Origin of the sequence: Pseudonocardia adelaidensis (genome assembly GCF_039543345.1) — a bacterium.
Taxonomy (GTDB): domain Bacteria; phylum Actinomycetota; class Actinomycetes; order Mycobacteriales; family Pseudonocardiaceae; genus Pseudonocardia; species Pseudonocardia adelaidensis.
Window position 1 is genome coordinate 167749 of sequence record NZ_BAABJO010000008.1, and the last position, 55384, is coordinate 223132.

The following is a 55384-nucleotide window of genomic DNA, read 5'->3' on the forward strand; positions in this document are numbered from 1 at the left end:
CTGCTGCCGTACGTGGCGCTGGTGTGGCTGATCGCCTCGACGGTGACGAACGGCGGGCTCGGCCCGCTCGGGCTGGTCGCGATCGTGGCGCCGGCCACGGGCATCGCCGTCGGCGTCACGCTCGTCCCGGGCGTCCGGGCACTGGCGATCACCGCCGCCCGCCTGCTGCTGGGCGCCGAGGTGCCCGAGCCGGACCCGGCCACCGTGGACTCGTGGCAGGGACGACGCCGGGCTGCGCTCTGGCTGGTGGTCAACGCCGCGGCGGGCGGGCTCACCGCGCTGGTCACGCTGGTCGTCTTCCCCACGACGATCGGCTTCGTCTTCGCGCCGTGGCTGGTGCTGCCGCCGTTCCCGACGGGCGGACGGGCGTGGTGGCTGCCGCTGGTAGGCGCGCTGCTCCCGGTCCTGCTGTTGCACGCCGCGGCCGCGGGGGGAGCGGCGCTCGCGCGGCTCGCTCCGCGGATGCTCGGGCCCACCCGCACGGAGCGGATGGCGGCCGAGCTCGCCGCGGCGCACGCCGCCGAGCGCGCGCTGGCCGAGCGCAACCGGCTCGCCCGGGAGCTGCACGACTCGGTGGGGCACGCGCTCACGGTCACGACGTTGCAGGCCGGCGCCGCCGCACGGGTGCTGGACAGCGACCCGGCGTTCGTCGCGACGGCCCTCGACGCCATCGCCGAGGCGGGGCGCACCGCACTGGCCGACCTCGACCACGTGCTCGGGCTGCTGCGCGACGGGGACGGCGGCGACCGGACGCCACCACCGGACCTCGGCGACCTCGACGCGCTGGTGGACGGCGCGCGGTCGGCCGGGGTGGCGGTCGGCCTGCGTCGCGACGGTGCGACCGGGACCGTGCCGCGCGCGGTGTCGCGGGAGGCCTACCGGATCGTGCAGGAGGCGCTCACCAACGCCCTGCGGCACGCCGGGCCGGTCCCGGTCGCCGTCCGCGTCACGGTGGAGGAGGACGCCGTGGCGCTGGAGATCACGAACCCGCTGGGGCCCTCGCACGGGCGCACCGGCGGCGGTCGCGGGATCGCGGGGATGCGCGAGCGGGTCGGCGTGCTGCGCGGCGAGCTCGCCGCGGGCCCCGACGGGGACCGCTGGCGCGTCGCCGCCCGACTCCCCTTCGGAGACGCGAGGATGCACGGGTGATCCGCGTGCTGCTGGTGGACGACGAGGAGCTGGTGCGGGCCGGGCTGAAGGCGATCCTCGACGCCGAGCGGGACATCGAGGTGCTCGGGGAGGCGTCGGACGGCGCGGAGGTGCCCGGGCTGGTGCGCAGGCTCGAGCCCGACGTCGTCCTGATGGACGTGCGGATGCCCGCGGTCGACGGGATCACGGCCACGCGGCACCTGGTGTCGCAGACGTCGCAGCGGGGGACGGACCGGCCGCGCGTGCTGATGCTCACGACGTTCGGCAACGACGGCTACGTCTACGACGCCCTGCAGGCAGGCGCCACCGGGTTCCTGCTCAAACGAGCGCGCCCGGCCGAGATCGTGCAGGCGGTGCGCACCGTCGCCGAGGGCGAGTCGCTGCTGTTCCCGGCGGCCGTGCGTGACCTCGTCGCCACCCGCGGCCGGACCGGCGGCGACGCGCTGCGCGGCGCCGGGCTCACGGAGCGGGAGGGTGAGGTGCTGCGCCTCATGGCCCGGGGCCTGTCCAACGCCGAGATCGCCCGCGAGCTGGTGCTCGGCGTCGAGACCGTGAAGACGCACGTCGGCAACGTGCTCGCCAAGGTCGGCGCCCGCGACCGCACCCAGGCCGTGGTGGCCGCGTACGAGTCCGGCTTCATCGACCCGCGGCGGCCCGCCTGAGCCTCCTTCCGTCGCCCGACGTTATCAGGTTAGCCTCACCTCATGAGTGCGTTGGCGGCGACGGTGGAGCGGTTGCGCGGGCTGCGGCCGGAGCACCCGGACGCCTATGCGCCGTGCATCGGCGTGCCGGCCGAGCCGGGCTGGTCGTCGCTGGCCGACGTGGTGGCGCACGTCGACGCGTGGTGCGCGCGGGCGCGGGAGCAGGACAACCCGGCCCGGCTGGCCTCGGTGGCGGCCACCACGGTGGGCGGCGTCCTCGTGCACGGCGTGCTGGGCCGGGTCACGGCCGCGCTGGTGCTCGACCGCCGGGCGTGGGACGTGCGGGCCGGGCACCTCGCACTGCACCCGGGCACCGGGCGGCTCGCCGTGCGTGACGCGTCCCTGCTCGTACTGCCCGACGACCCGGCGGCAGGCCACCCGGACGCCGAGGTGCTGCCCGACCTGCCCGCGCTGCTGCACCGGGTGGCGGCGGAGGCCGTCGCGACGCTGCGCCCGCTGCTGGACGAGGTGCGCGCCGCCACCCGTTACGGGCTCGTGCCGTTGTGGAACGGCGCCGCGGACGCCGTCCGGGGCGCCGCCCACTACGCGCCGCTCTACGCGGGCACGGACCGGGAACGGGCGCGGGCCCTCGGCGCCGCGCTCGTCGCCGAACTCGGTGCCGTGCTCGGCGCACGGGGGGCGCGCCTGCGCGACCGCGGTGGGCACGAGCAGGTGCAGTGGGGCACCGAGACCTACGCGCTGCCGGTGCGGGCCGCCTGCTGCCTGTACTACAAGACCGAGCCGCAGGTCGAGCGCCCGTCCGACGCGTACTGCCTGACCTGCCCGTTCCTGTGCTCCCCCGACCGCAGGGCGCGCTTCGGCAGCTTCGTCGACGGGCTCACGGCAGGGGCCCGGTGAGAAAGCGCTGCAGGTTCGGCGCCACCGCGGCGATGATCGTGGCGTGGTCGGCTGAGGCGAGCGGCTCCACCTTCAGCACGTAGCGGACGAACGCGAGCCCGAACATCTGCGACCCGGCGAGGCTCGCGCGCAGCTCCGGCCGGTCGGGCGCGACGGTGGAGAGGACCTTGCCCACCAGCACGCGGCCGATGAACTCGCGCAGCAGGCTCGCTGCGACCTCGTGGCCCGCGATGCTCTGCAGCAGCGTGGCGAGCTGGGCACCCCCGGTCTCGTCCCAGACCTGCAGGAGCCGTGCGATGACCCGCTCGGCGAGGTGCTCGGGATCGCCGGGCAGCGCCTCGCCGATGATGGCGGCGGGGTCGGCCGGCAGGTCGAGCGCCGCGACGAACAGCGGTTCCTTGCCACCGAACCAGTGGTTCACCATCGCCGGGTCCACCCCCGCGCGTTCGGCGATCGCCCGCACCGTGGCCCCGTCGTAGCCGCGCTCGGCGAACACCGCGCGCGCGGCCTCGAGCAGCGCGGCGCGCGTGTCGCCACCGCCGGGACGGCGTCCGCGCCGGCGGGGTGCGCTGCTGTCGTCGGGTGCGGCCCCGGCGCGATCGTTCACGACCTCATTTTCTCGCTCCCCGACTGAGAATCTCCTGCAGGTGTCGAGAACGGCGCCGGGGCATCGACGTCCCGGGTGCACGGTCGTCGATCGAGGAGGACGAAGATGGCAGGCACCCGCATCACCGACGTCACCACCGTGGCGGTCCCGGTCCGCGACCAGGACGAGGCGCTCGCGTTCTACGTCGACGTGCTCGGGTTCGGGAAGCGGCTCGACGCCCCGTTCGGCGGCGGCCGGTGGGTCACCGTGGCCCCGGCCGGGGCGAGCACGTCGATCGCGCTGGTGGCCGGCGACCGGACCGGCGTCGACACCGGCATCCGGCTCGCCACCGCGGACGCGGCGGCCGACCACGAGCACCTGCGCGCCGCCGGCGTGGACGTCGACGCGGAGATCCTGCGTTACCCGGGCGTACCGGCGATGTTCACGTTCCGCGACGCCGACGGGAACACGCTGGTGGTGGTCGAGATAATGGCGACATGACCGTCACACAGCCGATAGGCGCCTCCGGCGCTGTGCCTGCCGGCGCCCTCGGCGCGGTCACCCCCAGCCGCGAGGAGTTCCGCGCGCTGGCCGCCGGTCACCGGGTGATCCCGGTGACCCGGCGGCTGCTCGCCGACGACGAGACCCCGCTCGGGGTCTACCGCAAGCTGGCCGGTGACCGGCCCGGCACCTTCCTGTTCGAGTCGGCGGAGAACGGGCGGTCCTGGTCGCGGTGGTCGTTCGTGGGGGCCCGCTGCCGCGCTGCGCTCACGGCGGTGGACGGCGAGCTGGTGTGGACCGGCGAGGTGCCGGTCGGTCTGCCGACGTCGGGCGACCCGCTCGCCGCCCTGCGCACGGTGGTGGAGGAGCTGCACAGCGAGCGGCTGCCCGGGCTGCCGCCGCTCACCGGCGGGATGGTCGGCTACCTCGCCTACGACGCGGTGCGGCGGCTCGAGCGGTTGCCCGAGCACGCCGTGGACGACCTGCGGCTGCCCGAGCTGGTGATGCTGCTGGCCACCGACCTCGCCGCGGTCGACCACCACGAGGGCACGGTCACCCTGATCGCCAACGCGATCAACTGGGACGCCACCGACGAGCGGGTGGACGAGGCCTACGACGACGCCGTCGCCCGCCTCGACCGGATGACGGCCGACCTCGCGGCGCCCGCGCCGTCCACGGTGGCGGTGTTCCGCCCTGCGGAGCCGCGGTTCATGCGCCGCCGCTCGGCGCCGGAGCACCACGCGGCCGTGGAGGCGGCGAAGGAGCAGATCCGCGCGGGCGAGGCGTTCCAGGTGGTCGTGTCGCAGCGGTTCGAGGCCGACTGCAGCGCCGACCCGCTGGACGTCTACCGCGTGCTGCGCGCCACCAACCCCAGCCCGTACATGTACCTGCTCCGGCTCGAGTCGGCGGCCGGTGAACGTTTCGACATCGTCGGCTCCAGCCCCGAGGCACTCGTCACGGTCCGGGACGGCGTGGCCACCACGCACCCCATCGCCGGCACCCGCTGGCGCGGCGCCACCGAGGAGGAGGACCTCCTCCTGGAGAAGGAGCTGCGCAGCGACGAGAAGGAGCGCGCCGAGCACGTCATGCTCGTCGACCTGGGGCGCAACGACCTCGGCCGGGTCTGCGAGCCGGGCACGGTGAAGGTGCACAGCTTCTTCGCGGTGGAGCGCTACAGCCACGTCATGCACCTGGTGTCGACGGTCACCGGCAGGCTCCGGGACGACCGCATCGCCTTCGACGCGGTCGCGGCCTGCTTCCCGGCCGGCACGCTGTCCGGTGCGCCGAAGCCGCGGGCCATGGAGATCATCGAGGAGCTGGAGCCCACGCGGCGCGGGCTCTACGGCGGGATCGTCGGCTACCTCGACTTCGCGGGCGACGCCGACACGGCGATCGCGATCCGCACGGCGCTGGTCCGCGACGGGGTGGCGTACGTGCAGGCGGGCGGGGGGATCGTGGCCGACTCCGACCCGGTCGCCGAGGACGCGGAGTGCCTGAACAAGGCGCGGGCGGTGCTGTCGGCTGTCGCGACCGCGGCGACGCTCGCGGAGCCGCGCGAGGGCGCAGCGGCGACGCTCGCGGAGCCGCGCGAGGGCGCAGCGGCGACGCTCGCGGAGCCGCGCGAGGGCGCAGCGGCGACGCTCGCGGAGCCGCGCCGCGATCTCCCCGGCGATCCGGGGCGCCCGTCGGACCCGGCGACCGGGTCGGCGTCGGGGCCGGCGGCGTCCACCACCCCGCGGTGACCGGCCGCCCGAGCCCGCGGGCGCTGGGTGTGGCCTGTGCGGGCCTGGCGCTCTCGGCGGTGCTGCTCTGGGCGGGGTCGGCCACGGTCTGGTACCGGGCGCCGGCCGGTGCCGGTTCGTCCGGGGGGCCGCCCGTCGCGCTCACCGGCGCGCAGGTGGCGCCCTGGCTGGGCGGCACGGCGTTGCTCGCGCTCGCCGGGGTGGCGGGCGTGGTGGCGACGGGCGGCCTGTTGCGCAGGCTGGTGGGCGCCCTGCTCGGGCTGGTCGGGGTCGGGGTGGCGGTGCTCGGCCTGCGGGCGCTGCTGGTCGTCCCGCCCGGGAGCGCCGCCACGGGCGCGCCGCTGCTCGCGATCGCCGGGGCGCTCGTGCTGCTCGGCCTCGGGATCGTCGTGCTCGTGCGGGAGCGTCGGTTGCCGCGGCTCGGCGCGCGGTACGCGGCGCCGGGTGGGCGGCGGGTGGAGCGCGACCCGGACCGCGCCGCGTGGGACGAGCTCGACGAGGGGCGGGACCCGACCGTCGACCCCCCCGACGCGCCGCCCGGCGACGCGGGGGACGATCCTGGGGACGGGCCGCGAGATGCGGCTGTCTAGCATGATTCGCGCCCGGCCCTATCCGGAGAGGGGGACAGCTGCCATGACGAACGGCGGAGCGAGTGTCCTCGATTCCATCGTGGACGGTGTCAGGGCCGATCTCGCGGTGCGTGAGGCGGAGGTCGACTTCGCGGAGATCAAGCGGCGGGCGGCGGCGGCCCCGCCCCCGCGGGACGTGATGGCCGCATTCCGCGCCCCCGGGATCGGGGTGATCGCCGAGGTGAAGCGGCGGAGCCCGTCGAAGGGTGACCTGGCCGAGATCGGCGACCCGGCGCAGCTGGCCGCGTCGTACGCCGACAACGGCGCGCGGGTGATCAGCGTGCTCACGGAGGGGCGCCGCTTCGGCGGTTCGCTGGCCGACCTCGCCGCCGTCCGCGCGGTGGTCGACGTGCCGGTGCTCCGCAAGGACTTCGTGGTGAGCCCGTACCAGGTGCACGAGGCCAGGGCCTTCGGCGCCGACCTGGTGCTGCTGATCGTCGCCGCGCTGGAGCAGAACGCGCTCGACGCCCTGCTCGACCGGGTGGAGTCGCTCGGGATGACCGCGCTCGTCGAGGTGCACACCGAGGAGGAGGCGGACCGCGCGCTGGAGGCGGGCGCCAAGGTCATCGGGGTGAACGCGCGCAACCTGCACACCCTCGAGGTCGACCGCACGATCTTCGGCCGGATCGCGCCCGGGCTGCCCACCGACGTCATGCGGGTGGCGGAGTCCGGCGTGCGCGGGCCCGGTGACCTGCTCACCTACGCCGGGTGGGGGGCCGACGCCGTGCTCGTCGGCGAGGGCCTCGTCACCAGCGGAGACCCGGGAGGGGCCGTGCGCAGCCTGGTGGCTGCCGGCTTCCACCCCTCGTGTTCGAGAATGGTCCGGTGAGTACGAACAGCAAGGCGAGCGACGGGGTCGCCCACCGGTCGGACCACGACCCGGACGAGCGGGGCCACTTCGGCCGCTTCGGAGGCCGGTTCGTCCCCGAGGCGCTGATCGCGGCCCTGGACGAGCTCACCACCGTGTACGAGAAGGCCCGCGGGGACCGGGACTTCCTCGACGAGCTCGACCGCCTGCACCGCGACTACACCGGTCGCCCGTCGCCGCTGACCGACGCGCCGCGGCTGGGCGAGCACGCGGGCGGCGCGCGGATCCTGCTCAAGCGCGAGGACCTCAACCACACCGGCTCGCACAAGATCAACAATGTGCTCGGGCAGGCGCTGCTCACCAAGCGGATGGGCAAGAAGCGCGTGATCGCCGAGACCGGCGCGGGCCAGCACGGGGTGGCCACCGCCACGGCCTGCGCGCTGCTGGGCCTGGAGTGCGTCGTCTACATGGGCGAGGTCGACACCGAGCGGCAGGCCCTCAACGTCGCCCGGATGCGGCTGCTCGGTGCCACGGTGGTGCCGGTCAAGACGGGCTCCCGCACCCTCAAGGACGCGATCAACGAGGCGCTGCGCGACTGGGTCACCAACGTCGACGACACGCACTACCTGCTCGGCACGGCCGCGGGCCCGCACCCGTTCCCGATGATGGTCCGCGACCTGCACCGCGTCATCGGACTGGAGGCGCGCGAGCAGGTGCTCGAGCGGGTCGGGCGGCTGCCGGACGTGGTGGCCGCGTGCGTCGGCGGCGGCTCCAACGCGATCGGGATCTTCCACGCCTTCCTCGACGACCCGGGCGTGCGGCTGGTGGGCTTCGAGCCGGGCGGTGACGGCGTCGCGACCGGCCGGCACGGCGCCACCCTCACGGCGGGCACGCCCGGCGCGCTGCACGGCGCGCTGTCCTACCTGCTGCAGGACGAGGACGGGCAGACCGTCGAGTCGCACTCGATCTCCGCGGGCCTCGACTACCCCGGGGTCGGGCCGGAGCACGCGCTGCTCAAGGACGTGGGCCGGGCCGAGTACCGCCCGGTCACCGACGCCGAGGCGATGGACGCCTTCGCGCTGCTCTCGCGCACCGAGGGCATCATCCCGGCGATCGAGTCGGCCCACGCCGTGGCGGGGGCGCTGAAGCTGGGCCAGGAGCTGGGGCCGGAGGCCGTGATCCTGGTGAACCTGTCCGGGCGCGGCGACAAGGACGTCGACACGGCGGCCAAGTGGTTCGGGATGATCTCCGAGGAGGAGAGCGCCGAGGACGCCAGCGGCACCGCGATCGCGGAGGCCAGCTTGACGGAGGGGCCGCCGCGATGAGCGACGTTCAGAAGATCTTCGAGGCCGCGCGGGCGGAGGGCCGCGGTGCCCTCGTCGGCTACCTGCCCGCGGGCTACCCCACGGTCGACGGTTCGGCCGACCTGCTCTCCGCGATGACCGAGGGCGGCTGCGACCTGCTCGAGGTCGGGATCCCGTACTCGGACCCCGTGATGGACGGGCCCACCATCCAGGCAGCTGCCGACACCGCGCTGCGGGCTGGCTTCCGGCTGCGCGACGTCCTGTCGGTCGTCGAGCGGGTCTCCGCCGCGGGCGGCCGGGCGGTCGTGATGACCTACTACAACCCGGTGCTGCGCTACGGCGTGGACGCGTTCGCCCGCGACCTCGCGGCGGCGGGCGGGCTCGGCGTGATCACCCCCGACCTGATCCCGGACGAGGCACAGGAGTGGCTCGCCGCCTCCGACGCCCACGGCCTGGACCGGATCTTCCTCGTGGCGCCGTCCTCCACGGAGGAGCGGATCGCGTCCACGGCGGCCGCCACCCGCGGGTTCCTCTACGCCACGTCCACGATGGGCGTCACCGGTGCGCGCGACGCCGTCGCGAGCGCCGCTCCCACGCTCGTGGCCCGCTGCCGCGCGCACACATCGCTGCCGGTCGCGGTGGGGCTCGGGGTGCGCTCGCCCGACCAGGCCGCGGAGGTCGCGGGCTTCGCCGACGGCGTGGTCGTCGGTTCCGCGTTCGTCACGGCCGCCGAGAACGGCGGTGCCGACGGCGTGCGCGCGCTCGCGCGGGAACTGGCCGCAGGTGTGCGCCGCGCCCCGGCCCCGGCCTGAGGCACGAGACACGGGGCGGGCACCCGGGCCGGCACCGGGCCGGGCGCCCGACCGGCGTGGGGGTCAGCGGGATACCGTGACGACGTGAGCCCTGCCGTCGTCTCCGTGCTGGCCTACATCCCGAGCCCGGATCGCGGGGTCTGGATGCTCGGTCCGATCCCGATCCGCGCCTACGCGCTCTGCATCATCGCCGGCATCGTCGTCGCGGTGCTGTGGGGCGAGCGCCGGTTCGTGGCGCGCGGCGGGCAGCAGGGCACGGTCACCGACATCGCCGTGTTCGCGGTGCCGTTCGGGCTGGTCGGCGGCCGGCTCTACCACGTGATGACCGACTGGTACACCTACTTCGGGCCCGGCGGTGATCCCCTGGGCGCCCTCCGGATCTGGGAGGGCGGCCTGGGGATCTGGGGCGCGATCGCGCTCGGCGCCGTCGGGGCCTGGATCGGGTGCCGGCGCCGCGGCGTGCCGCTGGCGTTCTTCGCCGACGCCGTGGCGCCCGGCATCGTGGCCGCGCAGGCCATCGGGCGGCTGGGAAACTGGTTCAACCAGGAGCTCTACGGCGCACCCACCACCCTCCCGTGGGGCCTGGAGATCTACGAGCGCGTCAATCCGGTCACGGGGCTGCGCGACGACCTGGGCGGCGTGGCGGTGAGCCACGTTCCCACCGTGGTGGTCCACCCGACGTTCCTGTACGAGCTGGTGTGGAACCTCGCCATCGCCGCCCTCGTGGTGTGGGCCGACCGGCGGTTCCGGCTCGGCCACGGCCGCGCGTTCGCCGTGTACGTCGCCGGCTACACGGCGGGCCGGTTCTGGATCGAGCAGATGCGCACCGACCACGCCACCCGCGTGTTCGGGGACATCCGGATCAACGTCGTCGTCGCCGCGGTCGTGTTCGCGGCGGCGGTGCTCTACATCGCGCTCGTGCGCAAGCCCCGGGAGGTGCTGGAGGGCCCCGCGGCCGCGCCCGTCGAGCAGCCGGTGCCGGACGGTGCCGCCGCCGAGGCCGAGCCGCCCGACGAGAAGGACGAGGGGCCGGACGCCGACGGGCAGGACACTGGGAGCCAGAAGAAGGACCCGGCCGAGGCGGGGGATCGCACGACATGACGTTCACGGGTTTCGGGGAAGGCGCCGTCGAGTTCTACGACGGGCTCACCGCCGACAACTCGAAGGCCTACTGGACCGACCAGCGCAACGTGTACGAGGCGGACGTCCGCGCCCCGATGCAGGCGCTGCTCGCCGCGCTCGAGCCGGAGTTCGGCCCCGGCAAGATCTTCCGGCCGTACCGAGACGTCCGGTTCTCGCACGACAAGACCCCGTACAAGACCCACTGCGGCGCCACCGTCGGGCCGTTCTACGTGCAGGTCGGCTCCGACGGCCTGCTGGTCGCGGGCGGCTACTACCGGATGGCACCCGACCAGGTCGGCCGCTACCGCACGGCCGTGGCCGACGACCGCCGCGGCGGCGACCTCGAGAAGCGGCTCGCCGCGTTCGAGGGGTTGACGCTGGCGGGGGAGACCCTCAAGACCCGGCCCCGCGGTTACGACGCGGACCACCCGCGAATCGACCTGCTGCGGCACAAGGGTCTCTACGCCTGGCGCGCCTGGGAGCCGGACGACGTGCTGCACGAGCCCGGCACCCTGGATCGGGTGGCCCGCACCTGGCGGGAGCTGCAGCCGCTCACGGAGTGGCTCGCCGACCACGTGGGGCCGAGCGAGCTGCCGCGGCGGTAGGGCCGGTCAGCCGTTGCGCCGGCGCCGCCACCAGCGGGTGCGGGTGGGAGCGTCCACCACCGGTGCGGGCGACGGGGCGGACCGGGACGCCCGCCAGCTCCGGACGATCGCCTCGGGGTCGACCCGCCGGACCGGGATGGCCGGCCCGGACGGCGCGCGCACCCACTCGGCGATGCGCCGGTTCAGGTCGGACACCGCTGCGCGCACGGCCTCCTCGGTGGGGAGGTCACGCACTTCCTCGGGGAGCCGCTCGGCCTCCTTGCGCAGCTGAAGCGGGGTGGGCAGCAGCGCGTCGGACGGCACGCCCTCGCGCTCGACCCAGCTCTTGATCCACCAGTTCTCGTCGTACGGGGCGTCGATCCCGGGCAGCGGCTTGCCCTTGCCGGGCAGGTCGGCGAAGTCACCGCGCTCCTCGGCCTTGCGGATCTGCTCGTCGATCGTCGACTCGTAACGGGCCCAGTACCCCTCGTTCGCCATGTCGCCTCCCCCACCCGCGACGGTACCGGCCGCGCCCCGTCCGCTCGCACACCAACTCCGTCGCTCGCACAGCAACTGCAGTTCGTGTGCGGGCGACGGTGTTGGTGTGCGAGCTGGGTGGCGCCCCGAACCTCTGCGCCCCGCGTCACCCCTCGGCTCGCCGGCCGACCACCACGGTCGCGTCCAGGTCCGCGTCCTGCACCACCTGCGCCGCCAGGCCCGCGGCTGCCATCGCCGCGGCGGTGTGGGGGGCCTGTCGCTCGCTCGTCTCGATCAGCAGGTGGCCGTCGGGGGCGAGCCAGCGCGGAGCGGCGGCGGCTACCCGGCGCTGGATGTCGAGCCCGTCCGCGCCGCCGTCGAGGGCCACCCGGGGTTCGTGCAGGCGGGCCTCGGGCGGCATCAGCCCGACCGCGTCCGTCGGCACGTAGGGGGCGTTGGCCACGAGCACGCCCACCCGGCCGGCGAGCGTCGGCGGCAGCGGGGCGTCGAGGTCGCCCTCGTGGACCCACCCGCCGACGGCGCCGACGTTGCGGCGGGCGCAGCGCACCGCCGCCGGGTCGACGTCGGCGGCGTGCAGCTCGATGCCGGGTACGGCGGCCGCCACCGCGACGCCCACGGCGCCCGAGCCGCAGCACAGGTCGACCACGACGGCGCCGCTGCGGGCGCGTCGCGCGGCTTCCCTGGCGAGGAGCTCGGTGCGGCGGCGGGGGACGAAGACGCCGGGGTCGACGGCCACGCGCCGCCCGGCGAACTCGGCCCAGCCCAGTAGGTGTTCGAGGGGGAGGCCCGCGACGCGCCGCTCGACCATTTCGGCGAGCTCGGCGGAACTGCGGGCGGCGTCGACGAGCAGCCGGGCCTCGTCCTCGGCGAAGACGCAGCCAGCCGCCCTGAGCCGGGCGATGAGGTCGGCGACCGGGGCGGGAAGCGGGGTGGCGGTCACGGAATGCCTTCCAGGGGAGCCGGAGGGCGCTACTCCGCGTGCTGGGAGGAGAGCGCCCGTGGTCGTGGGTCGATCGGTCTCACCTCCCGGGTCGGTCGTTCGCGCCCACGATAGCGCCGTGGACGCGGGCGGGAGCGGCCCCGGCGGGCGCGGTACGGTCTCCCGATGCTCGCCCGCGCCTGGGGTATCGCGCGCTCGCTGGTCATCTACCACGGGCAGCCCGCCAAGCACCGCCGCGCGGTGCGCCTGTACGGCGAGTTCCTCGGCCCGGGCGACCTCGCGTTCGACGTCGGCGCCCACGTCGGCGGCCGGGTGCGCACCTGGCGGCGGCTGGGGGCGCGCGTGGTGGCCGTCGAGCCCCAGCCCGACTGCCTGCGCGTGCTGCGGCTGCTCTTCGGGCGGGACCGCGAGGTGACGATCGAGCCGCGGGCGGTCGGCGCACGGGCCGGGCGCGCGCGGCTCGGGGTGTCGACCGCGACGCCGACGGTGTCGTCGATGTCGCAGGACTGGCGGGAGTCGGTGGTCGCCGACCGCAGCTTCGCCCGCGTGCGGTGGGACCGATCGGTCGAGGTGGACGTCACCACGCTCGACGACCTGATCACGACGCACGGCCTGCCGGCGTTCTGCAAGATCGACGTCGAGGGTTTCGAGGCGGATGTGCTGGCCGGGCTCTCCCGGCCGCTCCCGGCGCTGTCGTTCGAGTACCTGCCGCCCACGCACGAGCGGTCCCTCGCCGTGCTGGAGCGGGTGCAGCAGCTCGGCGACTACCGGTACAACTACTCGCCCGTCGAGACCATGCGGTTCTCCTCCGACCGCTGGCTCGACGCCCCGGGCCTGGTCGCGCTCCTCGAGCGCGTCCGGCCCCTCGGGCGCTCCGGGGACGTCTACGCCCGGCTCGCTGCGAGGTCGTAGCAGCGGAGCCGGCGAACGTCGAACCTCCGGCACCCCTCCCCCATTCGGGGTATGGTTCTCTGCTCGCCCGAAATCTCGACGCCGAGTGGAGCAACCGGAGGATGGTGACGATCACGCCGGTGCGGGCCGGCTCGGTCAGCGTGCTGACCGTCAGCGGGGAGATCGACCTCACCTCGGGTCCGCGCCTGCGCGCGGCGCTCGACGAGGTCCTCGACGACCGCGATGCCAGGGCCCCGACGGGCATCGTGGTCGACCTGACGGCGGTGAGCTTCCTCGGCTCGGCGGGACTCGCCGTGCTGATCGACGCGCACGAGCACGCCACCCTGCGCGGGATCGCGCTGAAGATCGTGATCGACGGTGCGGGCTCGGCGGTGGCCCGCGCGTTCCAGACGGCCGCCATCCACGAGCACCTGGACCTGCACCACAGCCTCGGCGACGCGCTCTTCGACGAAGGCCGGCCGACCCCCTGACCGATCTGCAAGGCTTGCAGGTCGTCGCGCACCTCGTGTCCGCTCGCGCCACCCCTTGTCGGTCGATGCAACCCGTCGACGGGGCGCGTGGCAGGACAGAGGGTGCGTCGACGCCGGAGATCACTGCGAGCGCCGCGCCCCCACCCGGGCAGGCCGGAGGCACTGCCACAAGGCGCCGCCGGAGTCACCGGTTCGCGTGCAGCCGGGACGGCCCCGCTTCCGCGATGTCGATGTCCTTGCTCTCCGGCGCCGCCGCGAACGCGATGAGGGAGATCAGGCAGAGGGCGGCGATGTAGGCGGCGACGACCCACGGCGCTCCGTCCGCGGCGGCCACCAGCGCGGCCGCGATGAGCGGGGTGAACCCGGCCAGGGCGGCGCCGATCTCCCGGGAGGTGGCGAAGCCGCTGTAGCGCACGCGGGCGCCGAAGAGCTCCGCGTAGAACGCCGGCTGCACCGCGATCACGGGGGCCCACCCGAGCGCGGTGGCGACCACGAGCGCGATCACGACCAGCACCGGTTGCTCGGTCTGCAGGAGCAGGAAGAACGGGAAGATGAACACCGCGGTGAACACCATGGAGAACAGGTTGAGCGGCTTGCGGCCGATGCGGTCGGACAACGCCCCGTACACCGGCTGCAGCGCGATCACGACCAGCCCGAAGATGATGACGCCGGTCAGCACGGTGCCGCGGGAGATGCCGAGGGTGCTGGTGGCGTAGGAGACGGTGAACGTGGCGTAGAGGTAGGCGCACGCCGTGTCGCCGATGTGCGCGCCGACGCCGATCAGCAGGTTGCGCGGGTAGGTGCGCAGCGTCTCCAGGACGGGCAGCTTGATCACCTGCTGCTCGGCGGCCATCGCGCGGAACACCGGCGACTCCTCCACGCGCAGCCGCACGTAGAGCGCCACGGCGATCATCAGGAAGCTCACCAGGAACGGCACCCGCCAGCCCCACGCGACCAGCTGCTCCTCCGGCAGCAGCCCGACCAGCAGGAACGACACGGTGGCCAGCACCAGCCCGACCTGCACCCCGAGCTGGGCGAACGAGCAGTAGTAGCCGCGCCGGTGCGCCGGCGCGTGCTCGGCGAGCAGGGTGGAGGCGCCGCCGAACTCGGCCCCGGCGCCCAGCCCCTGCAGCACGCGCAGCAGCACGAGCAGGACCGGAGCCCAGACGCCGATCGTGTCGTAGGTCGGCAGCAGCCCGATGACGCCGGTCGACAGGCCCATGACGAGCGTGGTCAGGATGAGCGTGGCGCGGCGCCCGATGCGGTCGCCGATGTGACCGAAGAGGATCCCGCCGAGCGGCCGGAACACGAACCCGACGCCGAACGTGGCGAACGCGGTGATGGTGCCGATGGTCGGGTCGGACTGCGGGAAGAACAGCACGCCCCACACGAGCGCCGCGGCCGTGCCGTAGATGAAGAAGTCGTACCACTCCAGCGCCGTGCCGACGAGCGCGCCGAAGACGACTCGCCGCAGCTCACGCGGCTCGGTCGTCCCGCCGGATCCCCCTGCCTGGCCGGTGGAACGAGTGGTCATGCCGGCTCCCTCCGGTGCTCGCCGATGAGCTCCAGTTCCGCGTGGCGGAACCACATTTCCGTGCCGAACCGGACGATACGCCCGGTCGGGTGAGTCCGCGAGCCGAGTCCTCACATGCAGTGGTTGACACGGCTTCGCGGCCGCACCTAGGGTCTGTAACGCGTTTCTGAAAAGCGTTACACCCACGGCGACGAAGCCACGGGAGGTCGGATTGCCGCCACGTACGCCCGCAACGCACCTGACATCCGTGCCGGGGACGGTCCCGGCGCCCGGCCCCGAGAGCGCAGGCGACGCGTCCCCGCACGGCTCCAAGGTCCGCGTCGAGAACGTCGCGGTCCGCCTGGGCGGCAACCAGATCCTCGACGGCATCTCGCTCGAGGTCGCCCCGCACGAGTTCGTCTGCATCATCGGCACCTCGGGGGGCGGGAAGACCACGCTCCTGCGCAGCGTCGCCGGGCTACTGCCGCTGTCGGGCGGGTCGGTCCACCTCGACGGCGAGCCGGTGGTGGCGCCGACCCCGCGCATCGCGATGGTCTTCCAGCACTTCGGGCTCTTCCCGTGGAAGACGGTGCGCACGAACGTCGAGTACGGCCTGCGCGTCCAGGGCCGCGTCGCCGACGACACGGGCGAGCGGGTCGACCGCCTGCTGCGGATCATGAACCTCGCCCACTGCGCGGACCACTACCCGCACCAGCTCTCCGGCGGGATGAAGCAGCGCGTCGGGATCGCCCGCGCGCTCGCCGTCGAGCCCGAGCTGCTCCTGCTCGACGAGCCCTTCAGCGCGGTCGACGCGATCACGCGCGAGCTCCTGCAGAACGAGGTGCTCGAGCTCTGGGAGCGCAGCGCCGACACGACCGGGATGTTGATCACCCACGACATCGACGAGGCGATCCTCATGGCCGACCGCGTGGTCGTCATCGCGGGCCCGCCCGGGCGGATCGCGCTGGAGGTGCCGGTGGACATCCCGCGCCCGCGCAGCGCCCGCTCCGTGCGGACCCACCCCGGCTACCCGCAGCTGCGCGACACCCTGTGGAACGCGCTGCAGACCGGGGAGACGCCGTGAGCGCCCCCGCCGCTGCGACGCCTGCGCCGGCCGCCCCGGCCAGGAGGCCGGTCCGGACGCGGCGTGGCCTGTCACCGGCCATGCGGTGGACACTGCGCCTGTCCTCGGTGCTCCTCATCGCCATCGCGTGGGAGCTGTACGGCCGTGCGATCAACCCCGTGCTGCTGTCCTCGCCCAGCAGGATCATCGCCGCGACCTTCGAGATGATCGCCGACGGCAGCCTCTCGAAGGCGTTCGCCGAGAGCATGGTCGTGCTGTGCGTCGGCTCGCTGATCGGGATCGCGGCCGGCCTGGCGTTCGGGTTGGCGGCCGGCCGCAGCCAGGCGCTCAGTGCGTTCATCGAGTTGCCGCTGAACGCCCTCTACGCCACCCCGACGGTGGCCCTGATCCCGGTGATCGTCGTCTGGTTCGGGTTCGGGCCCACGGCGAAGACGGTCGTCGTGATGCTGTTCGTGCTGTTTCCGGTGCTGATCAACACCATGCGCGGGGTCAAGGAGGTGGATCGCGACCTCGTCGAGGTGGCCCAGTCCTTCTGCTCCAAAGAGAGCAGGATGTGGATCGACCTGATCTTGCCTTCGGCGCTGCCGTATGTTGTCACCGGCTTGCGGCTGGCCATCGGACGCGCGTTGATCGGTGTGATCGTCGCGGAGTTCTTCACGGCTTTCGCGGGCCTCGGCAATCTGATCGTCACCAACGCCAACAGCTTCCGCACCGACCGCACCTTTGTCCCGATCCTGCTGATCGCGCTGCTCGGCATCACGCTGACGGCGCTGCTCGAATGGGCCGAGCGCAGAGTCGTGCGGTGGGCAGCAAAGGACTGATCCATGAGACGACTCCGCTCCCTACTCGCCGCCGTCGCCGTCACCGGCCTGCTCGCCGGATGCGGCGCTTTCGGGGACTCGCCGACGGCCGACCAGGAACCGCGCGCCGAGGGACAGGCGATCCGGGTGGGCCTCCCGACGGGCGTCACCAGCTTCGCCAACGCCGACATCGCCGTCGCGACCGAGAAGGGCTTCCTCTCCGAGGTCGGCCTCACCGTCGAGACGCAGAACCTGCGCTCCGGCGTCTCCGTGGTGCAGGGCGTGGTCGGCGGTGCACTGGAGATCGGGGGCGCCAGCATCGAGCCCGTCGTGAACGCCGCGGCCGGCGGTGGCGACGTCGTGATCATCGGCGCCTACACCGACAAGCTGACGGTCTCGTCGGTCGCCCCCGCGTCCGTGCAGACCCCGGCCGACCTGCGCGGCCGCCAGGTGGGTGTGCAGGAGGTGGGCGCGTTCCGCGAGGTGATGACCCGCCTCGTGCTGCAGTCCGCCGGGCTCACCCCGAACGACGTGCAGTACATCCCGGTCGACGCGCAGTCCTACAACGCCGCCCTGGTCGACGGCCGGATCCAGAACGCGATCCTGCAGACCGAGCAGGCCGTTGCGGTCCAGCGCGACCACCCGGACATGCACGTGATCGCCGAGATGGCCGACATCGTCCCCGACTACCACTACGGCACCTACTTCGTGTCGCGCGCGTGGCTCGACGCCAACCGCGACACCGCTGTCAAGTTCATGACGGCGCTGACCCGGGCCCACCGGTTCATGTACGAGAACAAGGACGAGACCGTCAAGATCGTCGCCAAGGCCACCGAGTTCGACGAGCAGGTGATCTCGGAGGCCTACGACCGGCTGCTGGGCCAGCAGGGTGTCTTCCCGGTGAACACCGGGCTCGACAAGGCCCGCATCAAGGCGACGATGCGGCGGATGGGTGAGCTCGGGATCCTCGAGAACCAGCCGCCCGCCTACGAGCAGCTCGTCGATGCCGGACCGGTCATCGACGCCGTCGACTCGCTGGGCGTGCAGACCGGAGACGCGCGTTGGCGCTAGCTCCCTGAACCCCGAATAGAAGGAAGGCACGGTTCATGACCGACAAGGTTGGCGAGAAGGACTACGTCGACGCCGACGCCGACATCGACCGCAAGCACAACATCCTCGCGCTGTCCTACGCGGAGGTGCAGGAGCGGCTCGGTGAGGGCAGCGACCAGGACGTGGTGCTCGTGCCGTTGGGCAGCACCGAGAAGCACGGTGCCCACATCCCGCTGGGCACCGACAGCTACGTGACGATGGAGGTCGTCGAGCGGGCCGCCAAGGCCGCCGACGTCCTCTACTCGCCACTGGTGCCCTTCGGCTACTCGCCGCACCACATGGGCCGTCACCTGGAGGGTGCGGGCACGATCACGCTGCGGGCCGAGACATACCGGCGGCTGATGAGCGACGTCGCGCGCAGCCTCATCTACCACGGGTTCCGGAAGATCGTCTTCGTGTCGCACCACGGTTCGAACACGAAGCCGATCGACGAGGTGATGCGCCAGCTGCGCTACGACACCGGCGCGTTCATCGCCTACTACAAGACCCCGACCGAGCGGGACGCGTCGGTGGTGCAGGACCTGTTCGACAACCCGCCGGAGGAGACCCCGGGCTGGCACTCCAGCGAGCTCGAGACCTCGGCGCTGATGGCCACCGCCGACGGGCTGGTGCACATGGAGCGGGCCGTCCAGGACCGGGCGCACGCGCCGGCCTACATGACCGACAAGTTCTCCAAGATCGACGGCACGGCCACCGTGAAGTTCCAGGGGTCGGAGAACATCTGGGTGCCGATGGAGCACCACGAGTACAGCGACACCGCCACCATCGGCAACCCCTTCCGCTCCACCAAGGAGAAGGGGCTCCAGATGCTCGACCGGATGTCGGCGCACCTGGCCGACTTCGTCACCGAGGTCCGGCAGTTCAAGGTGGAGATCACCAACAGCGACTACCCGTCGCGCGCCTGAGGGGCGGGGGAATGTCCGAACCGGACCAGGTGGTCCTCCAGCTGTTGCGGGAGGAGCTGGTCACCTGGTCCCGGCGCGGCTACGAGCGGGGGCTGGTGGCCGGCGTCAGCGGGAACAACAGCCTGCGGGTGCCGGGCACGGACCTCATCCTCATCAAGGCGACGGGCCGCTGCCAGGGGGACATGGACCTCAGCGACACGGTCCTGATGACCCTCGACGGCGAGGTCCTCGACCCGGGCCGGCGCCCGTCCAAGGAGTGGCGCTGGCACGCCGCGCTCTACAGGGCGCGGCCGGACACCGGCGCGGTGGTGCACCTGCACCCGCCGCACGTCGTCGCGTTCGCCGTGGCGGACGAGCCGCTCCCGCTCGTCCACACGGCGGCGCGGGGCCACCTGCAGAAGATCGGGTACGTGGAGCTGCTGCCGGCCGGGTCCCCCGAGCTGGCGGAGGCGGTGGCGCGGGTGTACGCCGACCCGGACGTCCGGGCCGTCGTCCTGCGCGAGCACGGGTCGATCACGATCGGCCCGGACCTGCGCACCGCGTACTTCCGCACGGAGTACCTGGAGGACTGCGCGAAGGTGGCGTCGCTCGCGGCCGCGATCCGGGGCACGGCGCCTGCGAAGATCCCGCTCGCCGACGACACCGACCCCATGGCGGAGGTCCGCTGATGGAGCCGTTCGTCGCGGTGCTCGCCACCTTGGACACCAAGGAGGGCGAGGCGCAGTACCTCCGCGACGTGCTGGCCGAGCTCGGGCACCCCACCCGGATCGTCGACGTCGGGCTGCGGGCCACCGAGCTCGCCGACCCGGAGCGCGACGTGCCCGCCGACGTGGTGGCGCACGCCGCCGGGGCGTCGCTCGCGGACCTCCGCGAGCACACCCGGCGGGACCGGGCGATGGCAGAGATGGCCGCAGGCGCGGGACTCCTGCTGCGCGTCTGGCACGGCGCCGGGCAGCTCAGCGGGGTGCTCGCCGTCGGCGGCAACCAGGGCACGGAGGTGGCGGCCGCGGCGATGCGGCCGCTGCCGTACGGCGTGCCCAAGGTGATCGTGTCCACGGTCGCCTCCGGAAACGTCCGCGGCTACGTCGGTGACAGTGACGTCACGATGATGTTCTCGGTCGCGGACCTGCTCGGCGGCCCCAACGCGGTCACCGCCCCCGTTCTGCGCGGGGCGGCGGCCGCGGTCGCCGGGATGGTCGCGGCGGGCAGGCCGGCACCACCCCCCGGTGCCCGCCCGCTCGTCGCGGCCACGGCGTTCGGCAACACCCACGCCGCGGTCACGGCCGCGATCGACCGGCTGCGGGCCGACGGCGTCGAGACGGTGGCGTTCCACGCATCGGGTGCCTGCGGGTCGGCCATGGAGCGGCTGGTCGCCGAGGGCGCGTTCGCCGGCGTGCTCGACCTCACCACGCACGAGCTGCTGGGCGAGATCGAGCCCGCCGACATCTACACCCCGGTCCGGCCCGGGCGCCTCACCGCGGCGGGCGAGCGGGGCATCCCGCAGGTACTGGCGCCCGGCGGGTGCGAGTACTTCTGCTTCGGCGCCGAGGAGACGATCCCGCCGCACCTGCGGGACCGGCCGGTGCACCACCACAACTCGCACAACACGAACGTCCGGGCGGGGGCCGCCGAGCTGGACCGGCTCGGCGCCCTGTTCGCCCTGCGCGCGAACGCCGCCACCGGGCCCACCACCGTCCTGGTCCCGCTGCTGGGCTGGTCCCAGATCGGCTCGCCCGGCGGCATCCTGCATGATCCCGAGGCGAACGCGGCGTTCGTCGCCCGGCTGCGGGGTGATCTCGCCCCGCACGTCGAGTACCGCGAGCTGGACCTGTCGATCAACGACCCGCGGTTCGCGGTGGCGGCGGCGGAGGCCCTGCTGCGGCACCTGTCCGCCCGCGTGAGCGCAGCAGTGACTTGATCGACTTGATCAGAGCGACCCGAGGAGTGACATGACCGCCGACGTCGATGCGGCCCCCACCGCCACTCGCCCCATTCCGGACACGATGCGTGCCGCCGTGCTCTACGGCCCCGGCGACATCCGGGTCGTCGACCGCCCGGTGCCGCAGCCCGGTCCGTACCAGGTGCTCGTCCAGGTCGCGATGTGCGGTGCCTGCGGCACCGACCTGAAGATCTTCGACGGCCACTTCCCGCAGACGCCGCCGTTCGGCGAGTTCACCCCCGGTCACGAGTGGGCGGGAACCGTGGTGGCGCTCGGTGAGTCCGTCGACGAGTTCGCGGTCGGCGACCGCGTCGCCATCGAGGTGCACTCCGGCTGCGGGCGCTGCGACAACTGCATCATCGGCAAGTACACCGCCTGCCTGAACTACGCCAAGCCGGGCAAGGGGCAGCGGGCCAGCGGCATCACCGTGGACGGCGGGTTCGCCCAGTACGCCGTGCACGACGTCAAGGCGCTCTACAAGATGCCCGACAACATCTCGTTCGCCGACGCCGTCCTCGTCACCACGGCGGGCACCGGCCTCTACGGCATCGACGTGGCCGGGGGGTACATGGCGGGCCAGGACGTCGTGGTCGTCGGGCCCGGGCCGATCGGGCTCATGACCGTGCAGCTGTGCCGGCAGCTCGCCGCTCGCAGCGTCACGCTGGTCGGCACCCGGGACTCGCGCCTCGAGCTCGGGCGGCGGCTGGGCGCCACCGAGATCGTCAACGCGCGGGAGACCGACCCGGTGGCGCGCGTGCGCGAGCTGACCGGCGGCGACGGAGCGGACTGGGTGATCGAGACCTCCGGCGGGCCGGGCGTGCCCGACCAGTGCATCGCGATGACCAAGCGCGCCGGGAAGATCGTGTTCGTGGCGTTCTACCCCGGCCCGGTCACCCTCGACCTGTCCGCGGCCGTGCGCAGCGACATCTCGATGTTCACCTCGCGTGGCGAGGGCGGCAACAACGTGAAGCGCGCGATGGCGATGGCCGCGGGCGGCGGGCTGCGCGGCGAGGAGCTGGTCAGCCACCGCTTCCCGCTCGAGGACATCGCCGAGGCGTTCCGCGTGGTGCGCGAGCGCGACGGTGACCCGATGAAGGTCGTCCTCGTTCCCTGAGTGGGCGACCGTAGGGAGTGCGTGGGATGCCGAGGAGCAAGGGCGCGGTCAGCATCAGGGACGTGGCCGCCGCGGCGGGCGTGTCCGTCGCCACGGTGTCGCGCGTGCTCAGCCCGGCCACGGCCGACGTGCCGATGCGCAAGGAGACGCGGGACAAGGTCGAGCGCGCCATCGACGAGCTCGGCTACCGCCCCAACGACCTCGCGCGCGCCCTGCTCCAGCACCGCACGGCCGCGATCGGGCTGGTGGTCCCGGACATCTCCAACCCCTACTACCCGCCGCTGGTGCGCGGGGTGGAGGACGTGGCGTCGAGCCACGGGTACCGGGTGGTGCTCTGCAACACCGACCGGGACCCCGCCAAGATCACCGGATACCTCGACACCCTGATCAAGACCCGCGTCGACGGCATCGTGGTGGCCGGCGGCGGGTGGGCCGACGTGCCCGAGCGCACCGCGGTGCTCGGCAGGTACCGCACCGGGCTGGTGGCTGTTGGCCGCCACCTCACGGCACACCCGTCGGTGCGCATCGACAACGTGGCGGCGAGCCGCGCCGCGGCCGAGCACCTGATCGGCCTCGGGCACCGCCGGATCACGTTCGTCGGTGGCCCCGCGACGTCCACCACGGTGCAGGACCGCGCACAGGGGTTCCGGGACGCGCTGAAGGCCTCCGGGCTGGACAGGCTGGCGCCCGCTGTCCGGTACGGCGACTTCACCGAGGAGAGCGGCTACGCGCTGGCGCGGGAGATCCTCCGGCCGAGCCGTCCGCCCACCGCCTTGCTGTGCGCGAACGACCGCGTCGCGCTCGGCGCCTACGCCGCGGCCGCCGACACCGCGCGCCGGATCCCGGACGACGTCTCGATCGTCGGCTTCGACGACACCCCCATCGCCCGGTACGTCCGGCCCACCCTCACCACGGTGGCGATCCCGACCTACGAGATGGGGAGCGCGGCCATGCGGTTGCTGCTGGCGCAGTTCGGGGGGGACGGCGGGCCGGCGCTCGAGACCATGCCGACCCGGCTGGTGGTGCGGGGCAGCGCCGCGGCGCCCCCCGGCGGGGGACCGGACGCCTGATCCGACGCCTGATCCAGTGCCGGAGCACCGGTACGACCGCAGGCGGTCAGGTACGGGACCGCATCGCGATCCGGACGCCGCAGCGGGTCAGCAGCCGTTGGATCAGGAACTCGCCGCCGAGGCCCGCGACCACCGCGACGATCGCGGCGACCACGCCTCCACCCAGCGCTGCGTAGACCGCGAAGCCGATGGTCAGTGCGAGCAACCAGCTGACCGTCTCGATCGCATTGCGGGCGCCCGTGCCCAACAGGGCGCTCGTGCTCGTGATCACCTCGGGTGCCGGTGCGAGCCGCCCGGGATCGGTGATCTGCTGCTCGACGAACTCCAGGCCGCAGTCCGCCGCGAAGCCGCGCATCCGGCGCCGGGCGCGCAGCGGGCGCATCCGCAGCAGCACGTTGCCGTCGCGGTCGAGTGCGGCGATGCCCCACTCCACCTCGACGCTGGACGACCGTTCCCAGCTACGGCCCGCGGAGAAGCCCACCTGGGCGAGCGCTTCCGGCTGTGAGGAACCGGGGGGACGCCGACCCATGCCGGCCACCCGCCACCACGTGCGTATGCCCCTCCCGTGCTCCTCGCTGGTTTCGGAACTCGTGTGCCGGTACGGAGCCAGGGCCGTGACGGCCCCGTCGCCCGTGAGCGGCAGCCGGGTCACGTTGCCGTCCCGGTCCAGCACCGCCAGATGATCATCGTCGACGAACAGCGGCAGCCCATGTTCTCGCACCGTTCCGTATCCCCCCGGCCTGCTCCAGCGCGCAGCAGCGCTCCGGCGACGATTCTGGCGCACGATCATGACCCCCGGGTACGTCGCCGACGTGCGGGTTCAACGTCGGCACAACACCGGCCGACCGCTGCCCCAGCCGCGAGGGCTCCGGCACCGGGCCTTCGGTGGGCAGGGCCGCCGGGGCCACCCCGGCCCGGCGGGGCGGGCGGCCCAGAACGGCTGGCCCAGCGGGTACGGCGCGACGTCCCCCAGGTACCCGAGGCCGACGATCACGATCCGCATGCTCCCTCGCGGTGTGATCCTGCCTCCTCCCGGCGATGGGAGGGGGCCGGAACGTGCCATCGAGGCGTTGGACCGGACGATCGAGCGACGCCCGTCTGCGTACTGTCGCGGATATGCTGACCGGCGTGAAGGCGCGCTCGCTCGTGTTCGACCTGTTCGGCGACTACCTGCGCTACCGCGGTGGTGAGGTCCGGCTGCGGGCGCTCGGGGCGCTCATGGCCTGCTTCGACGTGCCGGAGCCCACGGTGCGGGTGGTGGCCGCGCGGCTGCGCAAGGAGGGGTGGCTGGAGAGCCGCCGCGACGGGCGCGAGACCGTCTACGTGCTCACCGACACCGCATGGCGGCTGCTCGACGAGGGCCGCTCCCGGATCTTCGACCGCGCCACCTGGCCGTGGGACGGGCAGTGGCACACGGTGATCTACCAGGTGCCCGAGGCCGAGCGGGCGCTGCGGGAGGGGCTGCGCAAACAACTGGCCTGGCTGGGCTTCGGACCGCTCGCGCCGTCGGTGTGGATCAGCCCGCACGACCGGACCGGCGAGGTGCGCACGCATCTGGCCGAGCACACCTCGGTGCGGCTCGACGTCCTGCGGTCCCGGTCGGAGGGGCCGGCGGCCGACCGGGACATGGCGAGCCGCGCGTGGGACCTCGCCGGGCTCGACCGCGACTACGCCGTGCTGCTGGAGCAGTACCGGCCCCGGCTGGCCGAGTACCGCCGCGGGCTCCCGGGGCGCGACGCGCTCGTGGCGCGGATGCACCTCGTGCAGGATTACCGGCGCTTCCCGTTCCGCGACCCCGACCTGCCGCCGGAACTGCTGCCCGAGGGCTGGTCGGGCCGGGCGGCCCACGAGGTGTTCCTCGAGGCCCACGGCCTGCTGCGCGCGCCGGCCGAGGCGTTCGTCGACGGGGTGCTCGGGGAGCTCGCGCAGGCCTCCTGATCTAGTGCGTTACACAATCTGTACGGCCGTTCGGAGACCGTTGTAGAGTTCCCGTCCGTGCCCCGGACAACGGAGGTCTGATGCGCGTCGCCGTCGCGGGCGGGGGACCGGGCGGGCTGTTCCTGGCCGCGATGCTCCGGAAGCTGGATCCGTCCGTCCACGTCACGGTGTTCGAGCGCAACCGCGCCGACGACACGTTCGGGTTCGGCGTGGTGTTCTCCGACCGCGCCCTCGCCGGGATCGTCGCGGCCGACCCGGTGCTGCGGGAGGCCCTGGAGCAGCACGGCCGGCACTGGGACGCCATCGAGGTGCGGCTCAAGGGGGAGCGGATCCGCTGCGGCGGCAACGGCATGGCCGCGATCGTGCGGCGCACCCTGCTCGGGCTGCTGCAGGAGCGGGCCCGCGGGCTGGGGGCCGACCTGCGGTTCTCCACCGAGGTCGCGCTCGCCGACCTCGACGGGTACGACCTCGTCGTCGCCGCCGACGGCACCGGCTCCCAGATCCGCACCGCGCTGGAACCCGCGTTCGGCTCCACCGTCGACACCGCCAGCGCCAGGTTCATCTGGTTCGGCACCGACTACCTCTTCGACGGGCTCACGTTCGTCCACGAGCGCGGCCCCCACGGCGTGTTCGCCGTGCACGGCTATCCGATCGGCCCCGACGTGTCGACGTTCATCGTGGAGACCGACGAGGAGTCCTGGCGCGCCGCGGGGCTCGACGAGTTCGACGTGTCCCAGCCGCCCGGGCCGAGCGACGAGAAGACCCGCGCGTACCTGGAGGAGGTGTTCGCCGAGCAGATCGAGGGCCACGAGCTGCTGGTGAACAACTCCCGGTGGGGCAACTTCCGCACCCGCCGCACGGCCCGCTGGACCACGCTCGACCCGCGCCCGGTGGCCCTGCTCGGCGACGCCGCGCACACCGCGCACTTCTCCGTGGGGTCGGGCACCAAGATGGCGATGGAGGACGCGGTCGCGCTCGCGCGGGCCGTCGCCGCGCACCCCGGCGACCTGCCGTCCGCGCTCGCCGCGTACGAGGCTGCGGCCCGGCCGTCCGTCGACGCGATCCAGGGCTCCGCGCGCCCGTCGCTGTCCTGGTGGGAGCACTTCGGGCGCTACCACGACGCGTTCGAGCCGTGGCAGTTCGCCTACCACTTCCTCTCCCGCAGCATCACCGACGCCCGCCTCGCCCGCCGCGACGCAGCGTTCGTCGACCGCACCCACCGGGCCTGGGTGGAGCGGCACGGGGCGGAGCCGCTGGACAGTCCGCTGACCGCGGGCGGCATCACGTTCCCCGGCCGGGTGCTGAGCGAGGTCCCGGCGGCCGCCGCGCGGGTGGCGGCCCCGGCCGACGAGTCCGGCCTGCCGGCGGCCATGGCCCGGGTCCGGGCGGCCGTGGCCGGCGGAGCGGAGCTGGTGGCCGTGCACGGAGGTGCGCCGTTCACCCGCACCCTGCTCTGCGAGGAGATCCGCATGGCGGGCCGGGCGGCGATCCTGGTGGACGGGGACGCGGACGCGCTGACGATGGTCCTCTCGGGCCGCGCCGACGTGGTGGTGGTCCCCGGGTGAGCGCGTCGTGGATGCCAGCAAGGTGGCCTTACCGGCACAGGACGGCGGTATGGCCACCTCGCCGGCGTTCCGACCGGGCGCGATACGGAGGTCCGTGATGGTCGGTCGAATGGTCGGTCAGGGTGTCGTTCCGTGGCCGGATGAGTTCGCGCGGCGGTACGTCGCGGCGGGCCACTGGCAGGGCAGGGCGCTCGGTGAGCTGCTGCGCGAGGCGGCCGAGCGCGCCCCCGGCGCCGTCGCGCTCGTCGACGGCGACCTGCGCCTCACCCACGCCGAGCTGGCCGGGCGCGCCGACGCGATGGCCGCCCGCCTCGTCGGCCTGGGCCTCGCGGCCGGCGACCGGATCGTGGTGCAGCTGCCCAACACCTGGGAGTTCGTCGTCCTCACGCTGGCCTGCCTGCGCGCGGGGATCGTGCCGATCATGGCCCTGCCCGCGCACCGCCGCACGGAACTGGCGCACCTCGCCGCGCACGCGGAGGCGGCCGCGATCGCGGTGCCGGACCGCCTCCGCGACTTCGACCACCAGTCGCTCGCCGCGCAGCTCGCCGCCGGGTTGCCGTCGCTGCGCCACGTGCTCGTCGCGGGCGACGAGGTCGCCGACGGTCACCACGACCTGCGGGGGCTGGGCGCGCCCGGGCCTGCGTGGGCGGGCCGGTACCCGGACAGCCGCGACGTCGCGGTGTTCCTGCTGTCCGGCGGCACCACCGGCCTGCCGAAGCTGATCGCGCGCACCCACGACGACTACGCCTACAACGCGCTGGCCAGCGCGGACGTGTGCGGCCTCGGCGCCGACACCGTCTACCTGGTGAGCCTGCCTGCGGGCCACAACTTCCCGCTGGCCTGCCCCGGCATCCTCGGCACGCTGCTGTCCGGCGGCCGGGTCGTGATGCTGCCCTCGCCCGAGCCCGCGCGGGCGTTCGCGACGATCGCCGCGGAGGGCGTCACCCACACCGCGGTGGTGCCCGCGGTGGCCGGGCGCTGGTTGGAGCACGCCGCCGAGCACGGCTCGCTCCCGTCACTGCGGGTGCTGCAGGTGGGTGGCGCCCGGCTCGCCGACGAGCTGGCCCGCCGCGTGCGCCCGGTGCTCGGTGCCACCCTGCAGCAGGTGTTCGGCATGGCCGAGGGCCTGCTCAACTACACCCGGCTCGACGACCCCGAGGAGATCATCTGCACCACGCAGGGCCGGCCGCTCAGCCCGGACGACGAGGTGCGGCTGGTCGACGAGCTCGACGAGGACGTGCCCGACGGCGAGCCGGGGTCGCTGCTCACCCGCGGGCCGTACACCCCGCGCGGCTACTACCGGGCCGAGGAGCAGAACGCCCGCGCGTTCACCGCCGACGGGTGGTACCGCTCCGGCGACATCTGCCGCCGCACCCCGGAGGGCAACCTCGTCGTCGAGGGCCGGGACAAGGACATGATCAACCGCGGTGGCGAGAAGATCTCGGCCGAGGAGGTGGAGAACCTCGTCTACCAGCTGCCGGCCGTCAGCCAGGTCGCCGCGGTCGCGATGCCGGACGCGGTGCTGGGTGAGCGGGTGTGCGTGTACGTCGTCCCGCGGCCCGGTGCCACCGTCACGCTCGACGAGGTGCGGGACGCGATGGACGCAGCGGGCGTCGCGAGGTTCAAGCTCCCCGAACACCTGGTGCTGGTGGAGGAGTTGCCCACCACGAAGGTCGGGAAGATCGACAAGAAGGCGTTGCGGGTGGACGTGGCAGCGCGCAGCCAGATCCGGAGCGAGGTGACGAACGGCACGTTCGTTCAATAGGTGGGGCCGGGGGTGCCGCTCTTGCGTGGGCGGCCGCCGCAGAGGCGCAGCGAGCTCTCCAGGAGCACGGCCATGGCCTCGCCGGTGGTGAGGCGGCCGGCGGCGACGTGTTCGGCGGCGGTGTGGCCCAGTTCGAGGATGGCGGCGGCCAGCCAGCCGGCGGAGAGCGTGCGGTCGAAGTCGCCGGAGTTCTGACCTCGCCGGATGAGCCGCTCGAGCAGATCGGTGACGGCGAGGTGCGGGTCGCTCCCGTCCAGCCGTGGGGCCCGGTTGAGGGCGGGGTCGAGCAGCAGGGGGTAGCGGCCGAGGAGCTGCCAGCTGATGTCGAGGAACCGGCTCAGCGCGTCGGCGGGCGGCGCGGCGTCGAGGCAGGCGGCATCGACGGCGGCGAGGCCCTCGGCCCTCGCGGCATCGACGAGGGCGGCGACCAAGGCGTCGCGCGAGGGGAAGTGGGCGTAGACGGTCTGGCGGCTCACGCCGGCCGCGGTGGCGATGTCCTCCACGCTGGCGTCGGGTCGCTCGCCGAGCAGCGTGCGCGCCGCGTCGAGGATCGCGTCGATGCTGCGCCGGGCGTCGGATCGCCTGCGACGGGTCGGCGGAGCGTCGTCGCGCGTGCCAGTCATCGAGGGGAAGATACCCCGGTTCTAACTTTGACAGACTGTAAGAGTTCGGATCACACTGACAGCATGCCGGAGAACAGAGTGCTCAGCAGGCCGAGGTACGGGGTCGACGCGCCACCGGTCCCCGCGGTGCTCGGCGCCGCCGGGGTGGCCTGCTCCCTGGCCGCCGTCCGGTGGCGGCGGGGGCGGATCGCGACGGCGATCGCGGGGGCGGCGCTCCTGGCCAACGCCGGCGTGTACCTGCACACCACGGTGCGCGGCAAGCTGCGGGTCTGGGAGCGCGAACTGGACCGGGCCGGGCTGAAGGGGGACGAGCGGCTGCTGGATCTCGGCTGCGGTCGCGGTGCCGTGCTCATCGCGGCGGCCGGCCGGCTGCCGGCGGGACGCGCGGTCGGCGTGGACCTGTGGACCAAGGACCAGAGCGGCAACGGTCCCGCGGCCACGCTCGCGAACGCCGCCGCGGCCGGGGTCGCCGATCGGGTGGAGGTCCGCACCGCGGACATGACGGCCCTGCCGTTCGCGGACGGCTCGTTCGACGTCGTGACGAGCGCCCTGGCGATCCACAACATCCCGTCGCCCGAGGCGCGCCACCGCGCGGTCGACGAGGCCATGCGGGTGCTGCGCCCGGGCGGGCAGCTGCTCGTCGCCGACATCGGGGCCATGGCCAGGACGTATGCCGCGCACATCGGCCGGGGCACCCTGCGCCCGCTCGGCCCGGAGTACTGGTACGGCGGCCCGTGGTTCGGCGTCACGTTGCTGCACGCGGTGAAGTAGCCCGCGGGCACCGGCAGCACCGACGGCGGCGAGTTCGCCGGCGTGTCGAGTTCGGCAGCGCGCCGATCGTCTCGTTGAGGGCAGACAGCCCAGCTGCGGAGGAGGCGGAGGCGCCGTGCCGGACGAGGACGAGAAGCGAGCATTGCACCGGGCCCTGGTGGATCGCGTGCTGAACGGGGAGGGCAGGGCATCCGCGGAGCAGCGGGCGCATGCGTTCGAGGGCGTCGGCCTCGCCCCGCCGTTGGACGCGCTGATCGACAAGGTCGCCGAGAGGCCCGCGCAGGTCAGCGAGGCGGACCTGGCCGCGGCGAAGGCGTCGGGCTGCACCGAGGACCAGCTCTTCGAGCTGGTGGTGTGCGCCGCGGTCGGCCGGTCCGCCCGGTTGTACGACGCCGGGCTGGCGGCACTGGCCGAGGCGGCGGGCGAGGGGAGGCCGGGTCGTGCGTCTTGACGTCCTCGACCGCGGCTACGGCCTCGGGACCAAGCTGCTGTTCGTGCTCATCCGGCTGTTCTCCGGGCACCCGGTACCGGACGCCGCCAAGGTGACCTTCTACCGGCCCGACTTCTACGGTGCCCGGGCCAAGGAGTTCACCCACGCGGCGATGCGCGGGCCGTCCGACTGGTCGGTGGGCGACCGCGAGCTGATGGCGGCGTACGTGTCGGCGGTGAACGAGTCGGCCTTCTGCATCCGTGCGCACACCGCGACGGCGAGCCGGGCGTACCAGGACGCGCCACGGGTCGCGGCGGTGCTGGCCGACCTGGAGTCGGCACCCGTCGCCGAGCCGCTGCGGGCGACGCTGCGGATGCTCGGCACGCTGACCCGAGAGGGGACCGTCGGCGCCGAGGACATGCGCGAGGTGCTGGCCGCGGGTGTCTCGCCCCAACAGGTCCGGGACGCGCTGGCCGTCTGCGCCGCCTTCACCGTCACCAACCGGCTCGCCGACGCCTTCGGGTTCGAGCTGCTCAGCCCCGAGGGCTTCGAGGCGGGCGCCAGGTACCTGCTCAAGCGCGGTTACCGCTAGCCGATCGCGCCCTCGAGGGTGGAGCCTTCTCTCCTGAGGCGAGCCGGGAGGAGCGAGACATGCGTGCCGTCCCGCACGACGATCGGTCCGAGGTCCTCGAACGCGTGCGGCAGTACGCGTCGAAGCGGATGGGTGGGGACGGCGCGCGGCTGTACCTCGCGCTGCTCGAGCGGTACTACGAGCGGGTCGCGGGCGAGGACCTCGCCGCCCGAGCCGTCCCCGACCTGTTCGGCACCGCGCTCGCCCACCTGCGGCTGGCGCGCCGCCGACGGCCCGGCGAGCTCAACGTGGTGGTGTGCTCCCCGACGTTCGACGAGGACGGGTTCGCCTGCCCGCACACCGTCGTGCAGGTCGTCACCGAAGACATGCCGTTCATCCCGGAGTCGCTGGAGACCGAGCTCGACCGGCACGGGCTCGGCGTGCACCTCGCGCTCCACCCGGTCTTCGAGGTCGTGCGCGGGACGGACGGTGAGCTGCTCGCCGTGCTCGAGCACGAGGCGGAGGAGGCGGGCGCCGTCCGGGAGTCGTTCCACCACATCGAGATCGACCGGCAGGCCGACCCCGCCGTGCTCGACCGGCTGCGGCGGGACCTGGTCCGCGTGCTCGGCGACGTCCGAGCGGCGCACGAGGACCAGGCCGCGATGCGGGAGCGGGCGGTCTCGATCGCGCAGGGCCTCCTGGCGGAGGCGCAGATCGCCGATCCCCGGGACCAGGCGGAGGCCGCGGAGTTCCTGCGGTGGCTCGCCGCCGATCACTTCACGTTCCTCGGCTACCGGGAGTACGAGCTCGTGCCCGGCCCGGACGAGGACGTGTTGCGGGCGGTCGCCGGGTCCGGGCTCGGCATCCTGCGGAACGTGCCGGGGAAGGTCGTGCCCCATCCGCTGTCGACGTTGCCGCCCGACGTGCGGAGGAAGCTCCCGGAGCCGGACCTGCTCAACATCACGAAGGCCAACTCGCGCTCCACGGTCCAGCGCGGGAGCCACCTCGACTACGTCGGGGTCAAGCGGATCGACGAGAACGGGCGGGCGGTCGGCGAGCAGCGCTTCCTCGGGCTCTACCCGAAGAGCGTGGCGAAGGCGCCGCTCCACGAGATCCCGATCGTGCGGCGCAAGATCCGGGCGGTGCTCGATCGCGGCGCGGATCCCCGCCGCAGCCACGAGGCGCACGTCCTCGTCGACGTCCTCGACGGCTATCCCAGGGACGAGATCCTGCAGTCGAGCGTGGAGGAGCTGTACGGCGACGCCGTGGCGATCCTGGAGCTGCAGCACCGCCAGCGGCTCCGGTTGCGCGTGCGCCGCGACGGTTTCGGGAGGTTCTTCTCCTGCTTCGTCGACCTGCCGCTGGGACGGCTCGACGAAGCGGCGCGGGTGTGCATCCGCGACACGCTGATGAGCACGCTCCACGGCGTGCACGCCGAGGAGTCGACGCTCGTGACGGACTCCGCGGTGGCTCGCCTGCACTTCGTGATCTACGTCGAGCCCGGCTCGGTACCCGACCTGGACACCTCGCTGATCGAGGCCCGGCTGGCCTCGGCGTTGCGCACGTGGACCGACGACCTCGCCGACGCGCTCGTCGAGGAGTTCGGCGAGGAGCAGGGGGTGCTCCTGCTCGGCCGCTACGCGGACGCGATGCCCTCCGGGTACCAGGACGACCACACGCCGCGGACGGCGGTCGGCGACATCCGCAGGCTCGAGGCCCTGCTGGCCGGGGACCCGCCGGACGGCCTCGCGATGCACCTCTACTCCGTGCTCGACAGCATCGACCCGCTGCCCCGCCTCAAGCTCTACCGCCACGGCGAGCCGTTGATGCTGTCCGACGTCGTGCCGCTCCTGGAGAACATGGGGACGCGGGTCGTCGACGAACGCCCGTACGAGATCCGGCCCGCGGGCGCGCAGCCGGTGTGGATCTACGACCTCGGGTTGCGGCACGAGGACCTCGGCGAGCTCGACGCGTCCGCCCGCCGGCGCTTCCAGGAGACGCTCGCCGCCGTGTGGCGCGGTGAGATCGAGAACGACCGCTTCAACCGGCTCGTGCTCCGGGCCGGCCTGCGCGGGCGGGACGCGACCGTCCTCCGGGCGTACGCGAGGTACCTGCGCCAGGTCGGCACGCCGTTCAGCCGTGACGTCATGGCCACGACCCTCGCGGACAACCCCGAGATCGCGGCGCTGCTCGTCGGGCTCTTCGCGCTCCGGTTCGATCCCGACCTCGACGCGCGCGAGGATCGCGGCCTCGCCGCGAAGCAGGCCGTCACCGAGATCGAGCGGCGCATCGACCAGGTGGCGCGGCTCAACGAGGACCGCGTGCTGCGCAGCCTCCTGGACCTGGTGACGGCCACGGTGCGGACGAACTTCTTCGCCGACGGGGCCACATCGCTCGTCTTCAAGCTCGACCCGCAGTCCGTGCTCGACCTGCCGTCGCCGAGGCCGGCGTTCGAGACCTACGTGTACTCGCCGCAGGTCGAGGGCGTGTACCTGCGCGGCGGTCCCATCGCCAGGGGTGGGCTGCGCTGGTCGGACCGCCCCGAGGACTTCCGCACGGAGATCCTCGGTCTGGTCCAGGCGCAGACCGTCCAGAACGCCGTCGTCGTACCCGTCGGCGCGAAGGGTGCGTTCGTCGTGAAGGCCCAGGTCGTGCAGGCCCAGGCCGATGTCGTGTCCTGCTATCGCACGTTCGTCAGAGGGCTGCTCGACGTCACCGACAACGTGGTCGACGGCCGGGTCGTGCCGCCGCCCGGCGTCGTCCGGCACGACGGCGACGATCCGTACCTGGTCGTCGCCGCGGACGAGGGCGGGTTCGCCGATATCGCCAACGCGATCTCCCGCGAGTACGGCTTCTGGCTCGGCGACGCGTTCGCCTCGGGCGGATCCACCGGCTACGACCGCAGGGCGATGGGTGTGACCGCCCGCGGCGCATGGGTCGCGATGCGGCGGCACCTGCGGTCTCTCGGCATCGACGTGCAGAACGAGGACGTCACGGTCGTCGGGATCGGGGACCCGTCGGGCAACGGCATGGTGCTGTCGCGGCACATCAGGCTGGTGGCCGCCTTCGACGACACGCACGTCTTCGTCGACCCGGACCCCGATCCGCGGCGCAGCTACGACGAACGCGAGCGGTTGTTCCGCGGTCCCCGCTCGTCCTGGGCGGACTACGACCGTGCGCTGATCTCTCCCGGGGGCGGGGTGTTCTCCAGGGCGGAGAGGGAGGTGCCGCTCTCGGACGAGATGCGCCGGGCGCTCGGCGTCGACGCCGACGTGCTCTCCCCGGACGAGCTCGTCCGGGCGATCCTCGAAGCCCCGGTGGACCTGCTGTGGACCGGGGGCGCGGGCACGTACGTCAAGGCGTCGGCCGAACCGAACGCCGAGGTCGGGGACCGGAGGAACGACGCCGTCCGGGTCGACGCCGCCCGGCTGCGGTGCCGGGTGGTCGGTGAGGGCGCGAAGCTGGGGTTCACCCAGCGCGCCCGCATCGAGTACGCCCTGCGCGGCGGCCAGATCAACGCCGACATCGTCGACCGCGCGGCGGGCGTGAACTGCTCCGACCGCGAGGTCAACATCAAGATCCTGCTCGACCGGGTGGTGCGTGACGGCGACCTCACGGACAAGCAGCGCGCCGAGCTGCTCGCGGCCATGACCGACGACGTCGTGGCCCACGTGCTCGACGACAGCGACCTCCTGACGCGGGCGGTCCACCTCGACTCCGCGCAGGCTCCCGCGATGCGGGACGTCCACGCCCGGTACCTCGACGCCCTGGAGCGCTCGGGACGGCTCGACCGGGCGCGCGAACAGCTGCCCGGCACCGACGAGCTCATGGCCCGGGCCGAGATCGACGGCGGCCTCCAGCTGCCGGAGTTCGCGGTGCTACTGGCCCACAGCAAGATCCAGCTGTACGACGAGGTGCTCGACTCCGACCTGCCGGAGGACCCGTTCCTCGGCCGGGAGATCGAGCGGTACTTCCCCGACGTGCTGCGCGACCGCTACCCGCGGCAGATCCAGGAGCACCCGCTGCGGCGGGAGATCATCGCGACCCGGCTCGCGAACGGTGTCGTCGACCGCGCGGGCATGACGTTCGTGCCGCGCCTGACGGAGGAGACGGGCCTGGCTGCGCCCGACGTGGTGCGGGCGCACACGGCGGCCTGGGAGATCTTCGGGCTGAGCGCGTCGTGGGAACGGCTCGAAGCGCTCGACGGCGCCATCCCGACCCGCACCCAGATCTCCCTGTTCCTCGAGCTGCGCCGCCTGGTCGAGCGGGCCACCCGGTGGCTGCTGCGCAACCGCCCGCAGCCGCTCGACGTCGCCGACGCCATCGAGTTCCTCTCCCCGGGGGTTCGGGAGCTCACGCCGCTGATCCCGGAGCTGATCGGAGAGGACCGGCGCCGTGCCCTGGACCGGACCGTTCGCGGTCACGCGGAGGCGGGCGTGCCCGAGGAGCTGGCGAGGTCGGTGCGGACGTCGCCCGACCTCATCTCGGCCCTCGACATCACCTCGGTGGCCCGTTCGACCGGGCGTCCCGTCGGGGAGGTGGCTGCGGTCCACTTCGCGCTCGACGAGTACCTGCGCCTCGACTGGCTGCGGGATCGGATCCTCGACCTCCCGCGCGACGAGCGCTGGCCCGGCCTCGCCAGGGCGGCGCTGCGCGACGACCTGCACGTCGTCCACTCGGCGATCACGGCCGAGATCATGCGGAGCAGCTGGCCCGGCGGCAACGGTCGCGACCAGGTGCGGGACTGGATCGCGACCACCGACGCCGCGGCGATGCGGTGTCTGCGGCTGCTCGACGAGATCGCCGCGTCCGGCCGGTCGGACCTGGCGACGGTCTCGGTCGCGCTGCGCGAGATCCGGACGTTGGTGCGGGCGAGCGGCGGTTAGGACACGGCCGGACCCAGGATCTCGACCGTGCCCGCGGTCGCATCGAGCCGGAGCCGGTCGCCCGTGCTGATCGCCTCCGTCGGGTCCCGGTCCAGGTCCGACAGCGCCGGCACCCGCGTCACCACCGCACCCAGAGCGGCCTTCGTCGTCATGACGGTGAAGATCATCCCGATCGGCGCGGTGCCGAGCAGGCGGGTGGTCTGGAAGAAGCCCGACCACCCCGACGAGCCCTTGGCGCCCGGGAACACCAGGATCTTGCCGGTGAAGCACACGCCGCACAGCTCGTGGCGGCGCTCGATGATCGTGCCGGTGGCCGGGTCGATCCCGCCCCAGCCGGAGATCGTCTCGTGCGAGACGAGCGCCTCGCCCTCGACGACGCCGGGCACCACGGTGCGGCCACGCAGAACCGTCACAGCCCGCCCCTCCAGCGCCCGGTGACGGCGGCGTCGACGCACTCGTCGAGCGTGCCGAACCAGGCCTCGATGCCCAGGATCGCCGGCAGGTAGTGCGCCTGCTTGGCCGAGTCGGTGGCGAAGACCTTGGTGCCGGGCGGGGCCGAGCGCGACATGGCGGGGCAGGAGTCGGCGAGGATCTTCCCGCCGGCCGCCTCGATCACCGCGGTGTAGCCGCTGCGGTCGGCGGTGTCCTTGAGCGCCCGCGGCGCCATGATCCACAGCTGGGTGCCGGAGTGCAGCCGGCGACCGTCCAGCGCGCGGGCCGCCGCGCGGATCTGGTCGAGCGATGCGTGCGGGCAGCCCAGCAGCACGAAGTCGACGTCGGTGCAGCCGCCCTGGTCGTTGAGGGTCTCGTAGACGCGCCTGCGCTCGGCCGCGCCGTAGCCGACGGCCTCCGGGACGGCCCCGCCGAACGCCACCTCGACGTCCGGCGCCTCCGGGGTGATGCCGGGGACGTGGTACAGCTCCACGCCGCCCGACGAGGCGGCGGCCGCGCCGAAGTGCTTGAGCTCGGTGAGGTCCGGACGGGCGAGCTCGCCGACGACGACCGGTCGCGCCTCCTGCACGAGCTCGCCGACGAAGTAGCCGAACATGCCCCAGTCCCGGAACCCGGACACCGGCACGTCGGCGCGCACGAGGTGGGTGCCGCGCCGGTGGGCGTCGTGGTGGTTGCCCCAGCAGGGGATCCGCCCGGTGAGGCTCGCCGCCCCCGTCGACCCCCCGCCCTCGCAGTTGGTGCGGGCCCCGAGCACGGAGTTGGCGTAGACGACCGCGGACGACTCCATCCACGCGATGTGCTCGCCGCGCGTCGGCAGGTTCCCCACCTGGTACGGCGTGCAGGTGGCGAGGATGTGCACCCCGCGCCTGCCGTAGAACGCCTCGGCGTCCGACTGCAGCTCCACGAACTTCTCCGGGTAGGGCGCGATGCCGACCGAGTCGGGCCCGAACCCCTGCTGCAGCTGGCAGGTGGGCACCTTCATGTCCGGGACCGGCAACGCCTCGTCCGCGTCCAGGTTGATGATCGAGAACGCCTTCTCCCAGCCGCCCTCGGCCACCAGCTTCGCCTTGGCGGGCGAGGGCTGGGTGGTGGTGCCTGCGACGTTGCGCACGTCGCAGAGCCGCTCGGCGCCCAGGGCCTCGCCGTAGCGGATGAGCAGGTCCATGGCGGCGGCGACGGCGGGGCCCTCGGCGCCGTCGCGCATCGCCTTGTCGTCGTCGGTGAGTTTCATGAGACGCCGAGGATCATCGGACGACGTGGGTCTCGGGGCCGCGCCGCACGGCCGTGAACATGAGCAGCCCGCCGAAGAGGATCAGCACGACCGGGGTGAACTCGTAGGGCATCAACGCGGACAGCGCGAGCAGCCAGACCGTGTAGAGCCCGGGCAGGATCAGCCCGAACATGTAGCCGATCCCGTAGCCCGACGCGCGCACGGACGCCGGGAAGCGCTCGTTCAGGTACACCAGGATCACCCCGAGCGGCGCCGACGGCACCACCTTCGCCACCACGTACAGCACGCCGAGCACCCACTCCGGCGCGCCGCCCCGGCCCGCCACCACGAGCAGCACGAACGCCGCCGCGACGACGACGGTCATGACCAGCGCCCACCGCATCAGCAGCGCCCGGCGCCCGATCCGCTGCGAGACCTCGGCGAGCACCACGATCATCGCGATCGTGACGATCGACGACACGATCTCCAGCACGCTGCCGAGCGTCGCGCTCTGCCCCAGCACCTGCACCAGGAGCGTCGTCAGGAACGACACCGACATCTGGGTCGCGAACCAGTAGCCGCAGGTGAACAGGAACACCGAGGTGATCAGCGCGCGGTGGGTGGTGAACAGCTCGACGACGGGCTGGCGCGTCGAGGCGGCGCGCCGCTGCCGGACCGACTCCTCGTCCTCGACGACCCCGCGGTAGTGCCAGAGGTAGACCAGCCCGATCAGGAAGCCCACGAAGAAGGGCAGCCGCCAGCCCCACGCGAGGAACCCGTCCTTCGGCACCGTCTCCAGCACCCCGAACAGCAGCGCGTTCATCACCAGGAACGAGCCGGGCGCGCCCACGCCGATCAGCGCGCCGACCCGGCCCCTGCGGTGCGGGCGGGCCTGCTCGAGCGCGAGCGGGATGGGCGCGGCGTACCCGCCGGCCAGGAAGATCCCGCCGATGAGCCGCAGCACCGCGAACACGGCGATGCCGCCGTAGCCCCACGCCGCGTAGCCCGGCAGCAGGCCCATCAGGAGAGTGACGATCGTGAAGCCCCAGCCCGACAGCATCGTGACCCGTTTGCGGCCGATGCGGTCGGACAGGTTCCCGAAGATCACGCTGCCGATCGGGCGCCCGAGCAGCCCGACGGTGAACAGGACCGTGGTGAACGTGGCGCGGATCGGCGCGGACAGGTCCTGCGGCATGAAGTAGGCCATCGCCGCGGGCAGCACGAGCGCGGGCAGGTACACGTCGAAGCTGTCGACGAACATCGAGAAGGCGCCGCCGCGCGCGGAGCGGCGCTCGTCGGCGGCGGTGACCCTCGTGGTCCGCGCGGTCTCGGAGAGCGTCATTGCAGTCCTTCCTGGGTCGGTCAGCCCTCGACGTTCGGGGCGACGCGCTCGGCGAGGGCACCGAGGTCGACGTCGTGCACGCTGTCCTTGCCGACGAGGTCGAGCACGTGCGCGGCCGCGAAGCCCTCGGCGCCGCACGGCCCCATCACCCGCACGCTCGACAGCGCGGCGGCGTCGCCGTCGATGCAGCGGCCCGCGACGAGCAGGTTGTGCACGTCGGGCGGGGTCATCGAGCGCAACGGCACGTAGTGCACGTGGTCGGGGCCGAACGTCTCCCACACGTACCCCTGCCGGGTGTCGTGCAGCTCGATCGGCCACGCCGTGCGCGCGACCGCGTCCGGGAAACGGGTGCCGGAGCGGACCTCGTCGAGGGTGAGCTGGTGGACCGCGGCCACCCACCGCGTCTGGCGCCGGCCCGGGAAGCCGTAGCTGCGCACCCGCGCGTTGCCGAAGGCCTCTGGGTACTCGGCGCGCAGCAGCGCGACGGCGCGGTCGGCCTGCTCCTTGCCGCGGATCTGCGCGTCGGCGGCCGCGATCGGGTCGAGCGGGGCCTCGATGTGGGTCATGTTCAGCACCGCGGTGCCGCGGCCGGGGAAGAAGAACGCGAGCCCGTCCTGGCGGTGCAGGCCGAACTCCCCGGCCTTCGCGCCGATCCGCGCCGCCAGCTCCCCGGGGTCGGGGCAGCGGGTCTCGTCGACGTGCTCGACGACGAGCTGCTGGCTGCCGTAGATCTCGCGCTCGGGCAGCCGGCACGGCAGGCCGGCCTCCCAGGCCAGCGCGGCGTCGCCGCTGGCGTCGACGAAGCCGGTGGCGCAGACGTCGATGCTGCCGTAGCGGGTGGCGAACCGGACGGCGTCGATCCGGTCGGTCGAGCGCGTCACGCCGACGATCACCGCACCGGTGATCGCCTGGATGCCGTGGGTGGCGACCGTCTGCTCCACCCACCGGCCGAGGCGCACCTCGTCGTAGCCGACGGTGGTGGTGTGGCCGCGCCGGTAGAACAGGTCGCCGGTGGCCTCGAGGTCGGCGAACAGGTCGTCGAAGAGGCCGTGGGTGAGCCTGCGGTGCTCGGGGGCGTTGCCGAAGACCCCGCAGAACAGGCCGATGAGCGAGTTGACCATCTGCCCGCCGAGCACCGGGAGCGCGTCGACCAGCACGACGGACCGGCCCAGCCGCCCGGACTCGACGGCCGCCGACAGGCCGGCGATCCCGGCGCCCACGACGCACACGTCGGCGGTGACCTCGTGCGCCGCGCTCGCCTGCGGACGCGTGACGGTGCGGACCGGGAGGTCCGTGAGCGGGTGCGGCATGAGTCACAACGTAGGAAGCCGCGGTGGGCCCGAGGAAATAGTGAATTCGTCTACGCGCCATCGATCGGACGGATAGCCGCAGTTCTACAGGCGTGCCGCCGCGGCGACGACCGTCTCGCGCAGCCACCGGTGCGCGGGGTCGCCGTCGCGGTCGGCGTGCCACCAGAACCGCTCCACGATCGGCTCGGGATCGCCGGGGCAGGGGAGGACCCGCAGCCCGAGCTGGTCGGCCACCTGCCGGGCGAGCCGTTCCTGCAGCAGGGCGACGCGGTCGGTGCCGGCCACGAGGTGGGGCACCGCCTGGTAACTCTCGACGCGCACGCGGATCTCCGGTCGGATGCCGAAGAGGGCGAGCTGGCGGCTCATCGGTGCGCCCGAGGGGTTGCCGCGGTCGGGCTGGAACGGCGCCACCCAGGGCAGCTCGGCGAGCCGCTCCAGGGTGATCCCGTCGCCGACGTCCGGGTTGGCGGCGTCGGCGATGCAGACCCAGCGGTCGGTGAACAGCTCGACCGAGCGCACGGACGCGAGCTCGAAGCGGTCGACCGGCGGCGAGACCATCCCGTCGATCAGGGTGATCGTCTCGGCGAAGTCGAGCGCGAACGCCTCCCGCACGAGCCGCACGTGCAGGTCGACACCCGGGGCCTCGGCGCCGATGGCCCTCGACAGGTGCCTGCCGAGCACGGCGATCGTGTAGTCGGCCATGAGGAGCGTGAACTCCCGCCGAGACGTGCCCGGGTCGAACCGGCTGCCCGTGGCGAAGAGCCGCTCGGCCGCCGTGCACACCGTCTCCACCTGCTCGGCGAGCTGCATCGCGAGCGGCGAGAGGCGGTAGCCCGAGCGCGCGCGGATCAGCAGCTCGTCGTCGAAGTGCCGGCGCAGCCGCGACAGCGAGGCGCTCGCCGCGGGCTGCGACACCCCGATCCGCGCCGCCGCGCGCGTCACGTTCCGCTCGCGCAGCAGTTCGCGCAGCGCGACCAGCAGGTTCAGGTCGAGGTTGGCGAGGTGCGCGGCCGGTTGCCGCGGGCGAGGGGTCAACGGCGCACCAGCCGTTCGAACACGGTGCCCGCGACCCGGTCGAACGGCTCCGCGGTCGCGTCGGACATGGGAGCAGGCTCCCACCACTCCTGACGGTGAGTGGCGTGAGGGTCGTTACAGGCGGTAGAGCCCCGCGACGCCGGTGAAGATCGCCGCTGCGTCCTCGCCGAACCGCGCGATCTCCTCGAGCCGGTCGAACAGCTCGATGTGGTCGGCGACCACGTCGGGGTCGGTGACCAGCGCGTTCCCGGCCGTCGTCCCGATGTGGACGCTGGTCGAGTCGTGGATCGTGAACCCGTTGGTGACGAATAGTGGCACGGGTTCGGCCGGCACGCGGGGGACGACCCCGACCCTCCACGCGGGCCGCTTCACGGCCAGCTCGGCGAGGTGGGCACACTGCTCCGCCATCACCGCACCCCCCGCCACGCCCCAGTGCAGCGCCGCCTCCGCGACGATCTGCACCGCGGTCCGGCCCGGCTGTGACATGTGCAGCTGCCGGGCCAGCCGCTCGCGCATCCAGGCCTCGTTCTCGGCCTCGGAGGTGGCCGGCGGGCCGCTGACGATCGCCCGCATGTAGCCCTCGGTCTGCAGCAGACCCGGCACGATCGACGGGTGGAAGGCCCGGATGTGGCGTGCCCGTCGCTCCTCGAGCCGGATCCGTCGCTGCAGCTGTGCGACGCCCTGCTGCAGCAGCACGCGCTTCGGCACGAGCCCGGCCCGCTCCTCGGCGGCGGCCCTGGCCAGCTCCACGAGCCGCTGCCGCTGCTGCTTCGGCGCGCGCAATGCCCACGCGATCCGACCGGCGACGAGCATGCTCGGCAGCAGCCTGCCCGACTCGTACCGCGAGATCGTGGCCTGCGACGTGCCAATGCGGCCGGCGAGATCGGCCCCGGACACCCCGGCGTCGGCACGCAGCCCGCGCAGCGCCGCCGTCAGCTGCTCGATCGCCCTGAGTTCGGGGTCTTCGGGGGACATCTCACGTAGGGTATGCGCCTTCCCGATGGTGCTCGGGGTGGCGCGCCCACCACACCGCGAACGGCTCGGCCACATGCCAGAGCAGGTCGCGCAGCGCCGCGTAGAACGGCACGTCCCGCTCCGCCACCACCCACGCCCCGCGGAACACCCCTGCCGGGTCGTAGTCCATCCGGATCACGTGGACGTCGTCGAACACGGAGAAGTCACCGGCCGGTGCCAGTGGGAACGGCGTGTCGGTGAGGTCGACGATGCGGATGTCCTCGCCGTGTTCGACCAGCGGTATGTAGCCCCACTGGCACTCGTAGCGCTCGTACTCGGTGAGCGGGCCGCGGACGACCCGCACCCGACGGCGGGTGATGCCGGCGGCGCTGTCGTTGCGCACGCGATCCAGCCACGGTTGCCTCGCCGCCCAGTCCGGCTGTCGATCGCCACGCCGCCACGCATCGAAGCCCGGAGCATCCGGGTCGTAGTAGCCGAGCGTTTCCAGTCGAAGCATGTCCCGGGTGAGGTGCTTGCAGCGCTGCCGGGGACCGCCGAACGCCTGCTCGCCGATCACGTCGACGACGGGCGTGGGCGTTGCCGTCGATGCACGATCGGGGGCCAGGCGGGTCACCATCTGTGGCCGTGCCGGCTCCACGACCTCGCCCGGCGAACCCTCGCCATGGCAGCTCGGCCTCCTGGCCACCTCCGCTGATCGGACGCTACCTCCGTTCGGGGGCTCGCCTCCCGCTCGGGCGCCCTGGATCGTGGGGAGCGGTCGTGACCGAGGAGATGGCTATGGCTCCGATGATGCAGCAGGCCTTCCGGCGCAAGCCGGTGGAGGTGATGGCCGCGGAGACCGGAATCGACGGCCACGGGGGCGGGCAGCTGGCCCGCACCATCGGGCTCTTCCCGCTCACGATGATCGGGGTCGGCGCGACGATCGGGACGGGCATCTTCTTCATCCTGAGCGAGGCCGTCCCGGTCGCCGGGCCGGCCGTCGTCTGGTCGTTCGTGATCGCCGGGGCCGTCGCGGGCCTCACGGCGCTCTGCTACGCGGAGCTGGCCAGTGCGGTCCCGGTGTCGGGGTCGTCGTACTCCTACGCGTACGCGACGCTCGGGGAGGTCGTCGCCATGGGGGTGGCGGCCTGCCTGCTGCTCGAGTACGGCGTGTCGGGCGCCGCGGTGGCGGTGGGGTGGTCGCAGTACCTCAACCAGCTGCTCGGCAACCTGTTCGGGTTCGAGATCCCCGAGCTGCTGTCCCAGTCGCCGGAGGGCGGTGGGCTGATCAACCTGCCCGCCGTGGTGCTCATCGCGCTGTGCGCGCTGCTGCTCATCCGCGGGGCGAGCGAGTCGGCCACGGTCAACGCGGTCATGGTCGTCCTCAAGCTCGCCGTGCTGGTGATGTTCGTCGTCCTCGGCATCACGGGCTGGAACTCCGACAACCTCGCCGACTTCGCGCCGTACGGGGTCACGGGCGTCACCGGGGCCGCCGGCATCATCTTCTTCGCCTACGTCGGCCTCGACGCCGTGTCGACCGCGGGGGAGGAGGTGAAGAACCCCCGCCGGACGATGCCGATAGCCATCGTCCTGGCGTTGCTCATCGTCACGTCCGTCTACGTGGCGGTCGCACTCGTCGCGGTCGCCGCGCAGCCCCAGGCGGGGTTCGAGGGCCAGGAGGCGGGCCTCGCCGCCATCCTGGAGAACGTCGTCGGCGCCAGCTGGCCGGGCACCGTGCTCGCGGCCGGGGCGATCGTCTCGATCTTCAGCGTCACCCTCGTCGTGATCTACGGCCAGACCCGCATCCTGTTCGCGATCGGCCGCGACGGGATGCTGCCGAGCTTCTTCCAGCAGGTGAACGCCCGCACCAGGACGCCGGTGAACAACACGATCCTCGTCGCGGTCGTCGTCGGGTTGCTCGCCGGATTCCTGCCGATCAACTTCCTCGCCGAGATGACGAGCATCGGCACGCTCGTGGCGTTCCTCGTCGTCTCGATCGGCGTGATCGTCCTGCGGCGCACCGCACCGGACCTGCCACGCGGGTTCCGGGTGCCCGGCTACCCGGTCACGCCGATCCTGTCGGTGCTGGGGTGCCTCTGGATCATCAACAACCTGCGGCCGATCACCATCGCGGTGTTCGGGATCTGGGTGGCCGTCGTCCTGGTCTGGTACTTCACCTACGGGATCCGGCATTCGCGGCTGCGCGCCGGTGACGTTCCGGGGGACGTGTCATGACGGTCCTCGTCGGCCTGTCGCGCGACGAGCGCGCGCCCGCGGCCGTGCACCTCGGCGTGCTGCTCGCCCGCTCGCTCGACGACGACCTGCTGGTGTGCACGGTGGTGCCGCCACCGTGGCCACCGGGGATGGGCCGGGTCGACGCCGAGTACCAGGACTACCTCGACCGCAGCGCGCAGGAGGCGATCGAGCGGGCGCGGGAGCTGGTGCCCCCCGACCGGCCGGCCGCGTTCGTGGTGGCGAGGGCGCGGTCGACGCCGGTGGGCCTGCTGGACGTCGCGCAGGAGCACGGCGCCCGCCTGCTGGTGCTCGGTTCGTCGACGGCCGGGGTGCTCGGCCGGGTCGCCTTCGGGAGCGTCGCGGACCGGCTGCTGCACACGTCACCGCTGCCGCTGGTGCTCGGCCCCCGTGGGTTCCGCTGCCGCAGGGACGCCACGGTCCGCCGCGTGACGGTGGCGTACGGCGCCACCGACGGCGCGGGGGAGCTGGTCGTCGCCGTCGCCGGGATGGCCGCCCGCGTGGGCGCCGCGCTGCGCGTCGCCTCGTTCGCGGTACGGCCGCACACCCCGCTGACGGCCGGGGTCGGCTCCCGGGCCGAGGACGCCGTGGCGAGCGAGTGGACCGCGGACGTTGAGCGGGCTCAGTGCGCGGTGCTGAAGGAGGTCGAGCGGCTGCCCCGGCAGCCGTCCGGGCTCGAAGCGGTGGTGGGCCACGGCACCGACTGGGCCGGGGCGATCGAGGACATCGGGTGGGACGACGGCGAGCTGCTCGCCGTCGGCTCCAGCACCGCGGGGCCGATCGAGCGCGTGTTCATCGGTTCGCGCTCGTCGCGGATCGTCCGGCACTCGCCGGTGCCCGTGGTCGTGGTGCCGCGCGGTGCGGCACAGGCACTCGCCGAACGCGCGGAGAACGACGTAGGTTGAACGCATGGCGATCTCCGTTGGCGACCGGCTCCCCGACGCCGAGCTGCGCAGGATGACCGCGGACGGCCCCACCGTCGTGAAGAGCACCGAGGTGCTCGGCGGGGGCAAGGTCGTGCTCTTCGCCGTGCCGGGAGCGTTCACGCCGGGCTGCTCCAACGTCCACCTGCCCGGCTTCATCGAGCGGGCGGGCGAGCTCAAGGCCAAGGGCGTCACCACGATCGCGTGCGTCGCGGTGAACGACCCGTTCGTGATGGACGCGTGGGGCGAGGCCCGCGGCGTCGGCGACGACATCCTGCTGCTCTCCGACGGCAACGGCGAGTTCACCGCCGCCATGGGCCTCGAGCTGGACGGCAGTGGCTTCGGTCTCGGCAGGCGCTCGAAGCGCTACGCGGCGATCATCGAGGACGGTGTGCTGACCAGCCTGGACGTCGACGAGAAGGGCATCGACCTCTCGACCTGCTCGAACGTGCTGCTCAAGCTCTGAGCTCTCAGAGGCCGAGCGCCTGCTTCAACTGCGTCGCGTGCCGGCGCGCGACGGGGATGGTCTCGCGTGTGCGCGCGTCGGTGGCGAGGAAGAGCGCGCCCTTGAACCCCTGTTCGACCTCCCGCACCCGCCCGAGGTTCACGAGGAACCGCCGGTGGACGCGGAGGAAGCCCTTGTCCTCGAGCTGCTGCTCGAGGCGGTCGAGGCCCCGGGTGGTGGCGACCAGGCGTCCCTGGTCGGTGGTCAGCCAGACGGTGTTGTGGTCGGCCTCCGCGAACCGGATCTCGCGCGGGTCGAGCAGGACCCAGCGGTCGTCGCGCTGGGCGACGACGCGGGTCGGCACCGAGCTGGGCCAGCCGCTGGCCGCGGGTTCGGCCTCCGGGGCGTCGATGGCGGTGGTGTCGTCGGAGGCCCCGAAGGCGAGCAGCACGCCGATCAGCTGGGTGCCGGTGAAGACCGGGTGCACCGACACCGGGATCGTGACCCCGAGGAACGGCACGAACACGAGCGTGGAGCCCGTCCAGCTCGGGTCCTTGCGCGCCCGCTCGACGGCGCGGCGCACCAGCCGCGGCAGCGTCGAGAGCTGGGGCGTCCAGCGGTGGGTGGGGGAGTAGGCGGGCTGGTCGGCCGGTGTGCCCAGCAGCACGGCGGCCTCGCTGTTGGCGAGCACCACGTTCCCCGCCAGGTCCACGGCGGCCACCGCCGTGGCGGGCGCGGCGCGGAAGTCGGTCAGGGCGGCCCCCAGCTGCGTGCCGCTCAGGTGCGCCCGCTGCCGGAGCTTCGCCTCGGTGGTGGCGGCCACCTTGCCGAGCCACGGGAGCACGGCGTCCGACAGTGACGCCTGCCAGCTGGAGATGTTGAGGACGGCGAGCGGGTCGTGGGTGACGGCGTCGCGCACCGCGACCCCGGCGCACACCCACCCCTGGAACCCGCGACACCAGTGCTCGGGGCCGCGGACCAGCACCGGGCGGTGGCTCTCCAGGGCCGTTCCCATGCCGTTGGTCCCGCTCGCCCACTCCGACCACGTGGACCACGGGGCCAGGTTGCTCTCGGCGGCCAGGGTGAGGACGTAGTTGCTGCTGCCCCACGTGCCGAGGATCCGGCCGTCGCCGTCGGTCACGGTGACGACGCCCTCGACGCCACCGAGCTCCCGTACGGCGGACGCGGCCTGACCGCCCAGCTCGGTGTACACCACGTCGTGGTCCATCGAGTGCGCGCCCACCTCGGCCGCCGGCGGCGCCCGGTCCAGCTCGGGGTCGACCGCGTACTCCTCGCGGCAGCGGTACCAGGACATGAGGATCTCGGGCCGCACGCCCCGCACCGACTCCGCTCCCGCCGCGAAGCGCTCCCAGGCGTCGATGGTCGTGCGGAGGGCGTCGTCGGAGAGCACCACACCGCTCGTTGCGTGTGACGCCCCGCTCGTTCGCCCCTCTGCGCCGTTCACCCCATCCCCCTTTGGACGCGGCGTGTCGCGATCCAGGATCGGATCATCGGGCGCGCGCACCGCTCGGCCACCACCCGGACGGGCAACATCCTGTGCGTCACGACCAGCCGGACACCAGGCTAGCCACCCGGGTGACGGTCCTCCTAGAGGCTGAACGCGCGACGCGAAGGCACGTCTGGAGGTGTCGATCCATGCCCGTGGTGGGACCTCGGCCCGAAGGCCGAGCACTCCGCCCTGCTCAGCGGTGCGCCCCGAGAGCTTCCCGCTCCCCGTTCTTCTCCTCTTCCCCGCATCAGATCTTCTCGGAGTCGGCCGCGGCGCCGAGTGCCCCACCTAACCGTCGGAGGAGGCATCGAAAGATCGAGATCGGTCGGATTGTCGACGAGGACAACCGCAATTGGAGGTGGAGTCGGTGACGAGTACCGCACAGGAGCGTTCCGCCCTGCTGAGCAAGCTCGGGTTGGACGCGCAGAACAAGGGCCCCCTGGGGCACGTGCTGGGGACCGGGAACATCGGACAGGCCACGGAGCGGGGCGACGGCCGGATGGAGGCGACCATCCGGATCAACGAGGACGAACTGACCTGGGACCCCCAGATCCTGGTCCTGCCCCACGGTGGCGACCTCGAACTCACGCTCATCAACGACGACCGGAACACGCATTGCGCGCTGCTGCCGAGCAACGGTGACCGGAAGTTCATCTGGCTGGTCAACCACTCCCGGGGACGGGCGATGCTCAACCTCGACGGACCGGGCTACTACTGGTTCAGCTCACCCACGGGCAACGACGAAGGCCGGGGGCTCACCGGCGCCATCGTCGTGCTGGGCGACGTCCCACCCGAGGCCAAACTGGACCGACCCGACCAGCCGCGGCCGTAGGGAGGAGGAGAGGTAATGACGACTGCTGATTACGTCGACGCGGGCGAGGCCATCGACCAGGGAACGCTGAGCGGCAAGCACGGTACCGCTCCGCCGGTGGTGACCCACCTCGACTACGAGCGCATTCGCAACGCCCGTTCGGAACCCCACAACTGGATCACCTACTACGGGGCGTACGACGGACAGCGGTACAGCCCGCTCGACCAGATCAACACGGAGAACGTCAAGCGACTCGGGCCCGCGTGGATATTCCAGTCCGGCACGGCAGGGATGATCGCCGGCGCGTCGACGTACGCGTTCGAGGCCACCCCGATCGTCGTCGACGGCGTGATGTTCGTCAGCGGCTGGGACGGCTGGGTATGGGCCCTCGACGCCCGTTCCGGCAACGAGATCTGGCGGTACAAGCACGCCGTTCCGTTCGACGTGTCGCTGTGCTGTGGAAACGTGAACCGCGGGGTCGCGGTCGCGCAGGGGAAGGTCTTCGTCGTCACAGGGAACGCCCATGTGCTCGCCCTCGACGCGGAGAACGGGAAACGCATCTGGGACAAGACCTACGGCGACGTCCGGGCCGGGGAGAGCGGCACGGTCGCGCCACTGATCATCAAGAACATGGTGGTCGTGGGGAGCTCGGGCGGCGAGTTCGGCGTGCGCGGGCACCTCGACGCGTTCGACATCGAGAGCGGCGAGCACCAGTGGCGCTGCTACATGGTCCCGAAGCCCGGCGAGCCCGGCAGCGAGACCTGGCCCGCCGACGGCCAGGCGTGGCAGCGCGGCGGCGCGAACTGCTGGCTGACCAGCACGTTCGACCCGGAGACGAACCTGCTGTACGTGGGCACCGGCAACCCGGCGCCCGACTTCGACGGCGAGGTCCGCGAGGGCGACAACCTCTTCACCGACAGCATCGTCGCCGTCGACGTGGACAGCGGCCGGATCCAGTGGCACTACCAGTGCACCCCGCACGACGTGTGGGACTACGACAGCATCTCGGAGAACATCCTGTTCGAGTCGGGCGGGCGCAGGCTGCTCGGCCACTTCGACAAGAACGGCTACTTCTTCGTCCTCGACCGCACCAACGGTGAGCTGGTGCAGATCACCCCGTTCGTGGACCGGATCACGTGGGGCGCGATCACGCGGGACGGCCAGGTGACGGCCAAGGTGTACCCCGACAAGGAGGGAGAGCCGGTCCACTTCTACCCGGGCCCGGCCGGCGCCAAGGAATGGACCCACGCGTCCTACAGCCCCAAGACCGAGCTGTTCTACGTGCCGGTGCAGGACGTCGGGGCGACGGCCACGCGGCGGCGCCGGGAGTTCAAGGAGAGCATCCCGTACTGGGGCGCAGGCGTGAACGTGGACCTCGAGAACATGACCGGGTGCGTCAGCGCGTTCGACGCGAACGGTGAGGAGAAGTGGCGCTGGCGCGCCCGGCTCCCGATGTGCGCCTCGACGCTGGCCACGGGCGGCGACCTGGTGTTCGCCGGCGAGCCCTCCGGCGAGTTCAACGCCCTCGACGCGCGTACCGGGGAGCAGCTGTGGCAGTTCCAGTGCGGCAGCGGGCACCACAGCAGTCCGATGAGCTATAGCGTGGACGGGCGGCAGTACGTCGCCGTGCCGGTCGGCTGGGGCGGCTGGGCGGAAGGTTTCCTGCCCGGGATGCTCGGCGCCGGCCACGGCAGCGCACTGATCGCTTTCGCCCTCCCGGAGTCGTAGTCGCGATCGATCCGCCGGGCCGGGAACGACGGAGAGGAGGTGACGAACCATGGAACTCGTCGAGTGGGAGTCTCCCGACTTCGAGGAAATCGCGTGTGCCCCCGAGGTGACGATGTACGTCGCTCGGATGGAGGACTGACTCCGTCTCCGGGGGACGCCGGCATCGGCCGGCGTCCCCCGGAGCGGACACACCCGGGAAAGGACGCCGACGATGTGGCTTCGCGTGCTGGGATCGGCGGCGGGGGGAGGGTTCCCGCAGTGGAACTGCGGATGCCCGGGCTGCCGCGCCGTCCGTGACGGCTCGCGGCCCTGCCGGCCCCGCACCCAGTCGTCGGTGGCGGTGAGCGCCGACCGGCGCAGGTGGTACCTGCTGAACGCCTCACCCGACGTCCAGCGGCAGGTCGAGTCGTTCCCCGACCTCCACCCGCGCGCCGACCGGGGCACACCGATGGAGGCCGTGCTGCTCACCGACGCCGAGCTCGACCACACGCTCGGCCTGCTGTTGCTCCGCGAGGGGCGGGGCGTCGACGTGTACGGCACCGAGGCGGTGCGGTCCACGCTCGCCGACGGGACGGGGCTCCTGCGCACGCTCGAGGCGTACTGCCCGGTGCGCTGGCACCCGGTGGTGCCGGACGCCGACGTCCCGCTCGCGGACGGGCTGTCGTACCGGGCGTTCGACGTGCCCACCACGAAGCGCGCGCGCTTCGGGGCCGGCACCGAGAAGGGGCGCGTGGTGGGCTACCGCCTCACCGACGAGCGCACCGGCCGGTCCGTCGTCCACCTACCGGGGGTGCAGGACCTCGCGCCGGTGCGCGACCAGCTGGCCGGCTGCGCCTGCCTGCTCGTCGACGGCACCTGCTGGAGCGACGACGAGATGATCCGGCTCGGCCTGGCCGGCAAGACCTCCCGCGAGATGGGGCACGTGCCGATCGACGGTCCCGGCGGGAGCCTCGAACAGCTGGCGCCGCTCCCGATCGAACGGAAGATCTACCTCCACATCAACAACACGAACCCGATCCTGCTCGACGACTCGCCGGAGCGCCGTCGCGTCGAGCAGCACGGCATGGAGGTCGCCGTGGACGGAATGGAGCTGCGGATATGACGGCGGTCCTCGCCGACACCGAGGCCTTCGTGGCCACGCTGCGGGCCCAGTCCCGGCGGTACCACTCGATGCACCCGTTCCACCGCCGGATGAACGAGGGCCTGCTCGGCCGGGAGCAGGTGCAGGGCTGGGTCGCCAACCGCTTCTACTACCAGGCGAACATCCCCCGCAAGGACGGCGCCATCCTGTCCAACTGCCCCCACCCGGACGTGCGCCGCCGCTGGATCCGCCGCATCGTCGACCACGACGGCACCGCGCCCGGCGAGGGCGGCATCGAGGCGTGGCTGCGGCTCGGCGAGGCGGTCGGGCTCCCGCGCGCGGAGGTGGCCGACGAGCGGCACGTCGTGCCGGGCGTCCGGTTCGCCGTCGACGCGTACGTGACGTTCGCCCGCACCCGGCCGTGGGTCGAGGCGGTCGCTTCGTCGCTGACCGAGCTGTTCGCCCCCGATCTCATGGCCGATCGGCTCGCCGCCTTCGAGCGGCACTACACCTGGATCGACCCCGCGGGCCTCGCCTACTTCCGGGCCCGCCTCACCCAGGCGCCGCGCGACTCCGAGCACGCGCTCGAGGTGGTCACGCAGTACTGCCGCACGCCGGCCGAGCAGGACGCGGCGGTCGCGGCGCTGTCGTTCAAGAACGACGTCCTCTGGAGCATGCTGGATGCCATCGACTCGGCCTATCCCGACCGTTGACGGCGCCGACCGCCCGGTGCTGGCGCGCGGTGTGCGGCTGTCGTTCGACGCGGCGCGCAACAGGCAGGTGCTGCTCTCCCCGGAGACGGCCTCTGTGCTCAATGCGACGGGCGCGGCGATCCTCGACCTCTGCGACGGGGAGCGCACCGTGGACGAGATCCTGAGCGAGCTGCGGCAGCGGTACCACCAGGTACCCGAGGACGAGGTGCGGCGGTTCCTCGGCCGCCTGCTGGCCAGGAGGTGCCTGGTGGTCCGCAGTGGATAGGCCGTTCGGGCTGCTCGCCGAGCTCACCTACGCGTGCCCGCTGCACTGCGCGTACTGCTCCAACCCGCTCAACCTCGCCGACTACCGCGACGAGCTGACCACGCAGGAGTGGCTGCGGGTGCTGGCCGAGGCCAGGGAGCTGGGCGTGCTGCAGCTGCACCTGTCCGGGGGCGAGCCCCTGCAGCGCAGGGACCTCGTCGACATCGTGCGCCGCGCCGCCGAGCTGGACATGTACACCAACCTCGTCACGAGCGCCCTCGGCCTCTCGACCCGGCGGGCCGAGGAGCTGCGCGATGCCGGCCTCGACCACGTACAGATCAGCATCCAGGCCGACGAGCGGGAGCTCTCCGACCGCGTCGCAGGCACACCGTCGTTCGACCGCAAGATCACGGCAGCCCGGCTGGTCAAGGAACTCGGCTGGCCGCTCACGCTGAACGCGGTGCTGCACCGCGACACGATCGACCGCATCCCGGGGATCATCGACCTGGCCAGGGAGCTGGGCGCCGACCGGCTGGAGCTGGCCAACACCCAGTACTACGGCTGGGGCCTGCTCAACCGCGACCGGCTGCTGCCGAGCCGGGCCCAGCTCGACCGGGCCGAGGCCGCGGTGCGGGCGGCCCGCGAGCAGGCGGGCGACATGGAGATCTTTTACATCATCCCGGACTACTACAGCCGCTACCCCAAACCCTGCATGGGCGGCTGGGCCCACCACCAGCTCACCGTGGCGCCCAACGGCGACGTGCTGCCCTGCCCCACCGCGCAGGCCCTCCCGCTCCCGCGGGCCAGCGTGCGCGAGCGGCCCCTGGAATGGATCTGGGACGAGTCGCCGCTCTTCCAGCGGTTCCGCGGCACGGACTGGATGCCCGACCCGTGCCGCGGCTGCGAGCGCCGGGAGATCGACTTCGGCGGCTGCCGCTGCCAGGCGTTCCAGCTCACCGGCGACGCGGCCCGCACCGACCCGGTCTGCCACCTCTCCCCGGACCACGAGATCGTCGCGGCTGCCGTGCGCGCCGCCAACGACCCGGCGCAGCCGCGCGAGCTGGCGCTCACCCCCCGTCCGCATCCACGGTCGGTCGCCCTCGGCGACGCCGCACGGTGACGGGCGCGGCCGGCCCGCGGCCCGTCAGCGGACGCTGAGCGCCGTGATCGCGCCATTCTCCCGGTGCGGACGGCGGATCCGCCCGCCCGCCGGCAGTCGCGGTGTACACAACACCAGCACCATGTGCGACCGACCCGATCACCGAGGGAGCGCCGGCCATGTCACTCGTCCGCGTCCACAACTTCGCGATCTCGCTCGACGGCTTCGGCACCGGGGAGGGACAGAGCGCCGACGCACACTTCGGTCACGCCGGGCAGAGGCTGCACGAGTGGATGTTCGCCACGCGGTGGTGGCAGTCCGGTGGTAGCGGCGGCGTCGACGACGTCTTCACCCGGCAGTACGACCGGGGCATCGGCGCCGAGATCATGGGTGCCGGGAAGTGGGGCCACCCCGGGTGGCACGAGGACCCGGAGTGGAAGGGCGCCTGGGGGCCCAACCCGCCGTTCCACACGCCGGTCTTCGTCCTCACCCACCACGTGCGCCCGTCGATCGAGATGGAGGGCGGCACGACGTTCCACTTCCTCGACGCCTCGCCCGCCGAGGCGCTCGAGGCGGCCCGCAAGGCGGCGGACGGCGCGGACGTACGCCTCGGCGGGGGCGCCACCACGATCCGCGAGTTCCTCACGGCCGGGCTCATCGACCACATGCACGTCGTGGTGGTGCCGATACTGCTCGGGCGGGGCGTCCGCCTCTGGGACGGGCTGGAAGGCCTCGAGAACGACTACGGGATCGAGTCCGTCTCCGCGCCCAGCGGGGTCACCCACATGACGTTCACGCGTACCGGTGCCGGATGACGCGAGTGCTCACCGCCAAGGGTGCCGCCACCCGGCAGCGGATCATCGAGGGGGCCGCGGAGCAGATCCGTGAGCACGGCGTCACCGCCACCACGCTCGACGACATCCGCGCCCGCACGCAGACCAGCAAGAGCCAGCTCTTCCACTACTTCCCGGACGGCAAGGACGAGCTGCTGCTCGCGGTGGCCCGCTACGAGGCCGACCGGGTGCTGGAGGACCAGCAGCCGCAGCTGGGGGAGCTGACGTCGTGGGCGGCGTGGGATGCGTGGCGCGACACCGTGGTGGCGCGCTACCGGGGGCAGGGCCGCCGCTGCCCGCTGAACGTCGTGACGTCGCAGCTGGGGCGCACCACGCCCGGCGCGCAGGCCGTGGTCACGGAGCTGATCCGGCGCTGGGAGGGTGAGATCGCCGCGGGCGTCCGGTACATGCGGGGTGCGGGCGAGGTCGATGCGGGTGTCGACGCGGACCGGGCCGCTGCCGCGCTCGTGGCCGGTATCCAAGGGGGAGTGGTGATCCTTATGTCCACCGGCAGCACGGCGCACCTCGAGGCCGCGCTGGACACCGGGATCGCGTTCCTGCGGGGCCGCCACTGATTGGACTTGCGGGTCCAATTTGGTCGGGGCACCGTGGAGTCGTGATGAGCGACTACTACCTGCTGGGCAGGTCCGGGCTGCGGGTCAGCCGGCTGGCGCTGGGCACGATGAACTTCGGGACCGGCGGCTTCCACGCGGCGTACGGGAAGGCGGAGGCCGAGGCCGAGGCGATCTTCCGCCGGTACCTCGACGCCGGCGGCAACTTCATCGACACCGCGGACTTCTACACGGCGGGGGAGAGCGAGCGGATCCTCGGGCGGCTGATCGCCAAGGCAGGCGCCCGGGACCGGCTGGTGCTCACCAGCAAGTTCACCAACACCGTCGACCCGGCCGACCCGAACGCCAGCGGGAACGGCCGCAAGCACATCATGCGGGCGCTGGAGGCGTCGCTGCGCCGCCTCGGCACCGACCACCTCGACCTCTACCTGCTGCACACCTGGGACCGCATCACGCCGGTCGAGGAGGTCGTGCGCACCCTCGACGACCTGGTCCGGGCCGGCAAGATCCGCTACGCCGGGCTGTCCGACGTGCCCGCGTGGTACGCGGCCCGCGCGCAGAGCCACGCCGAGGCGCACGGGCTGACCCCGATGGTCACGGTGCAGCTGCCGTACTCGCTGGTCGCGCGCGGGATCGAACCGGAGTTCGTCCCGATGGCCCAGTCCCTCGGCATGGGGATCACCGCGTGGAGCCCGGTCAGCGGTGGGCTGCTCACCGTCAAGTACCGGCGGAACGGGGACGTCGTCACGGGTGCCGGCCGGCTCGGCAACCCCGAGGCGCCCGGCCCGGAGATCACCGACCGCGACTGGAAGGTGGTCGAGGCCCTCGAGTCCGTGGCCGCCGACCTCGGCCGCAGCATGGCCCAGGTCGCGATCAACTGGGCGGTCACCCGGCCCGCCGTCGCGTCGGTGATCGTCGGGGCGAGCAGCCCGGCCCAGCTGGACAACAACCTCGCCGCGCTCGACTTCGAGATCCCGCAGGACGCCCGCCGGCGGCTCGACGAGGCGAGCGCACCGCAGCTGCCGTCGCCGTACTCGATGTTCACCGCGCAGTACCAGTCCTGGGTGGTCAGCCCGGGTCTCGAGATCGGCGACAAGCCGGCGGGCTACGCGCCGCCCGTGCTGAACGCGGCGGCCACTCCCGTCAGCTGACGTCCCCGGCGAACCCG

At 73.0% G+C, this 55384-nt stretch carries 56 protein-coding genes (2 of these 56 running past the window's edge); 41 read left to right on the plus strand and 15 right to left on the minus strand.

Features of this window, described 5'->3' with window-relative positions:
* The 3 genes in view from ABEA81_RS12870 to ABEA81_RS12880 are tightly spaced (at most 42 nt apart) and all read left to right on the plus strand, a layout consistent with a single transcriptional unit that may run on beyond the window.
* A protein-coding gene (locus tag ABEA81_RS12870; protein ID WP_345605219.1) for a sensor histidine kinase crosses the window boundary here: on the plus strand, nt 1-1149 show its 3' portion. It extends 81 nt beyond the left edge of the window; the window shows 1149 of its 1230 coding nt (coding positions 82-1230); the start codon falls outside the window, past its left edge; it ends in the stop codon at nt 1147-1149.
* Nucleotides 1146-1811, plus strand: a complete 666-nt coding sequence (locus ABEA81_RS12875) for a response regulator transcription factor (RefSeq protein ID WP_345605220.1) — start codon at nt 1146-1148, stop codon at nt 1809-1811. Before ABEA81_RS12870 ends, ABEA81_RS12875 begins: the two co-directional genes overlap by 4 nt.
* 42 nt (nt 1812-1853) lie before the next feature.
* Entirely contained in the window at nt 1854-2708 is an 855-nt protein-coding gene (locus tag ABEA81_RS12880; protein WP_345605221.1) for a hypothetical protein, read from the plus strand.
* Here ABEA81_RS12880 and ABEA81_RS12885 read toward each other — a convergent pair.
* Nucleotides 2689-3315 carry a TetR/AcrR family transcriptional regulator gene (locus tag ABEA81_RS12885; protein WP_345605222.1) on the minus strand — a complete coding sequence of 209 codons (627 nt, stop codon included), beginning with the start codon at nt 3313-3315 and terminating at the stop codon, nt 2689-2691. The genes ABEA81_RS12880 and ABEA81_RS12885 overlap by 20 nt on opposite strands.
* A 105-nt stretch (nt 3316-3420) precedes the next feature.
* Here ABEA81_RS12885 and ABEA81_RS12890 point away from each other — a divergent pair, with 105 nt between their 5' ends.
* The 8 genes from ABEA81_RS12890 to ABEA81_RS12925 all read left to right on the plus strand — a co-directional run bounded on the left by ABEA81_RS12890 (nt 3421) and on the right by ABEA81_RS12925 (nt 10817).
* Nucleotides 3421-3795, plus strand: coding sequence for a VOC family protein (locus ABEA81_RS12890; protein WP_345605223.1), 375 nt, complete (start codon nt 3421-3423; stop codon nt 3793-3795).
* Nucleotides 3792-5537 (plus strand): anthranilate synthase component I, encoded by a 1746-nt coding sequence (locus ABEA81_RS12895; RefSeq protein ID WP_345605224.1) that lies wholly within the window; start codon nt 3792-3794, stop codon nt 5535-5537. The genes ABEA81_RS12890 and ABEA81_RS12895 overlap by 4 nt, the downstream gene beginning before the upstream one ends.
* A complete protein-coding gene (locus ABEA81_RS12900) occupies nt 5534-6127 on the plus strand; it encodes a Trp biosynthesis-associated membrane protein (RefSeq protein ID WP_345605225.1) in 594 nt (197 codons plus the stop codon). Before ABEA81_RS12895 ends, ABEA81_RS12900 begins: the two co-directional genes overlap by 4 nt.
* A 43-nt stretch (nt 6128-6170) precedes the next feature.
* Nucleotides 6171-6995, plus strand: a complete 825-nt coding sequence (gene trpC / locus ABEA81_RS12905) for an indole-3-glycerol phosphate synthase TrpC (protein ID WP_345605226.1) — start codon at nt 6171-6173, stop codon at nt 6993-6995.
* A complete protein-coding gene (gene trpB / locus ABEA81_RS12910; RefSeq protein WP_345605227.1) occupies nt 6992-8299 on the plus strand; it encodes a tryptophan synthase subunit beta in 1308 nt (435 codons plus the stop codon). Before trpC ends, trpB begins: the two co-directional genes overlap by 4 nt.
* A complete protein-coding gene (gene trpA, locus ABEA81_RS12915) occupies nt 8296-9090 on the plus strand; it encodes a tryptophan synthase subunit alpha (protein ID WP_345605228.1) in 795 nt (264 codons plus the stop codon). The genes trpB and trpA overlap by 4 nt, the downstream gene beginning before the upstream one ends.
* 84 nt (nt 9091-9174) lie before the next feature.
* The gene (gene lgt / locus ABEA81_RS12920; RefSeq protein ID WP_345605229.1) at nt 9175-10191 is read left to right on the plus strand and encodes a prolipoprotein diacylglyceryl transferase; all 1017 of its coding nucleotides are present in this window, start codon (nt 9175-9177) and stop codon (nt 10189-10191) included.
* Nucleotides 10188-10817 carry a DUF2461 domain-containing protein gene (locus ABEA81_RS12925; protein ID WP_345605230.1) on the plus strand — a complete coding sequence of 210 codons (630 nt, stop codon included), beginning with the start codon at nt 10188-10190 and terminating at the stop codon, nt 10815-10817. The genes lgt and ABEA81_RS12925 overlap by 4 nt, the downstream gene beginning before the upstream one ends.
* A 6-nt stretch (nt 10818-10823) precedes the next feature.
* Here the strand turns inward: ABEA81_RS12925 and ABEA81_RS12930 are convergent, their stop codons facing one another.
* Both ABEA81_RS12930 and ABEA81_RS12935 read right to left on the minus strand, forming a co-directional pair.
* Nucleotides 10824-11294 carry a DnaJ family domain-containing protein gene (locus ABEA81_RS12930; protein WP_345605232.1) on the minus strand — a complete coding sequence of 157 codons (471 nt, stop codon included), beginning with the start codon at nt 11292-11294 and terminating at the stop codon, nt 10824-10826.
* Nucleotides 11295-11439: 145 nt separating this feature from the next.
* The gene (locus ABEA81_RS12935; RefSeq protein ID WP_345605233.1) at nt 11440-12234 is read right to left on the minus strand and encodes a putative protein N(5)-glutamine methyltransferase; all 795 of its coding nucleotides are present in this window, start codon (nt 12232-12234) and stop codon (nt 11440-11442) included.
* Nucleotides 12235-12399: 165 nt separating this feature from the next.
* Here ABEA81_RS12935 and ABEA81_RS12940 point away from each other — a divergent pair, with 165 nt between their 5' ends.
* Together ABEA81_RS12940 and ABEA81_RS12945 are read left to right on the plus strand one after the other, a co-directional pair.
* Complete coding sequence (locus ABEA81_RS12940) at nt 12400-13146, plus strand: FkbM family methyltransferase (protein WP_345605234.1); 747 nt, start codon at nt 12400-12402, stop codon at nt 13144-13146.
* A 101-nt stretch (nt 13147-13247) separates the two neighbouring features.
* Entirely contained in the window at nt 13248-13616 is a 369-nt protein-coding gene (locus tag ABEA81_RS12945) for an STAS domain-containing protein (RefSeq protein ID WP_345605235.1), read from the plus strand.
* Between the two features lie 184 nt (nt 13617-13800).
* Here the strand turns inward: ABEA81_RS12945 and ABEA81_RS12950 are convergent, their stop codons facing one another.
* On the minus strand, nt 13801-15150 hold the full coding sequence (locus ABEA81_RS12950; protein ID WP_345605236.1) for an MFS transporter: 1350 nt from the start codon (nt 15148-15150) through the stop codon (nt 13801-13803).
* Nucleotides 15151-15397: 247 nt separating this feature from the next.
* Between ABEA81_RS12950 and ABEA81_RS12955 the strand changes: the two genes are divergently transcribed.
* From ABEA81_RS12955 to ABEA81_RS12990, 8 genes are read left to right on the plus strand one after another with little or no spacing between them, the layout of a single operon-like run.
* A complete protein-coding gene (locus tag ABEA81_RS12955; RefSeq protein WP_345605237.1) occupies nt 15398-16213 on the plus strand; it encodes an ABC transporter ATP-binding protein in 816 nt (271 codons plus the stop codon).
* Nucleotides 16210-17034, plus strand: coding sequence for an ABC transporter permease (locus tag ABEA81_RS12960; protein ID WP_345605238.1), 825 nt, complete (start codon nt 16210-16212; stop codon nt 17032-17034). Before ABEA81_RS12955 ends, ABEA81_RS12960 begins: the two co-directional genes overlap by 4 nt.
* A gap of 3 nt (nt 17035-17037) precedes the next feature.
* Nucleotides 17038-18084 (plus strand): ABC transporter substrate-binding protein, encoded by a 1047-nt coding sequence (locus ABEA81_RS12965; RefSeq protein WP_345605239.1) that lies wholly within the window; start codon nt 17038-17040, stop codon nt 18082-18084.
* A gap of 35 nt (nt 18085-18119) precedes the next feature.
* Nucleotides 18120-19028: a creatininase family protein gene (locus ABEA81_RS12970; RefSeq protein ID WP_345605240.1), complete on the plus strand. Its 909-nt coding sequence runs from the start codon at nt 18120-18122 to the stop codon at nt 19026-19028.
* Nucleotides 19029-19039: 11 nt separating this feature from the next.
* The gene (locus ABEA81_RS12975) at nt 19040-19696 is read left to right on the plus strand and encodes a class II aldolase/adducin family protein (RefSeq protein ID WP_345605241.1); all 657 of its coding nucleotides are present in this window, start codon (nt 19040-19042) and stop codon (nt 19694-19696) included.
* Complete coding sequence (locus tag ABEA81_RS12980) at nt 19696-20946, plus strand: Tm-1-like ATP-binding domain-containing protein (protein WP_345605242.1); 1251 nt, start codon at nt 19696-19698, stop codon at nt 20944-20946. The genes ABEA81_RS12975 and ABEA81_RS12980 overlap by 1 nt, the downstream gene beginning before the upstream one ends.
* Nucleotides 20947-20977: 31 nt before the next feature.
* Nucleotides 20978-22081, plus strand: a complete 1104-nt coding sequence (locus tag ABEA81_RS12985) for a zinc-dependent alcohol dehydrogenase (RefSeq protein ID WP_345605243.1) — start codon at nt 20978-20980, stop codon at nt 22079-22081.
* Between the two features lie 26 nt (nt 22082-22107).
* A complete protein-coding gene (locus ABEA81_RS12990; protein ID WP_345605244.1) occupies nt 22108-23151 on the plus strand; it encodes a LacI family DNA-binding transcriptional regulator in 1044 nt (347 codons plus the stop codon).
* 46 nt (nt 23152-23197) lie between these two features.
* On the opposite strand, the gene ABEA81_RS12995 is transcribed toward ABEA81_RS12990, so the two are convergent.
* Complete coding sequence (locus tag ABEA81_RS12995) at nt 23198-23872, minus strand: hypothetical protein (RefSeq protein WP_345605246.1); 675 nt, start codon at nt 23870-23872, stop codon at nt 23198-23200.
* 395 nt (nt 23873-24267) lie between these two features.
* Here ABEA81_RS12995 and ABEA81_RS13000 point away from each other — a divergent pair, with 395 nt between their 5' ends.
* From ABEA81_RS13000 to ABEA81_RS13010, 3 genes are all read left to right on the plus strand, one after another.
* Complete coding sequence (locus tag ABEA81_RS13000) at nt 24268-25089, plus strand: PaaX family transcriptional regulator (RefSeq protein ID WP_345605248.1); 822 nt, start codon at nt 24268-24270, stop codon at nt 25087-25089.
* Between the two features lie 80 nt (nt 25090-25169).
* Entirely contained in the window at nt 25170-26654 is a 1485-nt protein-coding gene (locus ABEA81_RS13005) for an FAD-dependent monooxygenase (protein WP_345605249.1), read from the plus strand.
* A 109-nt stretch (nt 26655-26763) separates the two neighbouring features.
* On the plus strand, nt 26764-28419 hold the full coding sequence (locus ABEA81_RS13010) for a (2,3-dihydroxybenzoyl)adenylate synthase (RefSeq protein WP_345605250.1): 1656 nt from the start codon (nt 26764-26766) through the stop codon (nt 28417-28419).
* Here the strand turns inward: ABEA81_RS13010 and ABEA81_RS13015 are convergent.
* A complete protein-coding gene (locus ABEA81_RS13015) occupies nt 28413-29042 on the minus strand; it encodes a TetR/AcrR family transcriptional regulator (RefSeq protein ID WP_345605251.1) in 630 nt (209 codons plus the stop codon). The genes ABEA81_RS13010 and ABEA81_RS13015 overlap by 7 nt on opposite strands.
* Nucleotides 29043-29105: 63 nt before the next feature.
* Here ABEA81_RS13015 and ABEA81_RS13020 point away from each other — a divergent pair, with 63 nt between their 5' ends.
* The 4 genes from ABEA81_RS13020 (at nt 29106) to ABEA81_RS13035 (ending at nt 35700) form a co-directional block, all read left to right on the plus strand.
* Nucleotides 29106-29813 (plus strand): class I SAM-dependent methyltransferase, encoded by a 708-nt coding sequence (locus tag ABEA81_RS13020; protein WP_345605252.1) that lies wholly within the window; start codon nt 29106-29108, stop codon nt 29811-29813.
* 115 nt (nt 29814-29928) lie between these two features.
* Entirely contained in the window at nt 29929-30264 is a 336-nt protein-coding gene (locus tag ABEA81_RS13025) for a hypothetical protein (protein WP_345605253.1), read from the plus strand.
* Nucleotides 30254-30835 (plus strand): carboxymuconolactone decarboxylase family protein, encoded by a 582-nt coding sequence (locus ABEA81_RS13030; RefSeq protein ID WP_345605254.1) that lies wholly within the window; start codon nt 30254-30256, stop codon nt 30833-30835. The genes ABEA81_RS13025 and ABEA81_RS13030 overlap by 11 nt, the downstream gene beginning before the upstream one ends.
* 59 nt (nt 30836-30894) lie before the next feature.
* Complete coding sequence (locus ABEA81_RS13035; RefSeq protein WP_345605255.1) at nt 30895-35700, plus strand: NAD-glutamate dehydrogenase; 4806 nt, start codon at nt 30895-30897, stop codon at nt 35698-35700.
* On the opposite strand, the gene ABEA81_RS13040 is transcribed toward ABEA81_RS13035, so the two are convergent.
* From ABEA81_RS13040 to ABEA81_RS13070, 7 genes are all read right to left on the minus strand, one after another.
* Complete coding sequence (locus ABEA81_RS13040) at nt 35697-36113, minus strand: aconitase X swivel domain-containing protein (protein WP_345605256.1); 417 nt, start codon at nt 36111-36113, stop codon at nt 35697-35699. The genes ABEA81_RS13035 and ABEA81_RS13040 overlap by 4 nt on opposite strands.
* Nucleotides 36110-37384 (minus strand): aconitase X catalytic domain-containing protein, encoded by a 1275-nt coding sequence (locus tag ABEA81_RS13045; RefSeq protein WP_345605257.1) that lies wholly within the window; start codon nt 37382-37384, stop codon nt 36110-36112. Before ABEA81_RS13045 ends, ABEA81_RS13040 begins: the two co-directional genes overlap by 4 nt.
* A gap of 13 nt (nt 37385-37397) precedes the next feature.
* A complete protein-coding gene (locus ABEA81_RS13050; protein ID WP_345605258.1) occupies nt 37398-38705 on the minus strand; it encodes an MFS transporter in 1308 nt (435 codons plus the stop codon).
* Between the two features lie 20 nt (nt 38706-38725).
* Nucleotides 38726-40015, minus strand: a complete 1290-nt coding sequence (locus tag ABEA81_RS13055) for an FAD-dependent oxidoreductase (protein WP_345605259.1) — start codon at nt 40013-40015, stop codon at nt 38726-38728.
* Between the two features lie 84 nt (nt 40016-40099).
* The gene (locus tag ABEA81_RS13060; RefSeq protein ID WP_345605260.1) at nt 40100-41050 is read right to left on the minus strand and encodes a LysR family transcriptional regulator; all 951 of its coding nucleotides are present in this window, start codon (nt 41048-41050) and stop codon (nt 40100-40102) included.
* Nucleotides 41051-41164: 114 nt separating this feature from the next.
* Nucleotides 41165-42025 (minus strand): helix-turn-helix domain-containing protein, encoded by an 861-nt coding sequence (locus tag ABEA81_RS13065; protein ID WP_345605261.1) that lies wholly within the window; start codon nt 42023-42025, stop codon nt 41165-41167.
* A 1-nt stretch (nt 42026) separates the two neighbouring features.
* Complete coding sequence (locus ABEA81_RS13070; RefSeq protein ID WP_345605262.1) at nt 42027-42641, minus strand: DUF6879 family protein; 615 nt, start codon at nt 42639-42641, stop codon at nt 42027-42029.
* A 161-nt stretch (nt 42642-42802) separates the two neighbouring features.
* On the opposite strand from ABEA81_RS13070, the gene ABEA81_RS13075 reads away from it, so the two are divergent.
* The 3 genes from ABEA81_RS13075 to ABEA81_RS13085 are packed head-to-tail and all read left to right on the plus strand — an operon-like array spanning nt 42803 to nt 45646.
* The gene (locus tag ABEA81_RS13075) at nt 42803-44239 is read left to right on the plus strand and encodes an APC family permease (protein WP_345605263.1); all 1437 of its coding nucleotides are present in this window, start codon (nt 42803-42805) and stop codon (nt 44237-44239) included.
* On the plus strand, nt 44236-45162 hold the full coding sequence (locus ABEA81_RS13080) for a universal stress protein (protein WP_345605264.1): 927 nt from the start codon (nt 44236-44238) through the stop codon (nt 45160-45162). The genes ABEA81_RS13075 and ABEA81_RS13080 overlap by 4 nt, the downstream gene beginning before the upstream one ends.
* Before the next feature lie 4 nt (nt 45163-45166).
* Nucleotides 45167-45646 (plus strand): peroxiredoxin, encoded by a 480-nt coding sequence (locus tag ABEA81_RS13085; protein WP_345605265.1) that lies wholly within the window; start codon nt 45167-45169, stop codon nt 45644-45646.
* Nucleotides 45647-45650: 4 nt separating this feature from the next.
* Here ABEA81_RS13085 and ABEA81_RS13090 read toward each other — a convergent pair whose 3' ends face one another.
* Nucleotides 45651-47036: a DNA-binding protein gene (locus ABEA81_RS13090; protein ID WP_345605266.1), complete on the minus strand. Its 1386-nt coding sequence runs from the start codon at nt 47034-47036 to the stop codon at nt 45651-45653.
* Nucleotides 47037-47502: 466 nt separating this feature from the next.
* On the opposite strand from ABEA81_RS13090, the gene ABEA81_RS13095 reads away from it, so the two are divergent.
* From ABEA81_RS13095 to ABEA81_RS13140, 10 genes are all read left to right on the plus strand, one after another.
* Complete coding sequence (locus ABEA81_RS13095) at nt 47503-47967, plus strand: MSMEG_3727 family PQQ-associated protein (protein WP_345605267.1); 465 nt, start codon at nt 47503-47505, stop codon at nt 47965-47967.
* Nucleotides 47968-47982: 15 nt separating this feature from the next.
* On the plus strand, nt 47983-49674 hold the full coding sequence (locus tag ABEA81_RS13100; RefSeq protein ID WP_345605268.1) for a PQQ-dependent dehydrogenase, methanol/ethanol family: 1692 nt from the start codon (nt 47983-47985) through the stop codon (nt 49672-49674).
* Between the two features lie 49 nt (nt 49675-49723).
* A complete protein-coding gene (gene pqqA / locus ABEA81_RS13105) occupies nt 49724-49813 on the plus strand; it encodes a pyrroloquinoline quinone precursor peptide PqqA (RefSeq protein ID WP_345605269.1) in 90 nt (29 codons plus the stop codon).
* 72 nt (nt 49814-49885) lie between these two features.
* Entirely contained in the window at nt 49886-50776 is an 891-nt protein-coding gene (pqqB, locus tag ABEA81_RS13110) for a pyrroloquinoline quinone biosynthesis protein PqqB (protein WP_345605270.1), read from the plus strand.
* Complete coding sequence (pqqC, locus tag ABEA81_RS13115; protein WP_345605271.1) at nt 50773-51468, plus strand: pyrroloquinoline-quinone synthase PqqC; 696 nt, start codon at nt 50773-50775, stop codon at nt 51466-51468. Before pqqB ends, pqqC begins: the two co-directional genes overlap by 4 nt.
* A 16-nt stretch (nt 51469-51484) precedes the next feature.
* The gene (gene pqqD / locus ABEA81_RS13120; protein ID WP_345605272.1) at nt 51485-51733 is read left to right on the plus strand and encodes a pyrroloquinoline quinone biosynthesis peptide chaperone PqqD; all 249 of its coding nucleotides are present in this window, start codon (nt 51485-51487) and stop codon (nt 51731-51733) included.
* The gene (gene pqqE / locus ABEA81_RS13125) at nt 51726-52832 is read left to right on the plus strand and encodes a pyrroloquinoline quinone biosynthesis protein PqqE (RefSeq protein WP_345605273.1); all 1107 of its coding nucleotides are present in this window, start codon (nt 51726-51728) and stop codon (nt 52830-52832) included. Before pqqD ends, pqqE begins: the two co-directional genes overlap by 8 nt.
* Before the next feature lie 158 nt (nt 52833-52990).
* Entirely contained in the window at nt 52991-53626 is a 636-nt protein-coding gene (locus ABEA81_RS13130) for a dihydrofolate reductase family protein (protein ID WP_345605274.1), read from the plus strand.
* Nucleotides 53623-54219 carry a TetR/AcrR family transcriptional regulator gene (locus ABEA81_RS13135; RefSeq protein WP_345605275.1) on the plus strand — a complete coding sequence of 199 codons (597 nt, stop codon included), beginning with the start codon at nt 53623-53625 and terminating at the stop codon, nt 54217-54219. Before ABEA81_RS13130 ends, ABEA81_RS13135 begins: the two co-directional genes overlap by 4 nt.
* Before the next feature lie 44 nt (nt 54220-54263).
* A complete protein-coding gene (locus ABEA81_RS13140) occupies nt 54264-55367 on the plus strand; it encodes an aldo/keto reductase (protein WP_345605276.1) in 1104 nt (367 codons plus the stop codon).
* Here the strand turns inward: ABEA81_RS13140 and ABEA81_RS42660 are convergent.
* Nucleotides 55360-55384 carry the 3' portion of an alpha/beta fold hydrolase gene (locus ABEA81_RS42660; protein ID WP_425570544.1) on the minus strand. Its footprint extends 182 nt past the window's final position, so the window shows 25 of its 207 coding nt (coding positions 183-207); its start codon lies beyond the right edge, outside the window; its stop codon occupies nt 55360-55362. The two genes, ABEA81_RS13140 and ABEA81_RS42660, sit on opposite strands and share 8 nt — an antisense overlap.

Excerpts from the sequence above, each read along its gene's own strand:
- ABEA81_RS12880 (WP_345605221.1), top strand. The coding sequence starts at position 1,854 with ATGAGTGCGTTGGCGGCGACGGTGGAGCGGTTGCGCGGGCTGCGGCCG.
- ABEA81_RS12890 (WP_345605223.1), top strand. The coding sequence starts at position 3,421 with ATGGCAGGCACCCGCATCACCGACGTCACCACCGTGGCGGTCCCGGTC.
- ABEA81_RS12895 (WP_345605224.1), top strand. The coding sequence starts at position 3,792 with ATGACCGTCACACAGCCGATAGGCGCCTCCGGCGCTGTGCCTGCCGGC.
- trpC (WP_345605226.1), top strand. The coding sequence starts at position 6,171 with ATGACGAACGGCGGAGCGAGTGTCCTCGATTCCATCGTGGACGGTGTC.
- trpA (WP_345605228.1), top strand. The coding sequence starts at position 8,296 with ATGAGCGACGTTCAGAAGATCTTCGAGGCCGCGCGGGCGGAGGGCCGC.
- ABEA81_RS12925 (WP_345605230.1), top strand. The coding sequence starts at position 10,188 with ATGACGTTCACGGGTTTCGGGGAAGGCGCCGTCGAGTTCTACGACGGG.
- ABEA81_RS12930 (WP_345605232.1), bottom strand. The coding sequence starts at position 11,294 with ATGGCGAACGAGGGGTACTGGGCCCGTTACGAGTCGACGATCGACGAG.
- ABEA81_RS12940 (WP_345605234.1), top strand. The coding sequence starts at position 12,400 with ATGCTCGCCCGCGCCTGGGGTATCGCGCGCTCGCTGGTCATCTACCAC.
- ABEA81_RS12945 (WP_345605235.1), top strand. The coding sequence starts at position 13,248 with ATGGTGACGATCACGCCGGTGCGGGCCGGCTCGGTCAGCGTGCTGACC.
- ABEA81_RS12950 (WP_345605236.1), bottom strand. The coding sequence starts at position 15,150 with ATGACCACTCGTTCCACCGGCCAGGCAGGGGGATCCGGCGGGACGACC.
- ABEA81_RS12965 (WP_345605239.1), top strand. The coding sequence starts at position 17,038 with ATGAGACGACTCCGCTCCCTACTCGCCGCCGTCGCCGTCACCGGCCTG.
- ABEA81_RS12970 (WP_345605240.1), top strand. The coding sequence starts at position 18,120 with ATGACCGACAAGGTTGGCGAGAAGGACTACGTCGACGCCGACGCCGAC.
- ABEA81_RS12975 (WP_345605241.1), top strand. The coding sequence starts at position 19,040 with ATGTCCGAACCGGACCAGGTGGTCCTCCAGCTGTTGCGGGAGGAGCTG.
- ABEA81_RS12980 (WP_345605242.1), top strand. The coding sequence starts at position 19,696 with ATGGAGCCGTTCGTCGCGGTGCTCGCCACCTTGGACACCAAGGAGGGC.
- ABEA81_RS12985 (WP_345605243.1), top strand. The coding sequence starts at position 20,978 with ATGACCGCCGACGTCGATGCGGCCCCCACCGCCACTCGCCCCATTCCG.
- ABEA81_RS12990 (WP_345605244.1), top strand. The coding sequence starts at position 22,108 with ATGCCGAGGAGCAAGGGCGCGGTCAGCATCAGGGACGTGGCCGCCGCG.
- ABEA81_RS13000 (WP_345605248.1), top strand. The coding sequence starts at position 24,268 with ATGCTGACCGGCGTGAAGGCGCGCTCGCTCGTGTTCGACCTGTTCGGC.
- ABEA81_RS13005 (WP_345605249.1), top strand. The coding sequence starts at position 25,170 with ATGCGCGTCGCCGTCGCGGGCGGGGGACCGGGCGGGCTGTTCCTGGCC.
- ABEA81_RS13010 (WP_345605250.1), top strand. The coding sequence starts at position 26,764 with ATGGTCGGTCAGGGTGTCGTTCCGTGGCCGGATGAGTTCGCGCGGCGG.
- ABEA81_RS13015 (WP_345605251.1), bottom strand. The coding sequence starts at position 29,042 with ATGACTGGCACGCGCGACGACGCTCCGCCGACCCGTCGCAGGCGATCC.
- ABEA81_RS13020 (WP_345605252.1), top strand. The coding sequence starts at position 29,106 with ATGCCGGAGAACAGAGTGCTCAGCAGGCCGAGGTACGGGGTCGACGCG.
- ABEA81_RS13035 (WP_345605255.1), top strand. The coding sequence starts at position 30,895 with ATGCGTGCCGTCCCGCACGACGATCGGTCCGAGGTCCTCGAACGCGTG.
- ABEA81_RS13045 (WP_345605257.1), bottom strand. The coding sequence starts at position 37,384 with ATGAAACTCACCGACGACGACAAGGCGATGCGCGACGGCGCCGAGGGC.
- ABEA81_RS13050 (WP_345605258.1), bottom strand. The coding sequence starts at position 38,705 with ATGACGCTCTCCGAGACCGCGCGGACCACGAGGGTCACCGCCGCCGAC.
- ABEA81_RS13055 (WP_345605259.1), bottom strand. The coding sequence starts at position 40,015 with ATGCCGCACCCGCTCACGGACCTCCCGGTCCGCACCGTCACGCGTCCG.
- ABEA81_RS13065 (WP_345605261.1), bottom strand. The coding sequence starts at position 42,025 with ATGTCCCCCGAAGACCCCGAACTCAGGGCGATCGAGCAGCTGACGGCG.
- ABEA81_RS13070 (WP_345605262.1), bottom strand. The coding sequence starts at position 42,641 with ATGGTGACCCGCCTGGCCCCCGATCGTGCATCGACGGCAACGCCCACG.
- ABEA81_RS13075 (WP_345605263.1), top strand. The coding sequence starts at position 42,803 with ATGGCTCCGATGATGCAGCAGGCCTTCCGGCGCAAGCCGGTGGAGGTG.
- ABEA81_RS13080 (WP_345605264.1), top strand. The coding sequence starts at position 44,236 with ATGACGGTCCTCGTCGGCCTGTCGCGCGACGAGCGCGCGCCCGCGGCC.
- ABEA81_RS13085 (WP_345605265.1), top strand. The coding sequence starts at position 45,167 with ATGGCGATCTCCGTTGGCGACCGGCTCCCCGACGCCGAGCTGCGCAGG.
- ABEA81_RS13100 (WP_345605268.1), top strand. The coding sequence starts at position 47,983 with ATGACGACTGCTGATTACGTCGACGCGGGCGAGGCCATCGACCAGGGA.
- pqqA (WP_345605269.1), top strand. The coding sequence starts at position 49,724 with ATGGAACTCGTCGAGTGGGAGTCTCCCGACTTCGAGGAAATCGCGTGT.
- pqqB (WP_345605270.1), top strand. The coding sequence starts at position 49,886 with ATGTGGCTTCGCGTGCTGGGATCGGCGGCGGGGGGAGGGTTCCCGCAG.
- pqqC (WP_345605271.1), top strand. The coding sequence starts at position 50,773 with ATGACGGCGGTCCTCGCCGACACCGAGGCCTTCGTGGCCACGCTGCGG.
- ABEA81_RS13130 (WP_345605274.1), top strand. The coding sequence starts at position 52,991 with ATGTCACTCGTCCGCGTCCACAACTTCGCGATCTCGCTCGACGGCTTC.
- ABEA81_RS13135 (WP_345605275.1), top strand. The coding sequence starts at position 53,623 with ATGACGCGAGTGCTCACCGCCAAGGGTGCCGCCACCCGGCAGCGGATC.
- ABEA81_RS13140 (WP_345605276.1), top strand. The coding sequence starts at position 54,264 with ATGAGCGACTACTACCTGCTGGGCAGGTCCGGGCTGCGGGTCAGCCGG.